This window comes from Pigmentiphaga litoralis (assembly GCF_014651835.1).
In the GTDB taxonomy this organism is placed as follows: Bacteria; Pseudomonadota; Gammaproteobacteria; order Burkholderiales; family Burkholderiaceae_B; genus Pigmentiphaga; species Pigmentiphaga litoralis.
On the sequence record NZ_BMXQ01000002.1, the window covers coordinates 458,657 to 512,958 of the forward strand.

A 54,302-nucleotide genomic window follows, 5' to 3' on the forward strand; every position below is an offset into this window, starting at 1 on the left:
GTTGCCTCGCACTGTTCCGACTGGTGCTGGAAAGTGTCGAGCCAAAGCCCGACGCCATGGCCCGTCATGCGCGACGCAACTTTTCGACCGCCACCGATCTGGCGGATGCGCTGGTTCGGGAAGCCGACCTGTCGTTCCGCGATGCGCACCACATTGTCGGCGCCGTCGTGCGCGACGCACTGGATCATCAGGTGCCAGCGGACGAGATCACGACTGCCATGATTGACCGTGCCGCCATGGATCAGTTGGGGCGCGCGATGCACCTCAGCGAAGAGACCGTGCGCAATTGCCTGGACCCGGTACGCAATGTCGCGGCACGCACCGCGACAGGGGGGCCTGCGCCGTCGGTGGTTCGGGGACGTATCGACGTCCAGCGACAGCGCCTCACGACAGTTCTGTCCGACGTGGAATCGCGCCGCCATCAGCTCACTGCCGCGCGCGACACACTCAAGCGCGACGTCCGCGCACTGGCCGCCAGGCAGGTCTGAGCCATCCGGCAGGCGCCACTGCCTGCCGGGACTTCCAACGCTTCTTCGAAGAGTCGCCCATGAAACCGTTCGCACTTCTCCTTGCTTCCGCCCTTTGTGCCGTATCCACGCAAGCCGCGACGGCGGCTCCCTATCCCGAGCGGCCGATACGGCTCATCGTGCCCTTCCCGCCGGGGGGCAGTGTCAATCTGATGGGACGCATCCTGGCGGATCGACTTTCCACCAGCCTCGGCCAGCAGGTCGTCGTGGAAAACCGCGCCGGTGCTGCAGGCATCATGGGCGCCGACGTCGTCGCGAAGGCCGCGCCGGATGGATACACGCTTTTGCTCGCCACGATGGGCGCGCAGTCCATCCAGCCGGCGGTGTCGAAGAACCTGCCTTTCGATCCCAAAAGCGACTTTTCGCCGATCGCCCTGTTCGCCAGCGTCCCGAATGTGTTGGTGGTATCGCCCCAGACACCCGCTGCGACAGCGGCCGAATTGATCAGCTACGCAAAACGTCATCCGAACCAGTTGAATATGGGTTCCGCCGGTGCGGGCTCGGCCAATCATCTGGTTGGCGAGCTGTTCATGCTCAGGACGGGCGCCGAATTCACGCACGTACCCTACAAGGGCGCCGGGCCTGCCATGGTGGATCTGCTTGGCAATCGCGTGCAACTGACCTTCGTCAATCTGCCGAATGTGCTGGCGCATGTGCGGGCGGGCAAGCTGCGTGCCCTGGCGCTGGCAAGCACAACGCGTTCGCCGGCATTGCCCGACGTGCCAACCATGCAGGAGGCGGGTGTCGCCGATGCCGGGGTGGATTCATGGTTCGGGGTCATGGGGCCAAAAGGGCTGCCGGCCGATGTGGTGACCAAGGTATCCGATGCCGTCACGGCGCTGGCAAAAGACCCCGCCACGGTTCAATTGCTGGCAGAGCAGGGCGCGCAGCCCATGACTGCAACGCCCAGCCAATTCGCGACCTTGATCCGCAATGAAGCCGAGCGTTGGGAAGATGTCGTCAAGAAAGGCAAGGTGACCCTGGAATAGGCGGACGAACCTGAGCAAGCGGGTCCGCAGCACGCATGCGGAATGCGACCAGGATCACGTCAAGGTCTTGCTGGAACACAATCCACAGATCCCGGATCGCACCGCTGACTCACCCGCAAGCTGTTTCGCAATGACAAAACGCCCGGTCGACGACCGGGCGTCATTGTTCTGGCATCCGCCAGAATGCAGAAAGCCCGGCACAAGGCCGGGCTTTTTACTGCGTCACCGGAAGGTCAGCGGATCAACCGCCCACCACCTCAGTGTCCTTCTTGATCGGCTTGACCATGTCTTCGCGCTTGACGCCGAGCCACATCGCAATGGCCGCGGCAACGAACACCGACGAATAGATACCGAACCAGATGCCGATTGTCAGCGCCAGCGCAAAGTAGTGCAGGCTGGGGCCGCCGAAGAACAGCATGGACAGCACCATCATCTGCGTCGATGCGTGGGTGATGATCGTGCGCGACATCGTGGCGGTAATGGCGCTGTCGATAACTTCCACCACCGTGGCCTTGCGCTGCTTGCGGAAGTTTTCGCGGATCCGGTCCATGATCACGACCGACTCGTTGACCGAGTAGCCGAGCACGGCCAGTACCGCCGCCAGCACGGGCAGCGAGAACTCCCACTCAAAAAACGCGAAGAAGCCAAGGATGATCACCACGTCGTGCAGGTTGGCCAGAACGCCTGCCACCGCGAACTTCCATTCGAAGCGGAACGCCAGGTAGATCATGATGCCGATCACCACGAACAGCATGGCGAGCAGGCCATCGTGCGCCAACTCTTCACCCACTTGCGGCCCGACATATTCCACGCGGCGCAACTCCACCGCGGAGTCTGCCGTCTTCAGCGCCTGCATGACCTCGGTGCTTTGCACCGTCGACGTCTTGCCCTCAACCACGGGCAGGCGAATCATCACGTCGCGCGAGGTGCCGAAGTTCTGCACCTGGAAGTCGGTGTAGCCCTTTGCGGCGACGACTTCCCGGACCTTTTCCAGTTCAACCGCCTGGGGGTAGGCCACTTCCATGACCGTGCCGCCGGTGAACTCGATCGACAGGTGAAAGCCCTTGTGCGCGATGAAGAACACCGCCAGCAGGAACGTCACCAGGCTGATCACGTTCAGGATCACGGCGTGACGCATGAACGGGATGGTTTTGTGAATGCGGAAAAATTCCATCTCTTAGACCTCTTTGGGTTTCCAGACCTGACCGATGGATATCTTCTGCAGCTTCTTGCGGCGGCCGTACCAGAGATTGGCAAGGGCACGCGCGCCGACTACGGCGGAGAACATCGAGGTCAGAATGCCCAGACCATGGACGATGGCGAACGCGCGGACCGGACCCGAGCCGAAGGCCAGAAGGGCGACCGCGGCGATCAGGGTGGTGACGTTGGAGTCCAGAATCGTGCCCCACGCCCGTTCAAAGCCCAGGTTGATTGCCTGTTGGGGCGACGCGCCGGCACGCAGCTCTTCCCGAATGCGCTCATTGATGAGCACGTTCGAATCGATGGCCATGCCCAGCGCCAGCGCAATGGCGGCGATACCTGGCAGCGTCAGCGTGGCCTGCAGCATCGACAGCAAGGCGATCAGCAGCAGCAGGTTGACCGACAGGGCAATCGCCGAGAACACGCCGAACAGGCCGTAGTACAGCATCATGAAGATGGCGATGGCCGCAAAGCCATAGGCCACCGACTTGAAGCCCTTCTCGATGTTGTCCGCGCCCAGGCTCGGGCCGATGGTGCGTTCTTCGATGATTTCCATCGGGGCGGCCAGCGAACCGGCGCGCAGCAGCAGCGCGGTGTCAGCCGCTTCGGCCGACGTCATGCTGCCCGAGATCTGCACGCGGCCACCGCTGATTTCCGACTGGATCACGGGCGCGGTCACGACCTCGCCCTTGCCCTTCTCGAACAGCAGAATGGCCATGCGCTTCTTCAGGTTGTCGCGGGTCACGTCGCGGAAAATGCGCGAACCCTTGGCATCCAGCGTCAGGTGCACCGCCGGCTGCTGGCTCTGGCCGTCAAAGCCTGCCTGCGCATCCGTCAGGTTTTCACCTGTCAGCACGACCTGGCGGCGGACCAGCACCGGGCGGCCATCGCGATCGTTGAAGCGTTCCAGGCCAAAGGGCACCGTGCCGCTGGCAAACGAGGCTTGCGCTTCGGGCGAGTCATCGACCAGGCGCACTTCCAGGGTCGCGGTACGACCCAGGATGTCCTTGGCCTTGGCCACGTCCTGCACGCCGGGCAGCTGGACCACGATGCGGTCGGCGCCTTGCTGCTGGATGATCGGCTCGGCCACGCCCAGTTCGTTGATCCGGTTGTGCAGCGTGCTGATGTTCTGGCCCAGCGCGTTGTCTTGCGCCGTCTTGATCGCGGCCGGCTTGAGCGCGCCGATCAGCTTGTAGTCGGCGCCTGCCACCTGTTCAGTGAACTGAAGATCGGGCATGCCGTCGGTCAGCGCGCCACGGGCGGCTTCGCGCGAGGCTTCGTCGCGGAACTTCACTTCGATCGTGTCGCCCACGCGGTCGATGCCGTTGTGGCGCACGTTCTTGTCGCGAAGCAGGCTGCGCACGTCACCGGTCAGCGAGTCATACCGCTTGGTCAAGGCCGCGCGCATGTCCACCTGAAGCAGGAAGTGCACGCCGCCGCGCAGGTCCAGGCCCAGGTACATGGGCAGGGCATGTAGCGACGTCAGCCAGGCCGGCGAGGCCGACAGCAGGTTCAGCGCCACCGTGTAGCTCGGGTCGGTCGGATCCGGATTCAGTTCTTTTTCGAGCAGGTCGCGCGCGCGCAGCTGCTGGTCGGTCGACGTCAGGCGAGCCCGCACGGTGCCGACCGGACCGTTCTGGTCGAAGTACAGCCCGGTATTGGGAATATTGGCCGCTTGCAGCGACTGTTCCACCTTGCCCATCATCGACGCGTCGACCTTGATGGTCGCCTTGGCGCTGGATACCTGCACCGCCGGGGATTCGCCAAAGAAGTTCGGCAAGGTATAGACGAAGCCAATCACGATCGCGACAACGACCATGATGTACTTCCAGAGAGGATAACGATTCATGAGTAATCTGACCTCGGAAGGCCGCGCCACGAAAGGTGGCGGCGGCCAGTGTTGCTACTGCAGGGCGGCCGGTAGCCAAAGACACGAAAAGGGGCGGGCGCCATGCGCCAGCCCCGGAAAGTCGTCTTGCCGGGCCGCACCCGCCGCCCGATAGGGAGGCGCGGCCCGTGCCCGCATCAGAGGGCCTTGATCGTGCCCTTGGGCAGGACGGTCGCGACGGCAGCCTTCTGTGCCAGCACTTCCACCGACTTTTCGCCTTCGCGGTTCAGTTCCAGGGTGACGTACGTTTCGTTGACCTTGACGACACGGCCCAGCAGACCGCCCGACGTCACGACTTCGTCACCCTTGGCCAGCGCGGCGACCATGTTCTTGTGCTCTTTCTGACGACGCATTTGCGGACGGATCATCAGGAAATACAGGATCACGAACATCAAAGCGATCGGCAGCATGCCCATCAGCGGGCTTTCGCCGGCACCACCCAAATTGAATTGGGCCAGTGGGGCGACCAGTTCGTTCAATGACAGCATTTCTTCTCCAGAATCAATAACTTGCGTCGAAATTAACGCGAAATTGTAGCCCACCGCTGCCCCCGCAGGCCACGGCAGGGCTAGGGGTTACCTAGGTCAAATACCCCGTGCCCGGTCGGCGTGAAACTTCACACGCCACGCCGAAAACGTGCCGGCCGCGATCGCGTCCCGCATTTCCTGCATCAGATTCAGGTAGTAATGCAGGTTGTGGATCGTATTGAGTCGCGCGCCGAGAATCTCGTTCGAGCGGAAAAGATGGTGCAGATACGACCGTGAGAAGTTCTGACACGTGTAGCAGCCACAGGTTTCATCCAGCGGCGTCGTATCGGCGCGATAGCGCGCGTTGCGGATCTTGATGTCGCCAAACCGCGTGAACAGCCAGCCGTTGCGCGCGTTCCGGGTCGGCATCACGCAATCGAACATGTCGATCCCGTGCGCGACGCCATCCACCAGGTCTTCCGGCGTGCCCACGCCCATCAGGTAGCGCGGTGCATTTTGCGGCAAGCGCGGACCCACGTGGTTCAGGATCCGCAACATGTCTTCTTTCGGCTCGCCCACCGACAGCCCGCCAATCGCGTAGCCGTGGAAGCCGATATCCGTCAGCCCGGCCAGCGACTCGTCGCGCAAGTGCTCGTACATCCCGCCCTGCACGATGCCGAACAGCGCGTTGGGATTTTCCAGTGCGTTGAACGCATCCAGCGACCGCTTGGCCCAGCGCAGCGACATCCGCATCGACGTGGCGGCTTCTTCGGCCGTGGCCGGACGATCGCCCATCATGTAAGGCGTGCACTCGTCGAACACCATGGCAATGTCGGAATTGAGCGAGCGCTGGATCCGCATCGACTCTTCCGGCGTCAGCATCAGCCGCGCGCCGTCGATGGGGGACGCGAAGCGCACGCCTTCTTCCGTGATCTTGCGCAGGCCTTCCAGGCTGAACACCTGAAAGCCGCCCGAATCCGTCAGGAGCGGCTTGTCCCACTGCATGAAGCCATGCAGGCCGCCATGGGCCTCCATGATCTCCGTGCCTGGGCGCAGCCACAGGTGGAAGGTATTGCCCAGCACGATCTGCGCGCCGATTTCCTTCAGCTCGTACGGCGCCATGGCCTTGACCGTGCCGTAGGTGCCCACCGGCATGAAGATCGGCGTTTCCACCACGCCGTGGTTCAACGTGACCCGGCCGCGTCGGGCCAGTCCATCCGTTGCCAGCAGCTCAAAATTGAGTCCGTTCATGGTTTCTCGATAAACATCGCATCGCCATAGCTGAAAAAGCGATAGCGCTGCGCCACGGCATGCGCATAGGCCGCCTTGATCGGGGCCATCCCTGCCAGTGCAGAGATCAGCATCATCAACGTGGACTTGGGTAAATGGAAATTGGTGACCATCGCGTCGATCACCTTGTACTCGTAGCCCGGCGTAATGAAGAGCTTGGTATCGCCCTCGGTCGCCTGCAGCGGCCAATGGGCCTTGGCGGCTGACTCCAGCGCGCGAACACTGGTCGTCCCGACCGCGATCACCCGGCCGCCTTGGGCTTTTGTTTGGTGGATGGCTTTGACGGTTTCTTCTGGCAGCGTGTACCACTCGCTATGCATCACGTGCTCGGACAGCTTTTCCGTGCGCACCGGCAAGAAGGTACCCGCGCCCACATGCAGCGTCACGAACGCCGTGTTCACACCCTTGGCTTTCAGTGTTGAGAGCGTCGGCTCATCGAAATGCAGCCCCGCCGTCGGCGCCGCCACCGCGCCCGGCTGGCGTGCATACACCGTCTGGTAGCGCGCATCGTCACCGGCATCGGGCGTGTGCGTGATGTACGGCGGCAAGGGCGTCGCGCCATGCGCTTCCAGCAGATCGAGCACCGGCCCCGGGAACTGCAGGTCGAACAGATCGTCTTCCCGCCCCAGCATCGTCACGTCGAACGCGTTTTCCAGCCGGATGACGGCACCCGCCTTGGGCGACTTGCTGGCGCGCATGTGCACCAGCGCGCGATCCGGCGCCGTAATCCGTTCGACCAGCACTTCCACCTTGCCACCGCTCGACTTCTCGCCAAACAGCCGCGCCTTGATCACGCGCGTGTCGTTGAACACCAGCAGATCATGGGGGCGGAGCAGGCCGATCAAGTCAGTGAACTGACGATCATGCAGCCCGCCCTGCGCATCAAGATGCAGCAGACGGCTGGCAGTGCGATCGGCGGCCGGGGACTGGGCGATCAGCTCGGGAGGAAGGACGTAATCGAAGTCGTCCAGGGTCAGGTCAGACACGGGGGATGAGGCGTAATGCTTGCGGAAAACCAGCGATGATAACCGGTTGGGCAGGTGGCCTGCGCTTTTTGCAAAAGTTATGCTTATAATGCACGACTTCTCTCCGAGCGCATGTTGTTGCCGCGCTCGCGTCACGAGACGCCCGGGTGGTGAAATTGGTAGACGCAGGGGACTCAAAATCCCCCGCCGCGAGGCGTGCCGGTTCGATTCCGGCCCCGGGCACCACCACTAGCTACGCGGCTTTCCGCTGTAGTAGACACTCATCAAAAGCACCGACGTTCCGCATCTGTTCCGCAAGGCGTTCCGCATTTAGCGGACAGGCTTGAGCTTTGTGGCCTTCGTTCGGTAGTGCCGCTGGGTCAGCTGGGTGGACCCATGCTGCAGCAGCTTCGATGCGCCTTCCAGGTCGTCGGCCAAGTCCGACGCGCGCTTGCGCATGTCGCGCAGGAACATGTTCCTGATCTCTTTCGCCAGTGCGTCCTCGCCGCGCTCTTCGGCTTTGGCCGCAGCTGCCGCGCGTGCGGCATCCCACCGGCTCCGCAGCATCGTGGCCGACACCGGCCGCCCGGTCGGCGTCGACAGCAGCATCAGGTGGTCCGCTTTCAGCAGCCGCCGTCTTGCGATCAGGTCAGGCAGGACAGCAGACATCGAAATCTCGAAGTCGACCTTCTTGCCCGTCTTGTTGGCCTTGAGCCGCAACAAGTCGCCCCCTGGCAGCAGGATCGTGCGCACATCCGTGAGGCGCATGCCCGTCGCCGTGACGACGTCCATGCAGTCGCGGAGCACCGAATCCGCCTCAGCATAGACGGCGTCAAACAGCACGTCGGTCACCTCGAACTCGCGCGCATCCTCGCTGTTCTTCCATCGTGAGCGCTCCATGCCGGCCGCCGGCCACGGCACTTGCGTCAGATCCTCGCCGCGAGCCCAATTCCAGATGATCGACAGCAGCGACATCTCGCGGTTGCCCTGCGTCTTCGCACTGCGCCGTTTCAGGTATTCCTTCAGATGGGTGAAGCGAACCGACTCCCACGTGGCCGTGCCGAACACCGGTCGCAGTTGCGCCAGGTTCTTCGCATACCCCTTACGCGTTTCAACGTTTTCATACGTGGGCAGCACCTCGTCCTTCCATCGGCCAAATGCTTCCTCCAGCGTCCCGGCGATGCGCGGCGCATTGTTGTGGATCTCGTGCCAGCGCTTGATCGCGGCTTCATAGTCCGAGCCCAGCGACACGTCAGGCTTGCCCGTGCCACGGTTGTCGTAGAAATAATAGTTGCTCACCCTGCCGTTCAGCCGCCGGCGGGTGTGGACACGAAATCTCGGGTATTTGTTGGTCATCTCACTGCTGCGAAGTTTGGTTCAGCGTGCCGCGCGATTGCACGGCCCTCGACCCAGGCCACTACGTGCCGGCTTAACACCACGGTGCGTGTCCCCACCTCCTTGAAGGGAATGCCCTGCTCGTTCAAGACGCGGCGCTGCTCGACGGCGCGCACGTACCCTGTCAGGTCTTTCAGTTCAGCAGGCGACAGTATCTCGCTCATCTCACTCCTCCGGGTCGGGAGCCGCGGCCGCTGCGGTAATCGGTCCAACGGTCCTCATCTTTCTGAATGGCGTCGGCGATGCTGGGGACGCTGCTGGTGCTGGCCTTCACAGCCGACGCTTGGCCCGCCTTGAAGCATGCCAAGCCATACGCGTCCATCTCGGCAACGGTATGCAGCAGCACCTCGCCATCCACGTTTACCGCTGTGCCGAAGGCCTTGCGATGCGGCGGCACGGGCGGGCATGCTGCTGGGCGCCGTTTACCCATTGGCACCTCCGCGGGTGATGTCGTAGCGCCGCGTTGGGTCGTCGGCGCCGTTGTCGAACGACGGCTGGCAGTCGGCGCACATGCAGGCGCGGCTGGGCGGGTGCGGCTCCGCACTGGCAGCAGGTGAGGGGGCGGCGTAAAGCGGCGGCGTGTTGAGCGGGTCGGAATAGTCGTGCGCGGTGCCGGTCACGCGGCCGTAATCGCGTGTCGTGTATCGGTGGACGCCATTCTCATCCGCCATGCTTTCGTAAACCGTCCCTGCATTGCTGACGCTGACAAAGCGCACCCACTCACCGGACTGCGTCTGGTACTCATTGCCAAGCCTGAAGGGAACCGGCTTCTGCTCGGCCGCATCAACGCCGGGCGAGGGGGCCAGCGCGGCGCGATCTTCATCGATGAGCGCCTGAGCGAAACGCACCAGACCGTCGTTTGGGATCTCGCTCGAATGCGCCGCGTCCCCGACAAACTTCGTTTCGAACAGTGGGTTAGCCAAGCTGCCCAGGAACCGGAACGCCTTGGCATAGGTCACCGCCGGATAGTCCCGCTTGTCCGATGCGCTGGGCGGCTGGGGCGCGGCGGGCAGACCTCCGCACACGTCCAGCAGCATCATCGCCATGTTGGCGACATCGGCCGCGTGCTCGCGGATCAAGGCGGCGTCATCGTTCTTGGCTGCCTTCTGGAGTTTGGCGACGTGGTAGTAGATTTCCAGCAGCGCGGTCTGGCGCGTCATCGACAGCCAGCCGGGACGGTCGCCCTTGCCGGCGTTTGCGTGTAGCTCGGCTTCCATCAGCGCGAGGAAGGGCCGCAGCACGTCGTCATACTTGCCTTGCTGCTTATCCATGGCTGGCCCCTTCAACAAGCAGAGTGCGCTGTGTCGGCGCCAGCGATCCTGAACGAAGCCCGACGTCAGATAAGCAAGGCCCCGATATGCAGATAGGCACCTGCAGGACGAATTCGCGCCGGCCATGGCGCAGCGTCAGATCAATGCCCGTTTCACGCCGCCGGTGGTGAGTCACGATCCAAGCTCGGGAGCCGCGAAAGAGCGTCGCGCCGATATTGATTTTTGCCATGTTGTCCTGACACGTCTGGACGGTGTTATTCATGGCTCGCCCCTTCCTTGCTGGCGGCGATGGCGGCGCGCACCGCTGGCAACGCCTGGGCGGCGCGGCGCTCGCACCACGCCACATCGTCGCCCGGCTCGCGGTCAGCGTCGCCAATGTCGGCAAGGGCGGCTTCGGCCAGCCGCAGTGCTTTCTCCAACTCTCCGGCATTCCCGGATGGTTGGGCGTCCAGCGCCTTGCTGGCGATGGCGGCGTCGGGCGGTGAGTCGTAATCCCAGGCATGCCAAACCGTCGTGTACGGCGGCGGACACTTGTCGCCACGATGCTCGGACTCCGGCCACAGGCAATTTGCGCAACAGTCGTGCGCATTCGCCGCTGCGAGTGCTCCGGGATTGGTGGATGGCTGCGACACCGGCTTCCCACCAGGATTGCAATGGCGGCAAGGAACCCAATGCCCGTATCCCGTGGTGTGCGATGTATACCAACCAGGACCACCGCAGCCAATGCAAGCAGCGGCGGACGTGCCCTTCAGCGTTTCGACGACGTTGATGCATTCGCTCTTGGTCAGGCTGTAGGGGTTGCCGTTGAGCGCCTGGATCACTTCGAGCAGCGACTGATCGCGCACCGCTCGTTCCAAGGCTACCGGGTGCGCATCCTCCACCGCAGCGGCGCGAGCGCAGTCTGGGTGTTCAGCGAATGGACTCGCAGCGCCACGGCAATGCTTCTGCTCGAAGTCGCTACATCCGCACCCAGCCAGCGCAGCGGCGGGCGTGCCCTTCAGCGCGCGGATCTCGGCAGCGCAGTCGTCGGCGTCCCACATGTAATCGTTTTCACGCAATGACTTTTCGTCGCCGGCCAGGATCGCAAGCGCCGCTTCCTCCAGCGCCTGGCCGCGCACCGCCGCCTGGTCGCGGCCGATGTCCCAAAAGCGCTGCAGCCAATGGCCAGCTGGTGGCGCGTTGACGCCGCTGACGCCGAACGCGATGGCTCCGTCGATTGCATCAAGCTGGTGGGCTTTCGGTTCGTCCGCGCTGGAATCGTTGAATGCAGCGACGATACGCTGGCCATCGCTCAGGTCGAGCACGTAAGCGATAGGATCATCTTGGCGCTGGACAACGAAGGGAGCCCGGACCCCATCCAGGTATTCGTCGGGGCAGGCGCTCAGCGTGACCAGGCCGTCAGCTGGTGCTTGCGCCGCGGCCCGCTGGGCGGCGTGAACAGCGGCAATGAACTGCGACAGCAGCGCGCGGGCACCCGCAGGTGCCACGCCATGCAGGTGATGGCGCAGGCCGGTGTCGCGGGCGATCTGAAGCAGGCGCTCGCCGTCCAGTGGCAGAGTGTTTGTAGTGGTCATGCTGGTGCTCCGTTGTTGGTGCGGCGGCGATAGGGGCCGAACAGCGCCGCTACGATTGGGTCACGTGCAGCCCGCTTCGGGATCGAGGCGCGTTGGCGGGCGAGGTCGGCCGCGCGGGCCTTGGCTTCCAGCTGGGTATGGCCCAGGCGCTGAAACTCAGCCGAGGGGTAGGGCTTGCTCTCGCCCTCGCCAGCACGCCACAACGCATAGCCGCCGCTCGTCCCGGCGATGTGGCGCCAGTCGTCGATGTACACGTCCTTGTGGTCTTGGCGCCGTGTCTTGAGCCAGTTGTCGATCCGCGTGACGCTCTCGCCGGTGATAGCCGCCAGTTCGGCAGGGGACGCCGCCACGTCAGCAAGGGTTGCAAGGATCGCGTCGCGGTTTGCCTGGGACATGGGCCTGCTCATGCTGCGCACCCTTGGAGGTAGATTGCGGCGATGTCTGGACGGCCCTGGGCGAGGGCGTCGTCGGCCAGTTCGCGATCGGCGTGCGCTGCGGCGCGGCCCAGGCCCAGGCCGACCAACAGAGCCAGTACCGACGCCAGCAGGAACAATGCGATAAAGGTGATCATGCTGCACCCTTTACGTGGGAAAGCAGGGGAGCCGCGCGGCTGATCAGTGCTTCGCCGGCGGCAACGTGCTGCGTGGATGCCGCGGGTAGGCGCACGCCAACGGCGCCGAGGGCACGCTCGTCTTCGCGGGTATCGGTGACCATGTCGGTCAGCATCGTCATGGCTTCGCCAAGGATGGCCAGGGGTTCGCCGGCGCGGTGGGCGTCCAGTTCGCGCTCCAGCGTTTTGATCTGCTGCTGGGCGGCGTACAACTCGCCACGGGCTTGCGACAGCGCAGCCGTGTTCTGGTCGTACAGGCGGCGATACATGTCGCGATTGCGAAGGACCTCGACGTACTGGTGCTGCGTCACCTGGTGGGCGCCAGGCTGGCGGCCGTAGGCACGGGCGATCGAGACAACGTTCTGTGATTCCATGGTGCGTTCCTTGGTGAGACGGCGTCAGGCGCCGAGGTGAGCAATGAGGGATTGGCCGCGGTCGAAGCCTTGCTGCCAGAGCGCGCGGTCGGTGTCGGAGTCGAAGTGGTTCCAGTGGCCCTGTGACTCGGGCTGCTGGTGAAGCGCGTGGGCGCAGATAAGGCCCCAGCGGAATGCGTCGTCGCGCGGCATCGTGGCGTCGGTGGCCAGGGCGTTGTCGGCCCAAGTGCCGGAATCGACCACGCGTGGCAGGAAGCTGCCGCCGCGCTTGCTTGCCTTGAAGCGGCCGTACTGGTTCATGCCTGCACTCCGCCAGAAAGGGCAAAGCGCACGGCATCGCGGATGCGGCCGGCGTCACGGCGCAGCAGGTGGGCGCTGTAGGTGTAGGGGTCGACCACCAGGGCAATGACCGGTCCGTCGTCCTGATCGGACTTGCCGACCCGGTATCCCTTCGGCAACTGCATGGTGTGCTCTTCGCGCAGGTCGTCGTCCTGCTGCATCACGACCTGGTGGCGGTCGATGGCGGCGGCCAAGCGGTCGATCAGGTCGGGCCAGCCCGCGTCGAAGGCGGCCGTGCTGATGCCCAGTGGAAGGTCGGCCGCGACCATGTAGGGGTTCGTGCTGGTGTGGATGGTGCCCAGGGGGCCAAAGTCAGCCGTGGGCGCCGCAATGGCTTCCGTGGCGGTTGGTGCCGATGACGCGGGCTTGGTCGCAGTGAAGCGCGACGAATTGCCCGCCTCGACCTCGGCGTTGAACTTGGCGGCGCGGTACCTGGCAAAGCCGGCAGGCATGGGGCCGGTCAGCTTGCGGCCGATGGCATCGACCACGAAGGCCCGACCAGTGCCGGCGCCGAGCTGCTGGTGAGTGATGGGGAGGTGGATTGGGAGCTTGGCCTTGCCGGCCGCGCTGGTGCTGCGTGCGTTCATGGTTGATCCCAAGTGCTGCCGTCACAATCGAGCGGCTTGGAATCATTAAAGCATTCTTGTTTTCAGTAATCAAGCATTCTTTAACTGAAGGTCGATGGCAGAGCATGTGCCTTAACCGAGCAGACAGGAATTAATCCGGACTAGTCTTTGCTCGACAGTCGTGGAATACTGTATGTATGAACAGTATCTTAAGAGACAGTTGGATGCCCGTTATCGCAACGCTGGACGGTGCGGATGAGCAGGGCATAAGTGCCGCAAGGAATGGCGGGGTCCTGCGCCTTGAAGGCGGGGTGGTACATGCCCTTGCCGGGGCTCCCCGGCGCCGGATCGGCCACGTATGGTCGTCTGAGATCGTTAGCCACTTAGCCGCAGGAGGGCAGGCCTACTTCAGATCAGACGATGGCTATCAGGCGCGCCAGATCGTCTGCGGGCTGGTGCAATAGACGAAAAAAAACCACCCGAAGGTGGTTCGACAGCTCAGTGTCATCACGAATGCATCAAAGTTGCTCGGCTTGGAGTAGCACGACCTTGCCGATCATCTGAGTTCTTTCAGAGCACATGACAGGTGGGAAGCTGGCCTGGTCAGGGTTGTCAGAGTACAGCCACCAGTGGTTCTGGTGCCGCTGCAATCGCTTGATCGTGAATTCCCCTTCGTGATTGACGGCGAAGACCTCGCCAGTTCGCTGGCGTGAGTCCGCGGTGTTGACCACAATGGTGTCCCCCTCGTGCACACGAGGGAACATGCTCATCCCACGAGTCGAAGTTGCGAACAAGGCATGGGATATGAGTTGCCGCCGCTCTACCCACAATCGCGGGAGAAACACCAATCCGCCGCCACCTTGATCCTCTTCAGGATCGATCGAATACCCTGCAACGCCTGCCGAAATCTTGATCTGCATTTTGCGGATAGCGATGTAGTCGGGGTCGTTCGCTGCTTCTATCGATGCAGGGCGAATGTGGCCGCTCGGCTCATCGTTGCGCTCCGCCACCCCAGGCGCGGCAACAGTCAGGTTCATGCCCGCTTGCGCCACCGCCAGAGCGATTGCCCCTTCCACAAAGGTGCGATCGCCTTCTGAAAGCGCCCGCACGTCTGCCTCTCGGATCCTGGCGAATGGCCAGATCGGTGCAGCGGCCTTCGCCGCCCCAGGCTTGGCACCTCCGGCATCTCCCTCACCAGTCGCCAGCCAATACCCATCGACACCAAGCACCCGAGCTGCCTGCGCAGAGTTTTCGGCTGTCAGAGCCTTCGTTTTTCCGGCAATGACCTGGCCGATGGCCTGGACTGAAACGCCCAGTTGATCCGCAAGCGTCTGCCTGTCCATTTTTGCCAGCCGCAAGGCTGTATCGAGGCGTGCGCCATAGGTTGTGCTCATGGACGAAAGATTACTTTCAACAGTGCAAAGCATGGTTGCTTCTTGTTTTAAAGAATGCTTTAATTGCGGCATGGAAAAGACTCTTGCGACCAAGCTCCTTGGGGGCACTCCCTCCGCCGCTGCAGAAGCTATCGGCATTACGCCGCAGGCTTATGGGCAGTGGCCGGACCCACTTCCGCGTCGGCTCGAAGATCGTGTTGTGGCGGCGATCGCACGACGTCACCTTAAGCCTGAGCTGATTGGTGGAGCGCCGCGGCTCAAGCCCAAGCGGTGCACCAAGTCGAAGGAGGTGAGCCATGGGTAAGCGCCAATCGTTCAGTCGGGCGAGTCGCTGGAGCGTAGGCGTTCCTTCAACAGTTGAAGAGCGCCGCCGGGCGTTTGAGCGATTTCTTTCTCCCGCAGGATCTTGCGCAGTTGCTGCAGATTCAGGTCGGCCATCTCCTCGTATGCAGCAATGCCTGCGTCCGTCAGTCCCTGCGCAATTAGAAAGTCCTTCGCGAACTCGGTATCTCGCTCCAGTTCTGGCAGTAACGCTTGCAGGGCTTCTAGCGGTAGCACTGCGACGAGTGACTTCAGCAAGGACATCTGCGCGATGAGTTTGCCATGCAGTTTGTCCGGCGCTGAGATGGTTTCCATGGTCAGTCCCTTGTGGGTGAAGGTGGGGTGTAGGAGCCGCCATCGTAGCCGCTCGGGGCTGACCGCCCAATACCTGCAGCACGGCTCAGTGCCCGCCCAAATGGTCGCTGGGGCTGAAGTCCGGCCCGGCCATGTCGGTTTCTGCGCACAGGCGCTGGAACACCGCGATGACCGTCAGTTCGCTGCAGTCGCCCAGCACTTCATTCGCAATGTCTTTGGCCTGCTTCAGCAGGCGTTTCGTTTCGGATACAGGCGTGATGCCCATGATGGTCTCCAGCATGTCGGAGAGGTGAGTGTCGCGGGTGTTGTAGGTCATGTGAATCCGGTGATGCCGAGTTGTGGTGAAGCGCCAGTTTCTACGTGTGTGCGTGCAACAGCACGCAGTCCTTTTTGTGTGTCCCTTCTTGAGGTTGAACAGGCATGAATGCCCAGGTGAACGTTGTCCGCAAGCCCAGCATGGAGCGTGCGTTTCGTGAAGCGCTGGTCGATCCAGCAACCCGGGCGAAGGTGCGCGACGCACTGGCCTGGGACGACTCGCAGGTGAGTCGCTTCATGTCAGGACAGATGGGGCTGACGATCGACAAGATCGACGCGGCCATGGCGGTGCTGTCGCTGGTCGTTTCCAGCAAGCAGTACATGGATTTCCTCGCATACGGCAGCCAGATCGGTGCCGCCTGCCATTGCGCGCGCGCCGGTATGGGCGAGTGCGGGCCGGGACGGTAAGCATGGACATATTCGCATCACGCTGTGCCATCGCTGAGGAAGCAGAAAAGTCCGCGATCGCCGCTCATTGGTCGAGCGAGCCTGGCCTACCGTTTACCCCGAACCCGTTTCCGGAAGGGTCCGACGCGCACGCGGTGTGGGCGTCCCACTTCGACCGTAAGTTTGCCTACCTGGACAGCAGGGCGGGCACGACATGCTGAAGCAGCGCACGCCCATGACCCGCACAACGCCGATGAAGCGCTCGGCAATCGCGCGCACCTCGGCGGCACCGAAGATGACCGCCCGCCGTAAGCCAAAGGCCCGGCCCGGCCGTGACCAGGCCGCCCTCGATGTGTGCCGTGGCGAGCAGTGTTTTCTGCGCCTCGACAGTGTCTGCCTGGGCGCCAGCGGCGCCGCCACGGTGGTGCCTGCACACAGCAACCAGGGCATCCACGGCAAAGGGAAGGGGATCAAGGCCTTCGACCGCTTCACCGTGCCGGCCTGCCACGCATGTCATGCTGAACTCGACAGCGGCAACCGCATGACCCGCGCCCAGAAGGCACTCGCCTGGGACACCGCCTATTTCGCCTGGGAGCCTGTGCGCGCCCAGAGATTCACCGCGCTGGGCAAAACCCTGTCAGCGCTTCCCATCAGCAAGATCGTTCCACGAGGGGATCACCTATGAGCGCACAAGCGCAAGCTTGGGCAATGACCCAGCAAATCGTCACAGACCCGACCGCCCGGCACGTCCTGCTGGTGCTGGCGGGCTACGCGGGGCAGGACGGCCGCGGCGCCCATCCGACCGCTGCTCGTATGGCCCGGGACACCGGCCTGCATGAGCGCACTGTCCGCGCCAAGCTGATGGTGCTGGAGGCCGAGGACTTGATCAGGCGAGACCGTGAGCTGGCCGCCTACCTTGAACGCCGCGGCGTCCCAAAAGCAATCTGCTACGACCTGGTGCTGGATGCCCCTGTGCAGCCCGGCGCACCTGCGGCCATCGTAGCCGGGGTGACGCAGAGCATGGACCTGGCAGCCTGACATGAGCATCAAGGTCATGACGATGGTCTTTGACCGGTACCCGGGCAGTGCGGGCGAGATGCTGCTCGCGCTCGCCCTGGCCGATCACGCGAGCGATGACGGCACGCGGGTGTACCCGTCGGTCGAAGCGCTCGCGTTGAAGACGCGCCAGTCGGTGCGATCGGTCCAGTACCAACTGAGCCGCATGCTGAAGTCGGGCTGGCTGGTGCTGGTGAACAGCGGCAACGGTGGCCGTGGACAGCACCGGGAATACCGCATTTCGCCCGAGTGGCTAAAGGGTGCAGATATTGCACCCATCGAAAACGGTGCAATTGACGACGCAAAGGGTGCAAACGACGACACGAAAGGGTGCAATCCACAACCGGAAAGGGTGCAACCGGTTGCACCCGCATATAACCGTCATAGAACCATCAAGGAACCGTCAGAACCCAAAGGCGCGCAGCCGCGCTCTGGATTCGATGCAGCCAGCATCATGCTGCCCGACTGGCTGCCCCGGGAAGACTGGAAGCGCTGGGTGCAGGACCGGAAAGACCGCCGCAAGCCGGTCACGGCGGCAGCGGCCAAGCTTCACCTGAACGCCCTGGAGGCCCATGTCGCTGTCGGCACGGCACCCGGCCCGGTGATCGATCACGCCATCAACGCAGGCTGGTCCGGCCTGTTCCCACCGAAGGACGCGCCGCAACGCGTGGCCAGCCGAGCCGACAAGCAAGCCGAATGGGCCCGCCAGCTGGATGCGGAAATCGCAAAGGCCCGCGGCGTGGCATCCGAAGAAAAAGACATGGGGATGCTCGATGCTGCCGACATTGGTTAAAGCGCCCGCTGGCGACGATGCCGCCCGCCGCGTCGCTGTCGAGATCATCGACTTCCTGCGGTGCGAATACGGCTCGAAGTTCGACCAGCAGTGGGGCAACGTAGACCCGGCCAAGTTGACCGATCACTGGGCGCAACGGCTGGTCGGCTACACCGCTGGCGAGGTTCGCCGCGGTATCCACGCATGCGCCACTCGCACTTTCGTGCCGACGTTGCCCGAGTTCCTGGCGCTGTGCCGCCCAACGTTGGAGCCTGAGCAGGCTTTCTATGCCGCAGTGGAAGGCCTGCACGCCCGCCAACGCGGAGAGACCGGTCACTGGCCACACCCGGCGATCTACTGGGCGGCCGTGCGCATCGGACAGCACGACATGCTGGCGTCTGGCTATAGCGGGCTGAAGGGGCGGTGGACAAACGCCCTGCAGGACGTCATGGGCAAAGGCAAATGGCCGGACGTGCCCGAGCCTGCGCTGGCGCTTGCGGCGCCGGGCCGGGCGACGACGTCCGACGCCGAGGCGCGGCAGCAGCTGGCTCGCCTTTCCGCCGCCGTCGCTGACGCCGTGAAGACCGTGCCGACACAAGTTCGCAATCGTGATCTGCGGTGGGCCTATCGGATTCTGGAGCAAGACAAGCAGCCATCCGGCCGGCCGCCCGCAGTCAATGTGCGCATGGCAGAGACGGCGCTGCGCAATGCAGGAGAGTCGCCCCATGGCTGAGATTGCATTCATGGTGCCCGGCGTGCCGGTAGGGAAGGGCCGACCTCGCGCCAGCAAGACCAAAGCAGGCGTGCGCATGTACACGCCCGCCAAGACCGTCAGCTATGAGGCAGTTGTGGCCCATGCCGGGCGGCAAGCAATGGCGGGTCGCGATCCAGAACAGGGCGCCCTCGCGGTGGTGCTGTCGATCGTGGTGCCGATCCCTGCCTCGTGGTCTGGCGCCAAGCAGGAGCGCGCTGCATTCGGCCTGATCATGCCCACCACCAAGCCGGACATCGACAACATCGAGAAGGCCATCTTCGATGCGCTGAACGGCATCTGCTGGCGCGACGACGTGCAGGTGACGGACGTGATGAAGATCAAGCGTTACGGTCGCCAGCCAGGCGTGCGCGTCACCATCAAACCGCTCACATCGGAGGCGTGATGGGTGTCTTTCATCCGAGTAAGCCGAACCCGCGCAAGCCTGCACCTGCCAAGCTGCAGGCCCCAGCACTGAAGCGCACCCGCGCAATGTCCTACGCCGTCGACCGCGTGCGCGCCAGCCGCGGCACAACCGACCACCCTAAGCAGGAGCCCAAACCGTGAAACCCCATATCAAGCTGGTGCGGAAGGGCCTGTGGTCCTGCACTGGCGAAAGCATTACCCGCAACGGTGTCAGTCCCAGCCAGGCGTATAACCGCTGGCATGCCATCCATGGCAAGGCCGTGCAAGCAGCCGGGACGTCGGTCTTCAAGCTGCCGCCGCCGCGCGTGGCCACGCCCATGACCGTGCGCCCGGATCACATTGAAGCCAAAGCTGGCGCCGCATTGCTGGGCTACAGCGAGTCGATGGTCCGCCGCGTCGCCGGTGCGCTGCAGACGCGGCCATGGGTGCCGCCGACAGCGCTTCGCATCAACCAAGCCCGGGCGGCTGCCCACCAGCCCCCGATGATGTCCATCTCAAGCCGTGCAGGAGACGTGCGCTGATGTTCCACTCACCCGAGGAAGCGCTGGCGGTCGCGTTCACAATGACCGAATTACCGATCGAGCCGAAGAACGCGACCCAGCTGATTGTCGAGTCGCTGCGCGAGCGGTACGGCCTGGAGATGCGCCGCGTGCCCACCGGCCTGACGCCGCATGATTGGCACGCTCAGGCAGTGATGGTGCTGGAGTTCACAAAGCGGACGCTGGCGGGCCGCCCCGACCTATGGCGCGCCATCCTGGCGGAATACTCGCCGCGTGTCGACGGCGCCAAGGCAATCCAAGAAGTGACTGATTCGTTGATGACCGGTTTGAACGCCGAAGAGCGGCTTCTGGCGGACGCGTTGATCATGCGTCAGTTTCGCGGCAAGCCAGCCTTGGAAGACATCGCCGCTCGCTTCCGGGTGTCGCGCCGCACGGTGTCTAGGCGCGAGCGATGGTGGCAGGAGCAGGTCGCGCCGTTGCGGCGTCAGGCTATGCAAATGCTCGAGGAGCCGATGGAGCGCGTTGGGCTGATCGAAAAGCGACATGTCGAAACCGCTTGCAATGTGCCCATGCTTTAGCAATAATTCGCCAAGCTTGAAATAAGTACGACCGAAGCCCGCATGTCTCACGACGGCGGGCTTTTTGTTGTCCGTCGTATGCACGGTGGCCCTCGTCATGATAGTTTTCGCGACTTGGGAAATCAGGGGAGCGCCGTGCAGGAATGGGTTCAATTTTTTGCCGACTTGCCATCGAGCGTTACCGCGCTTGTCGGGATACTGATAGGCTCCGTCATAACCATGGTGACTGGGAGCCTTCGTGACCGTACCGCCAGGGCATTGCAGCAGCAACGGCTGGATCACGAATCGACACAACGAGTTCAGGAGCGACGAAGCGCCTTGCGTCGTGACCTTTATCTCAAAGCCATTGAGGGTTCTGCGGAATTAAGGCAGGCCGTGCTCAGCCTGTTGGACCCCGAGACGGACCACCGAGTGGTAACGGGCGCAGAGACTGCTGCGGCTGGGGCCCTGTCTGCCGTTTATCTAGTTGCGACGCCACAAACCGCGCGTGCCGTGGCGTCCTACTTTCTCGAGTTGCAACGAGTGAAGGCGGTGTTGCTGATGCAGCGTACCGAAGCGGTAGAAGCGAAGGCAATGCAGGTGCACAGCACGGCACAGCAGCAAATTGCCTTGGCACGACGAGGTGAACTCTTCCGGCAACAGACCGATCTGATTGCAAGAGGGGTTGGTGAACATGAGGACGAGTGGCGCGTGCTCAGCTCGAAAATTGCGGCCGAGTCCGGTCATCTCGATTTCTATGGTCGCGAAGCCACAGAGTGGCTCAACAGGTACCGCATCGCGCTCAAGCCACTACTTTTGTCCCTGATCGAACGTGTGGACCCTCTTGAAGCGGCGGGACTGGCCGCCTTGCTCTGCATTCGAAACGAACTTGGAATCGAAACGGACGTCTCTGACTTTGAAGCGACATATGCGAAGTTATCCGAAGAGAACAGGAGGTTCGCTATGAACATCTTGCAGCAGGTCGAGGCAGTCACCGAGCCGCCGCCAGAAGTGAAGGCCTAAAACGTACCGTTTGCCTGACGCCAGTGATGACTAGTCCAACCCCGCCTCGTCGGGGTTTTTCTTTTTGGAGTTGCAATGCAGGCCCGCCCAGCACTTCCTCCGACCATACCGGTACATTCCGACGTGGTGCACGAGACGGTGTACACCGCCATTGTTGCCGGCAAGGATCTCGACGACCTGATTGTGGCCGGCGTTATGAGGCAGATAGGCCAGCCTGTGATGGACCGGCCCGGCGTGACGTGGAAGGTGGTCCACCGCCACGAATCGACTGCGACCGAGGGGACGCGGCAGATTGCCGAGGTGATGATCGTGGTGGACCACCGTCACGATGGAGGCAGCAATGCGAATGTCGAGTGACCGAGACGACCCTGGTTATCCAGCGTGGGACAGAGCGCGGTGTCGAGGCAAGCCCGTTGTTTACGTGGATGGAATGCGAATCGACGGTGTGTTCACCGCTGATACCGATACTGGTTATGTGCTGGCGATGGACCCAGGCCCAGACGGCCGGGCACAACTGAACCTGGCACGCGACGAGGTGCTGCGACGTGAGTTGCACGGTGTAGTGACCATCGTGATCGAGCCGGTTGCCGACCGCAAATGTCTCGGCTGACCACGCTCAAGTCACGCGTGCCCACCCAAGCTGGTCGCCTGGCTGTGCAGCAGCCCGGCTCGTGGCGGCCATCTGGTGCGACAGCCAATGAGCGTGGCTACACGTACAAGTGGCAAAAGGCCAGCAAGGCTTTTCTTGAAGAACATCCATTGTGCCGATACTGCGAGCGTGGAGGCTTCGTCACGGCGTCGCAGCTTGTCGACCACATCGTGCCGCACCGAGGTGACCAGTCGCTGTTCTGGAATCGGTCGAACTGGCAGGCACTCTGTCGCTCGTGCCACAGCGGCGAGAAGCAGCGCGAAGAAGCAGAGGCCCGCTAGGCTGCAACCGGTTCGAGTCACGCTGGTGTACGGCATGTCGATCGATCGGCCCGCTACGGCCCTACCGTCAGCCCCCAGCCCCACCCCTGACCACATCGGTCGAGAGAGGGGGGGGGCCAAAACCTTGAGGTCGCCGGATTCCTAGACCACCTGTCCTCTCACGCGCAGAAAATTTTCCCCTTCACAAGATTTGTTAACCGAGGTTGTTAATGGCATTGACCGACTTGAAGCGCCGATTCGTCGCCGCTCTGCAGTCGGGACTCAGCGGCGCCAAAGCCGCTGTTCGTGCGGGTTATAGCGAGAAAGGCGCGGCCCAGGCAGCGTCCCGATTGATGAAGGACCGGGACGTCCAAGCCGCACTTGCACGAGGTGCCGAAGTTAACAAGGCCAAGCAGGAGGCCAAAGCGGCCGGCCGCGAGTTGGACTTGCCAACTCTGGCCGGTTTTTATGCCGACCCGCTGGAGTTTTTGCGGGCTGTGGTCAACGACGGGGAGCAGGACATGAAGTTGCGCACCGACGCGGCGAAGGCCTGGGCTCCGTATGTGCACCCCCGCAAGGACGCCGCCGGCAAGAAAGCCGCTGCGAACGAAAAGGCGAAGGAAACGGCTACGACCGGTCGATTCACTCAGTTCGGACCGCCCTCGGCGCCGACTAAGCACTGATGGCCGCCCCCGTTTGGAGTACCGCGTGCCCTGATTGGGAACGCCGCATCGTCGCGCGCAAATCGCTGGTGCCGATGCCGCCGCTGTTCCCGGACTATGCCGCGCACGCGCTCAACGTGTTTGGCAGCTTGCGCATGGTGGATGCGACGGGTAGCCCGTTGATGAAGGACACGGTTCGCCCCTGGGTGACCGACTTCGTCGGCGCTATCTTCGGCGCCTACGACCACGAGTCCGGCCGCCGCTTGATCACCGAGTTCTATCTGCTGATCAGCAAGAAGAACGGTAAGTCGACGATCGCCGCGGGCGTAATGCTGACCGCGCTGATCCTCAACTGGCGCCCCTCGGGCGAGTTCATCATTCTCGCGCCGACCAAGGAAATCGCGGACAACTCGTATCTGCCGATCCGCGACATGATCAATGCGGACGACGAGCTGAAGGAGATGTTCCAGGTCCAGGACCACATCCGCACGGTCACGCACCGGGTGCTGAAAGCGACGCTGAAGGTCGTGGCCGCCGACAGCGAAACGGTGTCCGGAAAGAAGGCGATCGGCGTTTTCATCGACGAGCACTGGCTTTTCGGGAAGAAGGCGACCGCCGCCGCGATGCTGCGCGAGGCTACCGGCGGCCTGGCGTCGCGGCCTGAAGGCTTCATCATCTATGCCACCACCCAGGCCGACGATCCGCCGGCCGGCGTGTTCAAGGACAAGCTGATGTACGCCCGCAAGGTGCGTGACGGCGCAGTGGTGAACCCCCGGTTTCTGCCGGTGCTCTATGAGTTTCCCAAGCGGATGCTCGAGCGCAACGAGCATCGCGAGCTGGAGAACGCGTACGTCACAAACCCTAACTGGGGCTTGTCGGTCGATATCCAGTTCATCACGACAACGTACGAGCAGGCGCTGGAAGCCGGTGAGGAAGAGGTCCGCGGCTTCCTGGCAAAACACCTGAACGTCGAGATCGGCCTGGCGCTCCGGTCCGATCGGTGGGCTGGCGCGGACTTCTGGGAACGGCAGGCAACGTGCCCGGGGCTCACGTTGGACCAGCTGATTGATCGGTGCGAAGTGATCGACATCGGAATCGACGGTGGCGGTCTGGACGACTTGTTGGGGCTGGCCGTTGTCGGCCGCGACGCAGAGACGCGCGAATGGCTGGCTTGGACCAGGGCGTGGGCGCATCCATCGGTGCTGGAACGACGAAAGGCGGAGGCCTCGCGCTTCCGCGACTTCGCCAAGGACGGCGACCTGGTGCTCGTTGAACAGATCGGTGACGACGTCGCTGAGCTGGCGGGCATCGTGGCCTCGGTCTACGGGTCAGGCTTGCTCGACAAGATCGGGATGGACCCGTCAGGCGTGGGCGCAATCCTGGACGCGCTGGTCGAGCTGGAGGTGCCCGAGGACCTGGTCGTCGGCATTTCCCAAGGTTGGAAGCTGGGCGGCGCGATCAAGACGGCTGAACGAAAGCTTGCGGAGGGCACGCTCGTGCACGGCGGCCAGGCGCTGCTCACTTGGTGCGTCGGCAACGCCAAGGTCGAGCCACGCGGCAATGCAATCCTGATCACCAAGCAGGCCAGCGGCTCGGCGAAGATCGACCCGCTGATGGCCCTGTTCGATGCAGTCTCGCTGATGGCGCTCAACCCCGAGGCCCTATCAGCTCCCGGAATTCACTCACTGGACTTGTACTGATGCCTGAAACACTCGAACCCGACCGCGGTAGCCGTGTCCTCGGGGCATGGCTGGCCGGGCGAGAGGGCGGCGTCGAGCGCGCTGGTCTGCTCGCTCTGGAAGAAAACGGCAGCGAAAGCGGCCTCTCGACGCAGGAATTCGCCAACGTCTTTGGCGCGGCCTACCGCACATCGGCTGGGGTGCACGTCACGAGAGATGCGGCGATGCGCGTTTCGGCCGTGTACGCATGCGTATCGCTGCTTGCCGGCGCAATCGCTTCGCTTCCGCTGGGAATCTTCGAACGCAACGGCGCGGACCGAAGTAAGGCGGATCACGACTACTGGTGGCTTTTTAATGAAATGGCGTCGGAGGGATGGACAGCCGCAGCTGCTTGGGAGTACCTGATCAGCAGCAAGATGTTTCACGGCGATGGTTTCGGACAGCTTCTGCGGCCGAGCGTGCGCAGCGCGCGCGTTATCGGATGGAAACCGCTGCATCCGCTCACGGTGGACCCTTTCCGATCTGAAGGCCGCCTGTATTACCGCGTAAATCCCACCGACGGCTCGCCGGCTTACACGCTCGACAGCGCGGACATGATCCACCTGCCGAGCCTGGGGTTCGATGGCCTACGAAGCCCAAGTCCAATCACCTATGCCGCGCGGGAAGCGATCGGCGCAGCTATCGCGGCCCAGGAGTTCAGCGGGCGGTTCTTCACCGGAGGCGCGAACTATGACTACGCGCTGAAGACCACGAACCGACTGTCCGACGGCCAGTTGAAGGACTTGAAGCTGTCTCTGCTTGCCCGGGCACATAACGGTGGCCGCGGACCGCTGATCTTGTCGGGCGGGTTGGAGCCTGCGCAGCTGAGCGTCAACTCGAAGGATGCCGAGATTTTGGCGACCCGCCTGTTCACGGTCGAAGAGATCTGCAGCACGCTCGGCGTGCCGCCGTTCATGATCGGGCGCACCGAGAAGACGACGTCATTCGGCTCCGGCGTTGAGCAAATGGGCATCGGCTTCGTCCGGTACACGCTGCAACGCCACCTGACGCCTCTGGCGCAGGAGCTGAACGCCAAGCTCTGGCCGGTACGCCAGCGCTACTTCGTTGAACACATCACCGCGGCGCTCGAACGCGGCGATCTGAAAAGCCGCTATGAGGCTTACCGGATCGCGCTGGGCCGCGCCGGTGAAATGCCATGGACCGACGCCGACGAAATCCGCCGGCTCGAAAACATGGGCCCGAATCCCACATTGAATCGTAATGGAGGCGCAGATGCGCAACCGCCTGCTCCAGCTGCTGGCTGACAATCGACGGCCTTTCGAGCCGATCCAGAACAAGATCCAGGCCAAGGCCGGCGAAGCGGCAATCTACCTGTATGACCCGATCGTCGGCGATCGCCTCACTGCCGAATGGTGGGGCGGCATCTGCCCGCAGGACTTCGTGCCGGCGGTGCGGGCTTTGGAGGCCGACCACATCACGCTGTACACGAACTGCCCAGGCGGCGACGTGTTCGCGGCCGAGGCAATGTGCCAGGCCCTGCGGGAGCACTCCGCAAAGGTGACCATGCAGATCGAGGGGTATGCGGCCAGCGCGGCCACCGCATTGGCTTGTGCCTGCGACGAGGTGGTAGCGACACCCGCATCGAAGTACATGATCCATCAGACCTGGACGTTCGCGCTCGGCAATGCCCGCGAACTGCTGCAGGTTGTGGACCTATTGAACAAGTGCGACGAGACGATGTACGGCGCTTACGAAAAGCGCACCGGGCAAACCCGGGACCAAATCGTCGAGTGGTGCGAGGCCGAGACCTGGTTCACAGCAGAAGAAGCTGTCGCCGCTGGCTTCGTCGACAGCGTGCTGCAGACCGCCTCGGCGCGGGCTTCCGCATCGCCGAAGTGGAATCTTTCGGCATATGCCCGCCCGCCAGAGCCTCAGGACTCAGCACTGCCGGCGGCGCCGTCTCAACCCGATCACACCTTTGCCTCCGCGGACCACCGCGCTCGCCAACAACAGCGCCTGCAAATGCTGGCGCGTCTTGCCTTTCAGTAAGCGCCTCGCGCAACTGAGAACCAGCCGCCCTCGGGCGGTTTTTTTTCGTCCAAACGACCTGCGCGAGCGGTCACTGACAACTGAGGATCCCCATGAGCAAACTCGCCCAACTGCGCGCGCAACGTGACGCCAAGGCCAAGGCAGCCAACGATATCAACGGCAAAACCGCCGCCGACCAGCGCATGCCCGCTGCCGACGCGTCCGCGCTGGACACCATCCTGAACGAGATCGAGGCGATCGACGCCGAGATTGCCCGTGAAAATCGCCGCGCCCAGGTCGCCGGTGACGAGCGTGCCGAGCACGAAGCGGCGCTGAACGCAGCTACCCGGGAAGGCGGCGACGGTCGCAGCGACGAAGCAGCAGCGCTGCGTGCGATGTTGTCCGGCGGTCTGTCGGCGCTGAGCACCGAGCAGCGCAGCGCTATGTATGCCCGCGTCAATCCGGACATTCGATCGGCTATGTCCACCACCACCGGCTCCGAGGGCGGCTACACCGTCGCTACTGAATTCAGCCGGTCGCTGTTGCAGACGATGCGTGCCGAATTCGCTGTGCGCAGTGTGGCCTCGACCATCCAAACGTCAACCGGCGCCCAGATGTTGTTCCCGACTACCGACGCTACGTCGGAAGAAGGCGAAATCGTCGGCCAGAACGTCACGGTGACCGTCGGCGAAACCGTGTTCGGCCAGGCTGCGATGGACGTCTACAAGTACAGCTCGAAGTCGATCGCGCTGCCTTTCGAGTTGCTGCAAGACTCGATGTTCGATCTGGAGGCGTACATCAAGGTGCTGCTCAATTTGCGCCTTGGCCGCATCCAGAACCGTCATCAGACGACCGGTACCGGGAGCGGCCAGCCGCGCGGCATCGCGACCGCGGCGCCTGTCGGCAAGGTCGGAGCGACGGGGCAGACCTCGACGATCACCTACGACGATCTGGTGGATCTGGAGCACTCGGTTGATCCGTACTACCGCGGCGCGGGCAAGTGGATGTTCCACGACGACGTTCTGAAGTCGGTCCGCAAGATCAAGGACGAGAACGGTCGCCCGATCTTTATCCCTGGTTACGAGCAGGGCAACCCGGGCGGCGCCCCCGACCGTCTGTTGGGTCGCGCGATGTCGATCAACCAGAACATGCCAACGCCTTCGGCGAATGCCAAGTCGGTGCTGTTCGGCGACTTCAGCAAGTACCTGATCCGCGACGTGATGGACGTGACGTTGTTCCGAATGACTGACAGCGCTTACACGCTCAAGGGCCAGGTGGGCTTCGTTGCCTTCTGCCGCTCTGGCGCCAACATGATCGACGTCGGCGGTGCCGTGAAGGCCTTTGCCAACGCCGCCAGCTAAACCCCAGCGGCGGGCCCGTGTGGGCCTGCCCAACATCCAGGAGAACGACATGGCGAGAAACACTCCCGCGCCCGCAACCACCTCCAGCGGCGCGAAGGTCTCAACCACTGACAAGGTGACCGGCGTGGACACGACCGACACCGAGGCCGTCAGCCTCGCGAATGCGGAAGCCGGCACCACTGGCGACCCAGTACGCCAGGAGCATGGCATATCGCCGGCCGCCACGGCCGAGCAGGTACTTGCGAACGGTGGCGTCGACACCATCGATCACACCCTGTCCAGCGTGACGCGGCCCGACGTCCCTGCCGAGCCGACGCTGACCGATGCGGACCTGAAGGGGAAGAAAGTGGACTGCCGCGTTCTGTCGGCGGTCACGCTCTACGGCGTTCGCTACGAGCCGAACGACATCCTCGAAGGCGTGCCCGAGACACTGGCGACGCAGCATAAGGGCGCGCTGGATTCTCACCCTGATGCGGTCGCGTTCGCTCGCGCTGAAGGGTATCCGGTCAAGCAGTTCGCCTGATCATGGCAGCGGCGAGACTGACGCTGGAGCGGGTGCGGAAAGCTGTCCGCATCGACGAGGGCGAGGTCGACGATTCGATGCTCCACGACTGGATAATCACCGCATATTCTGCGGTGGAAAACCATCTGTTTCGCCGCGTCTATGACTCCGTCGACGAGTTACTGGTCGATCCGTCGGGCGTTCTGGTGGATGAGGTGATCAATCAGGCGGTCTGCCTGTTGGTCGGTCACTTCAACCGGTACCGCGAGGCCGGCGAGATGGGCGCAGTCACTGAAATTCCCTTTGGCGTCGAATGGCTGCTGCGGAATTACGTGAACATGGCCGGAGGGGCATGATGGGACTCGCAGCGGGGACGTTGAACCGGCGAGTGCGCGTCGAAACGCCTGGCACGACGAGGAACGCGCTCAACGAGCCGGTCAAGGCATGGGTGCTGCACGCGGCCATGTGGGTCAGCATCAAGACCATGAGCGGCAAGCAGTACGTCACGGCGGATCGTGAGACCCACGAGGCCGCGGTCAGCATCCGCGCCAGGTACCGGACTGATATCACGCCGACGATGCGTATTGTCCTGGGCGCGGTCGACGCCGGCGGCGCAGTCGATTACTCGAAGGCGACCGTTTACGAGATTCTGGCCGTGCTGCCTGACGAGGCACGCCGCGAGCACGTGGACTTTGCCTGCTCGACGGGGGCGCGCCCGTAATGCTCGACTTCAAACTGGATGGCGACCTGGCGGGCGCGTTGGAGCAGCTCGACGAGGCGCTGCAGACCCAGGTCGCGCGGGCGGTGGCTCACGCCGGCGCGCTGGTCTATTACGGGGAGGCGCGCACGCTGGCGCCTGTCTATTCGGGCCCGGCGCGCAAAGGCATTCGGCCTGGCCAACTGCGGGAAGCAATCTACCGTGCTCACTCGCCTGAGCTGTCGACCGATACCTTGCAGGTCTACAACATCAGCTGGAATCCGAAGAAGGCTCCGCACGGGCACTTGGTCGAGAACGGTCACTGGCGCGTGAACGTGATCGTGCGCGTCGGGAATCGCATTGCTGCGACGACCGAGAGGCTGGAGACGCCTGTCTGGGTCAAGCCGGTCGCGTTTATTCGACGGGCCGGTGACGCCGCGCCGCGCGCGCTTGCCGCAATGCAGGCGCGTGCAAAGGAACGCGTGGCGGAAGTGCTCGCCGACCTTGCCAAGGGCGGCCCAATTACCGAGGCAGACAACGAATGACCATCGAGCAGGACATCCTGGCCGCCCTGACAACCGGCCTGGCCGACGTTGTCGGCGATCGCGTCTTTGTCGATTCGGCGCCGGCAGACACGAAGACGCCGTACGTCGTTTTCACGCAGATCGGAGGCGTGCAGTTCGGTTTTATCGAGTCGAAAGCGCCCGACAAGAAGAACGGCCGGTTCCAGATCAATGCATGGGCCGACAGCCGCCTCGCAGTGGCGCCGATCGGACGACGGATCGAGGACGTGCTTGTCGAGGCGCCGACGCTGCGTGCCACAGTGCTGACCGGCGTCTCGGCCGCCAACAACGACGGCGTCGACCTGCACGGCACGCAGCAGGATTTTTCCATCTGGTTCGCATCGTAAAGGGCGGGCCGCCACGACATACAAGACCATGAACCCGATCACCAAAGAATTGCACGAGACCCTGATCCGGCTGCTCAAGGGATGCCTGAGCGCCTGGGAAAAGTGGCTCACCAAGCAGTAAATACACACGTGCCTCGCAGGCTGTCGCGCTCCGCAACACAGCCATTTCGCCTCGCAGAAACCAATGCCGCCTTCGGGCGGCTTTTCATTTCTGGAGGCCTCAAATGGCTGTTTCCCTTCCCAACGGCATCATCTTCGCCCTGGCGACCGCATACGGTTTGATGAAGAGCGTCACCGCGCTGAGCAACGACGAAAACGCGGTGGCCACCTCGGTCGCGCACGGTCTGGCCACAGGCGACTTCGTCGAAGTCACTTCCGGCTGGAGCCAGATCCAAGGCCGCATCGCACGCGTTGTGGCCGCGACCGCCGACACCTTCGAACTGGAGGACATCGACACCACGGACACCAACATTTTCCCGGTGGGCAGTGGGCTGGGCGCCGTGCGGCGCATCGCGACTTGGCAGCAGATCACCCAGGTGCTGGACGTCACGACGTCGGGCGGCGACATGCAGTTCGCCAACTTCTCGTTCCTGGAGAACAACTTCGAGAGCCAACTGCCGACGCAAAGCTCCGCCCAGTCAATGACCATCAGCATCGCCGACGATCCGGCGCTGCCTGGCTACAAGGCTCTGAAAAAAGTCGCGGCAACGCGCAACCCGGTGGCCCTGAAGGCCACCTTCCCGAGCGGCGCGGTCACTGCCTACAACGGCTACGCCTCGTTCAACGAAACCCCTTCCATGACCAAGAACCAGGTGATGGCTTGCAACGCGACCTTCTCGCTGCTGGCCCGCCCCGTTCGCTACGCCGCGGCTGCGGCATAAGGACAGCATGTTCAAGATCAAAGCCAAACCGACTTTCGTCGCGCCGGTGCCAATCCATGTCCCGGGGGGCGAGCCCGAGCCCCTGACGCTCGTTTTTCGCCACAAAACCCGTGATGAGATGAACGAGTACCTGCAACGCACCGCCGCGATCGCAACCAACGATGTCGGCCCCCTGATGGAGATCATCGAGGGCTGGCACGACGTAGATGCCGAGTTCAGCAGGGAAGCGCTGCAGGAGCTGGTGCAGAACCACCACGGCTCGGTGACGGCCATCTTGGACACGTATGTCGTTGAGCTGGCGGAGGGCCGGCGAAAAAACTAATCGCCGCCGCGCAGCGCATGTATTGGACGGCCCCCACCCAGAAGGAATTGGACAACTGGGGGCTGACCTTGGCCGACGTCATGCCGGCTGCGGTAGACCTTTGGCCGGATAACGCGCTGATTCAGCGCGTCTTCCGGACGATGCAAACCCAATGGATGCTCGGCGGCACCGGCAAGCCGACGGGGCTCAATTACGCGTCGCTGTCGTTTGTCATGCGGCGCTGTGGCGTGCCTCGCAAAGAGTTCGACGACGTCTTTGACGGTCTGCAGGTGATGGAGGCCGCAGCGCTCGACGAAATGTATAAGGGGTAGGGTATGACCGATCAGGTGGTCGGCAAGACAACGCTGCGCGTTGGCGCGGACGTGAGCGAGGCATCTGCCAAGCTCAAGGGCCTGGCCAACGACGGGAAAAAAGCAGCCGACGACATCGGGCAGGCCGGCAAGCGCGCGGCAGGTGGGGTCAATAGCATCGGTGACGCTGCCGACAAGGCGTCGCAGCGCCTCGACCAAGCCAATGCACGATGGATCCGCGGCGCTGAGACGCTGGCCGCCACCTATGGCAAGCCAAAGTCCGCGCTGCTCGAATACCAAGCGATCCAGCGCGGCATCAGCCCGTCGGTGTATGAGCCGATCATCGCGAAGGTGCGGGAAACCGAGAACGCCACGAAGGGTCTCGGCATGTCGGCGGCGGCAACTGCGGCGGCCATGCGCGGCGTGCCGGCGCAGTTCACCGACATCATCACCAGCCTGCAGGGCGGGCAGCAGCCACTGACCGTGTTCCTGCAGCAAGGCGGGCAGCTCAAGGACATGTTCGGCGGCATCGGACCTGCCGCGCGCGCTCTGGGTGGCTACATCGCCGGTCTGGTGAACCCGTTCACCGTGGCGGCCGCGGCCGCTGCAGCGCTGGCGTTTGCCTACTATCAAGGCAGCGCAGAGAACGAGAAATACAACCGCGCGCTCATCCTGACGGGCAACTATGCAGGCGTGACGGCGGGTCAGCTGCAGTCGATGGCCCGCAACATCAGTGACGTGCAAGGGACGCAGGGTGCAGCTGCGGAGGCGCTGACCGCGTTGGCTGCGAGCGCCCGAGTGGGCGGCAATGATCTGCAGCGATTCGCCGCTGTGGCGCTGTCGGCCAATAAGACGGTCGGGCAAAGCGTCGAGGAAACCGCCAAGATCTTCGCCAAGTTGGCGGACGATCCGGTCAAGGCGTCGACGGAGCTGAATCGGTCGCTCGGCTACCTGACGGGCGCAACGTACGACCAGATCCGCGCTGCCGAGGAGATGGGGCGCAAGGACGAGGCCGGCGCAATCGCCCAGCGTGCATACGCTGAGGCGATGGAACGGCGCATGGCCGAGGTGCGCAGCCAGGCTGGCACGGTCGAGCGGGCGTGGGACGGCATCACGGGCGCAGCAAAGAAGGCCTGGGACGCGATGCTCAACATCGGCCGGCCGACAGCGCCTGCGGACATCCGCAAGGAAGCCGGGGCACTGCAAGACCAGCTGAACGAGCTGCTGGCATCGCCGTCCGGCTTCGCCAGCACGGCGACCGGTGCAGCCACATACCGTGACGACCGGCAGCGCAAACGCGCGGTCGCGCAACTGCAGGCGCGCCTTACTGAACTGCGGCCACTGATTGCCAAAGCGGACGAGGAAGAGCGCAAGGCGGGTGCCGACAGCGCCGAGCGGGCGAAGAATCAGGCAGTGATCGATGCCAAGGCCCGCCTTGATGCCCAAAAGAAGGCCACGCAATCACGCGCCGAGCAGCGCGCCGATGAACTGGCGCAGTTCAAGCGCGACGCGGCGCTGGCAGGCATCGTTGGGAAGGAATACGACGACCGCGTGGCCGCGATCAACGCGAAGTACAAGGATCGCGCTGGACCGAAGCCACGCGAATACACCGACAATGCCGCCCAGCGCCTGCTCCTGCAACTGAAGGAGCAGGAAGCGTCGCAGCGCGAGCAGCTGACGACGGCGGGCAAGCTTGGCCAGGCAGCCAGCCAGCAGGCCAAGTTCGAGCAGCAGATCGCCGACCTGAAAGAAAAGAAGATCCTGACGGCGGACCAGAAGTCATTGTTGGCCGCCCAGGACCAGATCCGCGCACAGCTGGCGCAGAACGTTGCGATCGAGCAGCAGGTTAAGGCCAAGGAAACGGCCGAGGCTGCAGCGCAGAAGGCCGAAAAGGAACGCCTGGCCGCGCTGGAGCGGTACAACGAGCGGTACGGCCAGATCCAGGCCACCATCGCCAGTTCGCAACAGGCACGCGAAGAACAGTACCAGCGCCAACTGGATGCGTATGGCCAGGGCGATAAGGCCTTCGCCCGGCAGCAGGAAACGCGGGCGCTCTATCAGGAATACCTGCGTTACCAGCGAGACCTGGACCGGGCCACCCCGACCGATCAGCTGGGAGGCGATGCCTACCGGGCACGCACCGAGAACATCAAGGCGCAACTGCAGGCCGCGCTGCAGGCGCAGCAGCAGTATTACGGCAGCGTCGACGCGATGCAATCGGATTGGAGCACTGGCAGCCGCCGCGCCTTCGCCAACTACCTGGACACCGTGCGCAACGTCTCTGGTGCGGCGGAAAGCCTGCTGGGCGGGGCATTCCGAAGCGCCGAGGACGCATTCACCAAGTTCGTGACGACTGGGAAGCTGACCTTCGGCGACCTGATCAACACGATGGTGAGCGGCATTGCGCGTCTGGCGGTGCAGCAGAGCATTACCGGGCCGCTATTCAGCTTTCTGTCGACGGCTCTCACAGGCTTCATCACTCCGTCGACGCCAACAGGATTGGTAAACGGCAACACGACCACGTTGGGAAGCGGGGGAGGTGGGCTTGGGCTCAAACCGCCGACACCTGTCTACGGATCCCGTGCGATCGGCGGCGATGTGTCCGCTCGCAAAATGTACGAAGTGAATGAGCGCGGCCACCCCGAGTTGCTCGAAGCCGGAGGCAGGCAGTATCTGATGATGGCTGGGCAAGATGGGACGGTAACGCCTCTAGTCGCTCGTGGCGGCGCCAGCGGCGCTGCGGCAGCTGCTCCGAATGTGAACATCGTCATCGAGGATCACAACGGCAACCAGTTCGAGGGTTCCGCAACCTCAGGGGATGACGGTTCAACGCTCATCAAAATGGTTGTGAAGCAGGCAGTAGACGCGGTGGCGGGTCAGTTCGACGCCGGACAAGGCAGCGTTTATCGAGCGGCTAAGGGCCGCTTTGGCCTTCGAGACAGCTTTGGGACCTAGCTTTATTATGTAGTCCCAGCATCTGATTTCGACAACATGAAACGGCTCCTTATCATCGCGGTCCTGCTTGGCATGAGCGCCTGTGCTACTGCCCCACAACCGAGGCCATCTGCGCGGCTTCCATTCAATGATGCGGAATATGCGGCGCTGCCGAAAGCCGGTACCGGCATCGTCGAGGGCCAGATTTTTGCCCGTCTGCGCGGCGGTGCAGTCATCAAGGGCGCCGGGAGCGAGATCTATCTGAATCCCGTGACGACACTGAGCCAGCAATGGTTCGACGAGGCGATGAAAGGGAACGAGATGGCCGGTGATGCTGATCCACGGTACCTCGCGGCCGGCCGTACCGCATTTGCAGATGCCGATGGCCGCTTCAAGTTTGATCAACTGCCGCCTGGTGATTACTACGTGACAGGGATGATCCAGTGGGAGGCGCCCACGCAGTTCGGCGTCGCTCGTCAAGGCGGCCGGGTGATAAACAAGGTCACCGCAGAGAACGGCAAGACTGCAAATGTACTGCTTGGCTGGTAGCACACCGCCGCGCAAACGACCCGCTTCGGCGGGTTTTTTTTCGTCCTCACCCACCCGCTTCGGCGGATTTTTCTTTATGGGTCCCCATGGCAGATATCCCGAAGTGGCCGGCGCTGCTGCCGCGGCCGACCGCGAGCGGCTACGGCTACCAGCCCAAGGCGCCGTTCGTGCGGACGGACATGGATGCCGGCAACGCCCGGCAGCGTCGGCGTTTCCGCACCTTCCCGACGACGGTCAAGCTGACCTGGATATTCAACCGGCAACAGTTCGATCTGTTCGAAGCCTTCGTCCACCACGACACGGCCGACGCCGCCGGCTGGTTCCAGATCGACTTGGCCAACGGGCGCGGCACAAGCCTTGTGCAGACGCGCTTCAGCCAGAACCCGCCCTACAACGTGTCGCTGGTGGCAAGCGGCCTGGATCTGTGGAGCGTATCGGCTGAGCTCGAAGTGAAGGCCATGCCCGTCGCATCTGTCGATGAATACACGCTCATGAAGGTGGGCGTGACGACGCCTGAATTCGCCGCGATCGACGACGCGTTTTACACCTTGTTCAACAATACGATGCCAGCGCACGACGCTTGGCAGGAGTGACTGATGGCGCAACTGCCTTTCCCTGAAGCCACCGCCCGGTGGTCCGCCACCGAATCGAAGGTCAACGAGTGGGCTACCGGCGCCGGTAGCGTCAACTTTGGCGCCGGCCCGGTGAAGTCTCCCACCGCCCTGATCGCGTCGAAAGAAGCGATGATCGACAGCGCGGTGGAGTCGCGGCTGGCCTTCACTTATCGCGGTGTGTGGGCACCCGGCACGGCCTACGCCCGCAAGGACTATGTGTTGCACGGCGACCCTGCGCTGAAATATGCCACGGGCGACGCGCACGTGTCGGGCGAGAGCTTCGACGCTGATCTGGCGGCCGGGCGGTGGTTACCTTTCCCGTCCGAAACGCACATCGTCACGATTCAGGAACTGGGCGGCGCCGGCGACTTCGACGTGGCGACGGGTATCGGCCGCAATAACTTCTTCCCGCTCCTGAACTACACGCGCCTGTTCTCTGACGGGCCGACGGTGCACTTCCCGTTCATCACCGGGACGACGAACGTCTATCACTTTGCCTACGAATCGATCTATGGCCTGGGGCCAGGCACGGTGCGAATCACGCGCGACGAAGGGGTCAAGTTTCATCTGGTCAATGTCGGCTTTGATTGTGACGTCAACGGTGCGATCGAGATCATCCCGAGCATCGAGATGGGCTTCACCTACCTGGAGGGCAACACGTCCTTCGGCCAGCCGCTGAACGCCAAAGAGCGCCACTTCGTCGGGGCGGGCGACCTGATCCGCAACACGTTCCGCAAGGTCAATCCGGCTGCCGAATTCACGGCACGGCGGTACATGTGGCCCGGCAGCCCGAATGCTGGCGGCAGCGAGATCGAAACGTTGGCGGGCAGCGGTGCCATCTCCTACACGGCTGATACCGTTGAATTCAACTCGCCAGGCACTGGATATTACGAGCTCGCCGAGATCCGCCTGAAGGTCGGCCAACGTCTGCACTGTTCCGTGACCATCCCCGCTGGCATGGCGGGGCTGACACCGGCTTGCTTTGCGCGGACCGCGCTGGGCTACTACGGCATGACGTGGTCGGGCGGTAACTCGGCATTCATCGAAAAGGAAGCCGGAAGCGGCTATGTGCAAGGCAACGTCGTGCACCCGCAAGATGCGTATCGGCAGGTGCATGCGACGTTCGACCCGAGCCAGGCCATCATCACGATCGAGCCCACCAGCGCGTACAGCTTCAACATTCTGGTCAACGGAGCGCTGTTCCGCTCGCGGACGGTGAAGGATCCGATCCAGGCCTACGGCATCGGCGGTTACCTGGCCGGGCAGACCGCCGGCGTCCGGTACGAAAACCTCTGGATCGAGGAAGGCGGGGCGCAGAATTCAACGGGCCTGCTGGGCCTGTTCTATATCGGCGACTCGCGCCAGCAAGACCCCGGTGCGCCTTGCCCCGGCCGTTGGGCTGCGAAGTATCTCGATGGCTCGATGGGCATGCGGGTCTCTCAGTATCGCAACCAGGCGGTGGGCGGCCAAGCTTCCGCCAACCAACTCGCGATCCTGCTCGCGAATGGCGTGCCTGCCGGCACTACGGACACGGTCATCGGCGTCGGGACAAACGACCAGCAAGGGGCACTCGGTGCGGCAGCGCTGTACGCCAACGTGAAGCAGATGATTGGCATCTGCAAGGCCGCCGGGTCGCGGGTCGTGCTCGACCTGTACCCGCTCTGGTACACGCAAGCCCAAGCCGGGGCGCGCGGCCAGGCATCGACCCGTTATGCGGAAGGCAACCCGTACCGCGCAACCATCATGCGGCTTGCTGCAGAAGAGCGCGTCGTCGTGGTGGATGGGCTCACCGAATACGGCTTGATCATCGCCAACATGGTCAACCCGGCTCTGGCGCCCAACCTTACCTGGATGGACCCTGTCGTGGCGGACAACATCCACGGCAACCCGACGTTGTTCCGCCTGCAGGGCTGGGCACATGCCAAGGCGATTCTGGGTCAGATCAACAAGGTGACCAGCAACCGCGTCGACTGGACAGACCTGCCTTCGGTCTGGGCACCCCAGGAGGGTTGGAACTATGTCAACGGCTCCGCGCGGCGCTTCCGGGCCAATGACTCAGGCGACGTCGAATTCCGGATGCATCTGACCATGGCCGCCGGCGCTGCGCGGGCGAACGGAACCCTCGTGCACGGCTTCGGCAAATTCCTGACGCCTCGCGACCCGGTCGTCATCCCTGTGCTGACCGACCTGTTTGAGCCTGGGTACCTGGTCCTGTCGCCGGACGGTGGCTTGCGGTGCTACGGCCTGGCCCCGGCCGCCGGCACGACGTTACGGGTCGCCTCGGGCGTCTACAGCACGTACTAAAGCCGCCATGAAACTGAACCGACAACCCGCCGCGCGCGGGTTTTTTTTTGCCTGGAGGGTGCATGGCCGCAGCAAAAAGCGGACTGAGTGAAGCCCTGGCCGAGGCCTATGCGTCGGCGCCGGCGGATGCCGTGATCTTCGACACGATCGAGATCCGGCACCCGGCTTTCATCGACGACGACGGCAAGCAAACCGCGATTCGAGTTGTCATCGGGTACGAGGAAATCGAAGCACGGCTCGAAGACGATGCGCCCATGGACGCGGGCAGGGTGGTGAAGTTCATACCGGGCGCGTTCCGGTTTTCGCTGCCCGGCTTCGAGGCCGGATCGGTGCCCAGCATGCGCATCTCGCTGGATAACGCCAGCCGCGAGGTGACATCCCACCTGGAGCAGGCGATCGCGCAGACCGCCCGCATTGAGGTGACATACCGGCCGTATCTGGCCAGCGATCTGTCGGCGCCGCAGATGGACCCGCCATACACGATGACGCTCACCAACGTGCACGCCGACGTCTTCCAGGTGACAGGCACCGCGACGCTCAGCGACGTGCACAACTGGCCGTTTCCTCGGCGCAGGTACACGCCTGACGACTTTCCGGGGCTGGTGCGATGACGCCGGCAGCGGTCAACGGCTACATCGGGCTGCCGTGGCGCGCGGGCGCTGTCGGCCCTGACGCGTTCAACTGCTGGGGCCTGCTGCAGACGGTCCAGCGCGATCACTTCGGCGTCGCTCTGCCCGACCTGGCGCTGGGCGATGCTGCGCGCCAGGCGTACGCGGCGCACATGCATGCACGCGACTGGGAAGTGGTGCCGGCGCCGTTCCATGGCGCTGGTGTGCTGCTGCGGGGCGGAGACGATCCGCACGTGGGCGTCTGGCTGGATCTGGACGGCGGTGGTGTGCTGCATGCGATGCAGGGCCGCGGCGTCATTTGGACGGCGCGATCTGGCCTGCGCCTCCTGGGCTTTTCTCGACTTCAATACTACCGGTTCCACAATGGCCCATCTGATCGTTTGCCGTGACCCGTTCCGCCCACAGGTCGGGCGCGAGGTCGTCCAAGTCTGCCGCCGCACGCGGGTGGACACGCTGCTGCGCGGGCGCGGGCTCATTGCCGGGCGCGGTCGAAAGATGCAGCGTCGGCACCCGTTCATCGTGGTGCTCAACGACGCGCCCATCATGCAGAAGGAATGGGGCCGGGCGATCGCCGCTGACGATGTGTGCGCGGTGATGTTGCTGCCGCAGGGCGGCGGCGGATCGAACCCGCTGCAAGTGGTGCTGCAGGTGGCGCTCATTGCGGCGTCCATCTATGCGCCCTACCTGGCGGGGCTGACGACCACGCTGGCAAGCGGCGCCGTGGTGGCGTCGACGGCCGGGGCATTGCTGAGCGCTGGCGTCATGCTGGCGGGCGGCTTACTGATTAACGCGCTCCTGCCGCCGCCGAAGGCAGCCGTGGCGCAGGGCCGCGAGGGCGCCAGCCCGACATACACCGTGGGCGCGCAGGGCAACGCCGCGCGGCTGCTGGAGGCGATCCCGGTGCTCTATGGCCGGTTTCGGCTATATCCCGACTTCGCCGCCCAGCCGTACGTCGAGAACATCGGCAACGAGCAGTTCCTGTATCAGCTGTTCTGCCTGACGCAGGGCGAGATCGATATCGACAAGATCCGCATCGAAGACACCGACATCACGTCTTTCGGTGAGGTGCAATACGAGGTCATCAAGCCCGGCGGCGCCGTGACGCTGTTCCCGGACAACGTCGTGACGAGCGACACCGTGCAGAACCTGGAGCTGCTGGCGGCCAACGAGGCGAACGCGGGCGACGGCTGGAAAGGCCCATATGTGGCGAACCCTGCCAACACCGAGGCCAACTGGATCGCGATCGACTTCAGCTACCAGGGCCTGTTCTACGCCAACGACAGCGGCGGCCTGGATGCGCTGTCGATGACGTTCGAAGTCCAGGCGCAGCGGGTCGACGGTGCTGGTGCCGGCGCGGGCGATTGGCTGCCCATCGGCGGCGAGACGCTGACGATGGCCAGCGACAAGGCGCAGGTTATCTCGCGCCGCTACCCGGTGCCCGCTGGCCGCTACCAGGTGCGCGTGCGCCGGGTAGGCGACAAGGCGTTGGACTCGCGCGCGAGCAACACGCTGTATTGGGCCGGCATGCGTGCCTATTTGCCCAGCAAGAGCTATTACGGCGACGTCACGCTGCTGGCAATGGTCATCAAGGCGACCAACAACCTGAACGGCAACACCGCGCGGCGGGTGAACGTGCTCGGCACGCGCAAGCTGCCAGTCTGGGACGGCGCGACCTGGTCGGTGCCGGTGGCCACCCGAAACCCGGCGTGGGCGATCGCGGACGCGTTCCGGAACACGACCTATGGGCGCGGCCTGACGGACAAGCGCATCAATCTTGACGAGCTGCTGCGCCTGGCTGGCGTATGGGCAGCCCGTGGCGATTACTGCGACGGCGTGTTCGACACCACGTCCACCCTGTGGGACGCGGTGACGCAGATAGCGCGCGTGGGCCGCGCCGTGCCGATGTATTACGCCGGGGTCATCGACGTGGTGAGGACCGAGCCGAAGGTCATCCGCGAGGCCGTCTTCACACCGCACAACATGGTGGCCCGATCGTTCGCCATCGACTACGCCTTTCCGGATGTGGACGCGGCCGATCACGTCGTGGTTGAGTACACCGACCCGCGGACCTGGAAGCCGGCGCAGGTGCCGTGCATCCTGCAGGGCGGCACGGCCAACAAGGCGGCCAACGTGCAGTTCTGGGGCATCACCGACCGCGATCAGGCATGGCGTGAAGGCATATCGATGGCCGCGGCCAATCGTGACCAGCGCCGTGCGGTCAGCTTTACGACCGAGATGGAAGGCAACATTCCGAGGTATGGCGGGCTGGTGGCGGTGAGCCACGATGTGCCTGAATGGGGGCTATCCGGGCAGGTTGAGCACTTCGATCCAGCCAGCGGCCTTCTGCGCACCAGCGAGCCGCTGCAATGGTTTGGCGATGAGTCGCACTACCTGGCGCTGCGCCGGCGCAATGGCTCGGCCGATGGTCCGTATGGAGTCGTGCCCGGCCCTGACGAGTTTTCGTGCATAGTGGCCGCATCCGAAGATGTGCGGCGCGCCATCTACGTCTCGGACGGCCGACGTTCCGAGCCCACCCTTTACGTGTTTGGTCCTGGCGAGCGTCGCGGACTGGACTGCGTGATGCTGGCAGCCGAGCCGGACGAGGACGGCAAGGTGAAGCTGCGCCTGACGAATTACGCGCCGTCGGTGCATGAGGCGGAAGAGGGCGGATCGGCTCCACCACCGGCACCTGCTTCACTGCTGCCAGGCGTGACGGCGGCTCCGGTGGTGGCATCGGTGTCGGTGGTGGGTGGTTCGGTCAACGGGCAGCAGACGGTGACGGCCACGGCCGCCCGCGGTGCAGAGCGATACGAGTTCGAAGCGAGCTCGGACAACCTGACATGGGCGCTGCTCGGCTCCGCCACCACGCCGAGCATCAGCACCACGCTCAGCGTGGGTACCTGGCACGTCCGAGCGCGCGCGATCGGAGCCATGCCTGGGCCGTGGGCCTACTGGACTGGCGTCATCAGCGAAATGACGATGCCGCCGCCGGCGCCAACGCTCACTCTGCAGGAGGCGTGGGCGGGCAAGGCGGTACGCGTCAACATCAGCAACGCACGCGGCGACTTTCGGACCATCCGCGTGTGGACTGGCGGCGTCATGCGGCGCGAGTTCAACACGACCAACTTTGTGATCGAGTGGACGTATGACGACGCCGTCGCAAGCGGAGCGGTCAGCCCAGAGGTGACATTCACCGTACTCGAGGTGAACGTGGCCGGGCCGTCTGCCGAGGCATCCATCACCGTGACCAACAGCGCGCCGGCGGCACCGGGCGGCACGGTCGTCCAGGCGCAGTCTGGCCTGGCGCTGCGCCTGGTCTGGTCCACGGCCAGCGACGCGGCGCGGCACTACATCACGGCGCCGTCCGTCGGAGACTTCCCAGGCTTCACCTGGAGCGGTCTGCCCAACGGCGAGCCGTATGTGGACGTGCCGTTGCCGCTGGGCACGAATGGAGACGTCGTGTTTTCGATCCGCTGCGTGGATCTGTGGGGAAATTCGTCGCCGACCACCACCGTGCAGTACCAGTCCCCGCCAGATACCGGCGGTGGCGACTGACCATCAGCAGCAACCCAGGCCCGCCGCGCGCGGGCCTTTTCTTTGGAACCACGATGGAAGAACGCCTACTGCGCATTCAACAGGGCGACACCTGGGCGCTCGAAATCCTGCTGCAGGACGAGCAGGACCAGCCGGTCGACCTCACCGGCGCAACTGCGAAGATGCAGCTGCGGCCGTTTCCGTCCAGCGGCGTGCTGGTGGCCGAGCTGAGCACGGAAAATCAGCGCATCACGATCGGCCCGGCTGGAAAGATCGGTTTGCTTTTGGCGGCCGAGGTGACTGCCGCACTGCCAGCCAAGCCCGGCGTGTATGACCTCGAAGTGACGTTCGCGTCGGGCGTCGTCACGAAGATCATCGGCGGCAGTTACCTGGTCCTGGCAGAGGTCACGCGATGAAGGTCACGGTAAAGGAAGTGGTGCCTGTAGTCGTGGCGCGTGCGGCGCCTACGGCAGTCATCAGGGTGACAACCAGCGCGCCAGCCGCAGCCGGGCCGGGTGTCGGGCCAACGCCAGAGCAGATCCAGGCGGCCGTCGACGCCTACCTGATGGCGCACCCGCCGCAGGACGGGAAGGATGCAACGGACGACCAGGTCGCCGCGGCGGTGTCAGAGTACTTGGTCGCCCATCCGCCGCGTGATGGAGACAACGCCACGCCTGAACAGGTCGCCCAGGCTGTAGCCGCGTACCTTGCGGCGCACCCGCCGAAAGACGGCGAGCCCGGCAAGGATGCGACGGCCGCGCAGGTAGCCTTCGCGGTCGAACAGTACCTTGCGCAGCATCCGCCAGCTGACGGCAAGGATGCCTCCGACGAGCAGGTGGCCGCAGTCGTCGCCGCCTACTTCGCTGCGCATCCACCGCCGACGGCTGACGCTTTCGCGCCAGCGGCACCCGAGGACGATGCCTACCTGCTGCGATCGCTCAAGGGTCAGCCGTTCGGTCTGGCCGACCTCGATGGCAGCGGCGGCCTGGCCCAGCGGATGAAGATCGCCGCCGGCAGTACGCCGGGCGTGATCCGCGACACGCAAGGGGAGGGCAACGGAAAGGCGTCGGTGTACCCCGCGTCGATCGCCAGCGACGGCGCTGCGGCCATCCTGATCAAGACCGGCATCTGGCAGTCGGGCCTGGACTATGCCTTCCGCGTATTCGGTACGTGCAAGGGCGGTGTCGTCAACCTGAGCATCTATCGCATCGTGCTCAGCGGCGACCCCTATGTGGCGAAGTGGGGCTACATGAACAACGGCGATGTTCCGGTCACCGTGACGTTCGGCAGCTTTGCCGACGGCTATGGCGGCTGGGCCATTGAGGGGGACTTTGGCCGCGGGCAGTTCGTCGTGACTGACGCCGCTGTCGTCGGCAACGGCACCGGCGACCCGCAAGTACGCGACTGGTCGATGATGACCGCCGCCAACACCGCTCTCCTGAATTCGCAGACCCCGGTACCGCGCCAGAGCTTGGCCGCCACCTGAACACCGCAACGCAATACCAATGCCGCCGCAGGGCGGTTTTTTTTCGTCTGGAGACACCATGCCGAGGATCTCGGAAAAGGAAGCAGGAAGCAGCAACATGCTGGCGGTCCTGGACATGCTCGCGTTCAGCGAGATCGGCCCGAAGCTGTTGGCGTCTTCGGACGACGGGTACAACGTGGTGGTCGGCGGCGGCCTGTTTGGCAGCTATGCGGACCACCCCCGCAAGCTGGTGCCGTTGCCGCGCCTCGGCATCAGTTCCACGGCGGCCGGGCGCTACCAGCTGCTGCAGCGGTACTGGGATGCCTATCGGGTATCGATGAAGCTGCAGGGCGGCTTCAGCCCGATCAACCAGGACCGCATCGCCATTCAGCAGATCCGCGAGCGTCGTGCGATCCCCGACATCGAAGCGGGCCGCATCCGCGATGCCATCGCGAAGATCCGGAACATCTGGGCTAGCCTGCCAGGCGCCGGATACGGCCAGCACGAGCAGAAGATCGACGACCTGGTGCGCGCCTATGTCGCCGCCGGCGGCACCGTGAAGGAGTGACCATGGCGGCTGAAGCTGTAACCCAGGAGGTTATCTCCGGGTGGGCGGGTCTGATGGCAGTGGCAGGCGTTGTGCTGAGCCAGGCCTGGACCGCCTACAAGACCAACAAGATCGACAAGGCGAGCGGGGGCGCACAGCTCGACATGATCAACCGGCTGTCTGATCAGCTGGACAAGGAACGGGAGGCCACAAAGGTCGCCAATGAGCGGGCCGACCGGTTCGCCCAGGAACGAAACGACCTTCACCAGGTGGTGGGCGAGCTGCGCGGCGAAGTCCGTGCGCTCAGCAGCCAAATCAAGAACCTGACGGACGAAGTCGCTGAGCTGAAAGGAGTGCCACATGTCCAGGCTATCGCGCCTCAAGTTTGACCGGTTCTGTGTCCTTAACCAGCCGCTGGTGGCTGCAATCAAAACGGCGACCAGCGGCGTCGCCATTGCTCTGTTTGGCGGCATCGCCGGCTATTCGATCGGCCGCATCGAACTGAGCCACCTCATGAGCGAGCAGGCCGCCCGGCACGTCACCGAGATCCTGCGCGTGCGGGACGAATACGGCGCGAAGGCGCAAAACACTCGCGATGCCGTCCGGCAGGCTGCGGAAGGGGCCAGCGAGGCCGCCCAGGCGCTGCGTGACCTTGCGGTGGGGCCAAGTGCCAAGGCCCAGGCCGATCGCGCCCAGGACGCCGCTGCGCGGGCTGAGGCGGCACAACATCGCGTCGAGGAGATTTTCCCGGAGGTGGAAGCGGCTACGGTCAAGAAGGGGCCGAAGCCATGAGTCCGCTGAGCACGTTGGGCATCGGCGCAGTAGCCGGACTACTGGTGGGGGCCGCGGCCGGATGGACGGTGCAAGGTTGGCGCGGCACGGCGGCGATGCAAACGCAGGTCGCTGTGGTGGCCAGCGAACGCGCAGACGCCGCAACAGCCGCGCGCACCGCCGAGGCGGATCAGCGGCAGATCGAATACAACAGGATGGAAGCCAATGCGCAAGTCACCTACAACGACCAGGCTCGCCGCGCCGAGAACGCGCAGGCTGCTCGCGATACTGCCGCTGCTCTTGTCGGCCTGCGGAACGCCCTTGCCGCCGCAGACGCCCGCGCCACCAGTGGTCAGGCCGGCGGCAATCCCAGCGCCCGCACCGGCGCTGATGACGCCCGTACCCTACGAATCGTGGCGAGCGAGTGCACAGCAGAATACGGAAAGATGGCGGCAAATGCTGTCAGCGCCGGAAGCACCGTGACGAGCTGGCAAGATTACACGCGTGCACTCGATTCTGGCCTTTGAGTTTCGAGCTGCTGATCTTGATGGGTCTGCTGATGGCCTGCAGGCCAGCCCACGACGGTTTCAGGTCAAGGCTACCAGCCGCGCAGAAAGCAAAAAGGACAGTACGGGGACTGTCCTTTGATTTCTAACTGTCAGAAGCCTAGTTGCAAACTACAAGCTCGTCTGTTGCACGATTTAACGGATAAGAGGCAGGCGTTTTAGTGACGCGAACCCGGCGAAAATCCACTGGCTTTACCTGCTCATAGGCCTTGACCCACATCACAGGTTCAATCTCCTGGTCGCCGTTCTTTGGATGTAACGATTCGACCACGAGCGAAATTTCAGCTCGGTGGTGTGTCTTGGCCCTCTGCAGTCTGACTTCAGAAATTAGGAGTTGGTTAAATTCTTCAAGCTGCTCAAGAGTTGAGGACGGTACCACCCAATGATCCATTTTCCGATCGGCTTCAACCGGAGCTGTATGGGTAGCGGCAACTTCCTCAGGTTCGTCATCGGTTGAAGCAGTGCGAACGTACGATAGTAGTGCGATCAAGGCAGCAACCGTAGCCAACGCTAGCATGTAGTTTTCCCATGCTTCGTAGAAGGTTGCGCCCAGGCCTGCAACAATGACAACAACTAAGCACACATTGGCGATAGCTCTGTGATTGTTCATTTTTGACCCGTTAAAGGCTTGCTAGATGTTGATAGTAGCGCAGTCCAACCCAATCCTGCTGACAGGCATTGCATCACGCTCTCTGGCTGTATCGCTGCATAGCTGAAGGCAACACCGAGCGCCACGAAAATTAAACACTCGGAAAGTGATCGCCACCTGGACCGCTTCTTACTTCCGAAAACGCTGTCCAACAGGCGTGACAAGCAGATGGCGCGTGATTCTGTCGCGGTCATTCTGCACCAAGCAATGATAGCTCCCAATCCAACAAAGCTAGCGGCGACTACATCAAACGGCGGAAGCACCATTGGAATTACCTCTTCAAATGTCGCTTCGGCTAGATGCTAGCCCGATCAGCTTCTCTGCTCGTTCGAATTGCTGAAGTGCGTCCTCAAGCCGTTTCATCATCAGCTGGACCTGCTTCTTGGTCATCTGAAAGCTTAGAGAACTGTCAAGATCCGTGTCCAACATTGCAACAGCGACAGGTACTGCAGAGCTAAGTGGCTCCTCAGAAGCTGGCAGGCGAACATCAACGCTGATCAGAAAGCGCTGAAGAGTAGGCAACGTCGAATTGGCAAGCTGGCCCTTGTCCATCTGGTCATTGATGGCTCCCTGCTTTTGCGAGATGGCTTGGAGCAGGGCACGAATGTTTGAATTTTCCGCAGGGATTAGCTCTTCGGCGTACAGCGCTGCTGCGAGTTCATCAACGCTCATCTCCGAAAAAGCGGTGACAAGTGCTACTAGAAACGTTGCTGCGTTAAGGACGGCAGATACCTCGTCCTTAGAGATATTGAGTTCAGCCGCTACCTGCTTCTTGTCCTCAAGCGAACCACTGTCGAAGGCATCGACCGCATAGCCGCACAATTGTGTCCAGTCAGCACTCTCCAGCGTCTCGATACGCGTCATCCCAGCCTTCAAGAACGGCTTCACAGCGCTCGGCATCGACAAAATTACGTCCGCTACAGACATTCCGTGGTGGGGACGAAGGTTTGTGCTCATATGCGAGATCCACAGGGTGAGGGCGGATCGAATCATACTCGCACGACCAAAACAGGCGCAACAAAACGTTTCTGCTTGTTGCTAGCTGAGTGACGCGGAAGTACTAATTGAATTGCAAAGCCACAACCAAGCTGATCTTAGGAATCCCTATCGATTTGCGCATCTCTTCGACGGCATACCAAGTGTTCGCCTGCGTTATCTAGGAGGGAGCTACCTTCGCTAGAGGCGGCCGCGCGGCACATCCAGCGGCATCACTGGGAAGTCGTCCCCGTCTTCGTCCAAATTCATCGCACGCGCCACCGGCGAGACGCCTCGGAGGCTGCCGCGTCGAACCTTCTGCTCCATCACAGCCGGCTCGCGTTCAAGCAGCAGGTTCAGTTGGTGCAGAGCAGTAAGTCGACCGCCACGCTCGGCAAGCCACACGGCGGCCACTGTGGCGCTTGCTTGATCCACCTGCCGCAGTACGCCGTGCAGGCGAGCAATTTCGCGCAGCAACACGCGGGTATGTTCGTCCGGGTGGTCGACCCATATTGCCCGCAACGTGGCGAGCATCATCGGTTCTGCTGAAGCGGTCAACTGGGGGCGTTTCATAGCAATGATCACTGTTTATACATACAGTGTAGCCACGATAGATTCCGTTCCGCATTTCGAACAGTTACCTGATGGCAAAACGTCTGTTTGATGCGGAACGATTTGCCTGGAGACCCGCGCCGTTCCTCGCTTTAGCTACGGGACTCAAAATCCCCCGCCGCGAGGCGTGCCGGTTCGATTCCGGCCCCGGGCACCAGACATGAAAAGCCGTTGACTGTGATCAGTCAGCGGCTTTTTTTCGTCCTCCAACAACACCTTGACGACGGCAATACGCGCCCGACACAGTCGTTACTGCGGTTTTGCCATCTGCCTGACAACTGAAGCAATGCCGAGAAGCACGCATATCGACGGGTCACATCGTCATATCAAATGGCGAGTTGGCCTGACCCGAAGAGGAAGCATTTTGCAAACCGCCATCAATTTCATCGCTGTCAGCAGCGTTGCCCTTGGTATTGCCGCGTGCGGCAATGCGAAGGACGCTAGCAAGAGCAATTTCAGCAATGCCATCCAGGCGTATCTGGACACACAAAAGGGCCTCTGCGCTGCGATTCCTGCTAAGGACTTCCCGTTTACCGTATCGAGTCGAGACTTCTTCGGTAGTCAAAAGATAAAGCAAGCCGATGCGTTGGTCGATGCCGGACTGCTGACGAAGCGGTCCACAGAGGTTAAAAGCGCGTTTGGCAACAAGGTGGAGACTGCTACCGAATACCAGGTCACTGCCGCCGGCAACAAGTTCTTCGTGGCTAACGGTGCGAACACCGTCGGTGAGCATGGTGCCTTCTGCACAGGCAAATACACCGTAGTAGAAGTGGACAACTTCACGCAACCCAGCGACACGATGGGCGTAAAGCTATCGCGAGTGACTTACCGCTACAAGGTGGACGGTGCAGACAGCTGGGCAAAACTGGAAGTCATGCGTACCAGTTACGATAATTTTGCCGAACAGGCGCAGGGCGATATCCCTGGCAAGGCAACCGTCATCTTGACGCACGATGGGTGGGTTCACGAGCACCTGTTCAAGGGCGGATAAACAGCCTTAAGCAAGGGACAAGTCGGCGAAACAGAGTGCCTCTGATTCCGACCTGCCTCAACTAAGCACGCTAAACCTAAGTCAAATTCAAGCCGCCGTCTGACAACAGTATCTCGCCGGTTAAGTAGTCCGACTCGATGAGCATCGCAACAGCTTTTGCGATGTCGTCCGGACTGGCTGCCCTGCGCATGGGGGCACGGGTCCGCCACAACTCTTGGGCGCCTGTCCACTCTGCGGTCAGGGGCGTGTCGACCAGGCCGGGTGCCACAGCGTTTACGCGAATGTCTGGCCCCAGCGATACGGCGAGCAAGCGGGTCATGTGATTGAGTGCAGCTTTGCTCACCGCATAGGGAATCGATGCACCCTTGGGACGGATACCCGCATGCGAGCTGATATTTACGACGCATCCTGCCCGACGGTGACGGGCGGCATCTCGCAATGCCGACTCGGCCAACGCAACCAGGTGGAACGGTGCAATGACATTAACCTCGTTGAGTTCGTGCCACACCGTCGAGCTGGCAGAGGCGAGGTCGCCGTGCGGAATGACTTTGCTAATACCGGCGTTATTGATCAATACGTCGAGCTGTCCCCACGCGGCGATCGCTTCGTCAATAAGCCTCACCCTGTCCGCTTCGAAAGCAAGATCAGCTTGCACGTAAATGGCCTGCTCCATTTCGGCGGCCATGGCGCGTCCCGTATCCGCAGAATTTCGCGAATGGAGCACGACCGCATAGCCCGCGCGGTTTAATGCACGGGCAATGGCTGCGCCGATACCGGAAGTGGATCCTGTAACCAACGCGACCCGTAATACGTTATCGATCGTTGGACTGGTTTTCATGTGGATATACCGGATTGGTTGCCAGACAGCCTGTACCGTAACACCAAGCCGGCGACAAGGAAGATAGTCGCAATGCCTGGCGGCCAAGCCTGGCGCGCTAGGAGGGCTTCACTTTGTGGGGCCGTGGTATTTCGATTCCGGCCCCAGGCTCCAGATATGAAAAAGCCGTTGATTTGTATGAGTCAGCGGCTTTTTTTCGTCCTTCTATTCTTGTCCTCCTGGACGGCCGTTGCGATCAGCCCGTTCGCACCTCACCACCGCCAGCCTCCCCAAGCAGCCAATCCCGAAACAGCATCACAAACGGATCACTGATCAACCGATTGGGATAGATCAAATAAAACGCATCCTTCGAATCGGTCCTCTGCGCAAACGGCGCCACCAAACGCCCCGTCCGCAAATCATCTTCAACCAGCGCCAACTGCCCTAACGCCACCCCGGCACCATTCATGGCCATCTGATACGCCAGGCTGACGCTTTCAAACGTAATGCCTCGGTCCGGATCGATATCGGACGCACCAGCAGCCTCCAACCACTGCCGCCAATAACCGGGCCGGGCGGCGGACTGCAATAGCGTCGCGCGCCGGAGGTCGCTGGGCCGGGTCATCGGCCCCAGACGATCCAGGAGTGCCGGACTGCAAACCGGCGTCAGTTCAATATCAATCAGCCGGTGGCTGGCGCAACCAGGCCAGGTGCCTTGGCCGATTCGGATGGCCACGTCGGTGGTGCGCGCGCTGAAGTCGATCGGGCCGAGTGACGTCGTGAACACGACGTCGCGGTCGGGCTGGGCGGCACGAAAGGCGGGCAGCCGGGGGACCAGCCAGCGCAGGCCGAAGGTCATCGGGCACCAGATGTGCAGCGGGTCGCGTCCTTTGGTTGACTTAATTTCGTCAGTGGCATCGCTCAGGCGCTGCAAGGCGTCGCTCACGCTTTGCAGATAGAGCGTGCCGCTGTGGGTGAGGGTGACCTGCCGGTGGGATCGCTTGAACAGGCTTATGCCCAGGTGTTCTTCCAGCAGCCCTAGCTGGCGGCTGACGGCACCGGGCGTGACGGACAACTCTTCGGCAGCGAGTTTCACGCTGCCTCGGCGCCCAACGGCTTCGAAAGCGCGAACAGCATTTAGCGGGGGCAGGCTCATCTGACTTCTCGATTCGAAAAAACTCAACTGAATCGCAGTTTAAATCGCTTGAGCGGGCCTTGCCCATGCACAAGAATTCGCTCCATCCAACGCAATCAAAAAGGAGTGCCCTTCCATGCAACAGGAAAAGCGACTGACCGGAAAGATAGCTCCGGAGCGCATTCGCCACATGGGCGTGCCCCGTGCCGACCCGGCATTGCTGGCAGCCTACCGCGCGCTGGGTGACGCGAGCGGGGTCATCTCCGATGTGATGGATCGATTGGGCATCCCGGGCGTGGTTGCGGCGTCAACGCTGGCGCCCACGCTCCCGGGCAAGGTGATCGTGGGCACCGCGCTGACGGTGCGCAATGTCATGCAGCGGGGGCACGAGTACGAGGCCGCGCGGGCTGTCGTGAACAAGATGGCCGAATTCGAAGCGCATAACCTTGCCCAGCCCGACGACGTTCTGGTTATACAGGGCGTGGCGGGGGTTTCCAATATGGGCGGTATTTCCGCGCAGTTGGGCAAGCGCCATGGCGAGGTGGGCGCGATTGTGATGGGCGGGGTGCGCGATGTGGCGCATTCACGCTCGGTGGACTACCCGGTGTGGGCGTCGGAAATCACGCCGCGCACGGGCAAGTGGCGGGTGGAGACTGTGGAGATCAATGGCGACGTCGACATTGCCGGGGTGCGGGTCTGTTGCGGTGACATTGTCTTCGCAGACGATACGGGTGTGTGCTTCATCCCGGTTGCCCGAGCGCAGGAAGTCCTGGCTATGGCGCAAAAGACCGTGGCGGACGAGGAAAAGAAGTGCGCCGCGATCGACGCCGGTACTCACATCGCCGACCTGCCTAAAAGCGACTGAAACGAGCGCCGCAGCCGGTGCAGTCACGGGTTTGTTCCGCTGTGCAGCGGGGCCGGTGTAAGTACTCTTGCTGTCAGCGTTCAGGATGTTCCTTCATCACATTTTTCGGGATTGCCGTACATGTCCGACACACCAAGCAGCCACACGCCGCCGTCTTCAACCAAGGCGCAAGACGTGACCTTGAAAATCCAGGCCGTCTGGAGCGAGGACTCGGTGCTGCACGAGTTCGCCCTGGACTACGTCAACATCGTCAACACGATCGGTGCAGGGCGGGTCCGTCTGGAAATGCTGCCGCGCGGGGCCGTGGTCAGCCGCGGCGGCGATTTGTATGGCGCGGTGGCGTCGGGCGCGCTGGATGCGGCCCATGGCGTGGCGTCCAACCAGTATGGCAAGGACAAGGCGTATGCCCTGTTCACCACGCCGCCTTCATTTGGCTGGAACTCGACGCAGATGCTGGGCTGGATGCGTCACGGCGGCGGTCAGGCGCTGTATGACGAACTGGTTCAGAAGATCCACGGACACAATATTTCCGGGTATCTGGTCGGGCCGATGCCGACGCAACCGTTGGGCTGGTTCAAGAAACCCATCCATTCTCCGGAAGACTTGAAAGGGTTGAGGTTCCGGACCGGTGGACTTTCCGCTGATGTCTGCCGCGTGATGGGAATGGAGCCCGTGCTGATTCCCGGAAACGAAACTGCGGAAGCCTTGGCGAGCGGTCGTGTCGATGCCGCTGAATATCTGAATCCGACCATTGACCGTCAAGTCGGTCTGGCCAAGGCGGCGCCTCTATATATCGTCCAGGGGTACCACCAGGTGTGTGAGTGCTTTGAGATCATCTTCAACAAGTCGCGACTGGATGCGCTTGGCGATGAGGTGAAGCGCATTCTGGAGATCGCAGGGGACGCTGCGTCATCGTCCATGGCGTACAAGCAAATGGTCTATTACCCCCGGGATCTGGAACAACTGAAGGTGGTCGACAAGATCACAGTGATGCAGGCGCCGGAAAGCGTACTGGACGCTCAATTGGCGGCATGGGCCATCGTGATTGAAGACCTGTCCGCTGACCCGTTTTTCAAAAAGGTGATCGACAGCCAACGTGCCTGGACAAAAACGGTGGTGGGGTTTGATCTGGTCTGGGACGCGCCGCGCGAGCGTGCCTTTGACTTCTTCAACAATCCCTAAGATTCCCTGCCTTCATTGGCATTTGCGGTCCTGATATTTCAAACGATAAGAAAAGGAGACGGTCATGTTGTTGAGGACACTGTTGTTGAATCTGGTTGCCGTCACCGCCTTGAGCCCCAGCGTCGTCAGCGCCCAGGCGCGCTCGGAGCCGATACGGTTGGTGGTTGGATTTGCGCCTGGCGGTCCGACCGATGCGGTGGCTCGCATTGCGGCGGAAATCCTGACCGCAAAGTTGGGCGCGTCGGTACTAGTGGAAAATCGGCCCGGCGCCAGCGGTGCGATTGCGGCAAGTGCCGTGTCCAACGCCAAGCCCGATGGCAATACGCTGCTGGTCAACGTCGTGGCGGACATCGTCAACCCGGTGATCGCGCGTGAAAAAGACAACGTCATCACCAAACGATTCATGCCCGTGGTGCTCCTGGCCGAGTCCCCGAACGTGCTGGTGGTGCACCCCTCGGTCAAGGGAAACACTGCCAAGGAATTCATCGCAATCGGACGGACCAGCGCCAAGGACACGTTCAGCTACGGGTCCGCGGGTCTGGGCACCGTCAGCCATTTATCGGGTGTGCTGTTCGCCGATGCAACGGGGATACCGATGCTCCACGTCCCTTACAAGGGGACGGGCCCCGCGCAGGTTGACCTGCTCGCCGGCCGGATTCCACTGATGTTCGACAACCTGATCAACGGACTGGCGAACGCAAAGGCCGGCAGCGTCAGGGCGCTGGCTGTCACCTCGACAAAACGCTGGCCAGGCGCGCCCGATTTGCCCACGCTGGCAGAAGCGGGCCTGCCCGACACTGACCTGGTGTCCGTGTTCGGGCTGGTCGCACCGTTAGGTACGCCCAAGGCGGCGGTGGACCGCATCGCTTCCGCATTGCTGGAAGGTATGACCGCGCCTGACATCCGCAACCGGCTCAATCAGATCGGCGCCGAGCCTGGTACCCTGAATGCGCAGGCCTACGGGGCCTACCTTGACACGCAGACGCAGCGCTGGGAAAAGCTGGTCGCGGCCGGCAAGTTCGACTTGAAATGACCTTACCGTCGGGAGACACGCGTGAAGATTGCCGTTCTGGATGACTACCACGGTGTCGCCGGCGCCTATGCCGACTGGAAAACGCTGGGCGACGATGCCAAGGTCACGACCTTCCCGCATTACCTGCCGGAAGGCCTGGAACGCGACGCAGCCTTGAAGCCATTCGACGTCATCATTGCCATGCGTGAGCGCACGCCGTTTCCGGCGTCCCAGATCGCCGCGCTTCCCAACCTCAAGCTGCTGGTCACGACGGGGTTGAAAAACAATGCCATCGACGTGCCGGCTTGCGTGGCGCAGGGCATTGCTGTGTGCGGCGCGCCTGGCAGCCCCGACGCCAACTTTGCCACTTCAGAGCTTGCGTGGACCTTGCTATTGGCACTGTTCAAGAACCTGCCGTATGAGAACGAATCGATGCGGCAGGGCCAGTGGCAAACGCGCATGCCTGTGCCCCTCGCTGGCAAGCGTCTTGGCGTGGTGGGACTGGGCAGGCTCGGCGCGGCCATGGCGCGAGTGGGCCTCGCCTTCGGGATGGATGTCGTGGCGTGGAGTCCCAACCTGACCGATGACAAGGCAGCCGAAGCCGGCGTCAAACGGGTAGAGAAACACGAGCTCTTTGC

The 54,302-nt window shown here is 62.9% G+C and carries 68 protein-coding genes and 1 tRNA gene (2 of these 69 running past the window's edge); 46 read left to right on the forward strand and 23 right to left on the reverse strand.

The features are described from left to right. Positions 1–488, forward strand: partial view of an argininosuccinate lyase gene (gene argH / locus IE116_RS20515; RefSeq protein ID WP_189615824.1) — the 3' end only. It extends 1,021 nt beyond the left edge of the window; 488 of the gene's 1,509 nt are visible here — the last part of the coding sequence; the start codon falls outside the window, past its left edge; its stop codon occupies positions 486–488. A gap of 59 nt (positions 489–547) precedes the next feature. Beyond that, a complete protein-coding gene (locus IE116_RS20520; RefSeq protein ID WP_189615102.1) occupies positions 548–1,516 on the forward strand; it encodes a Bug family tripartite tricarboxylate transporter substrate binding protein in 969 nt (322 codons plus the stop codon). Positions 1,517–1,757: 241 nt separating this feature from the next. On the opposite strand, the gene secF is transcribed toward IE116_RS20520, so the two are convergent. The 5 genes from secF to queA form a co-directional block, all read right to left on the reverse strand. Continuing rightward, a complete protein-coding gene (secF, locus tag IE116_RS20525) occupies positions 1,758–2,690 on the reverse strand; it encodes a protein translocase subunit SecF (protein ID WP_189615103.1) in 933 nt (310 codons plus the stop codon). Positions 2,691–2,693: 3 nt separating this feature from the next. Then, positions 2,694–4,565 carry a protein translocase subunit SecD gene (secD, locus tag IE116_RS20530; RefSeq protein WP_189615104.1) on the reverse strand — a complete coding sequence of 624 codons (1,872 nt, stop codon included), beginning with the start codon at positions 4,563–4,565 and terminating at the stop codon, positions 2,694–2,696. Between the two features lie 176 nt (positions 4,566–4,741). After that, the gene (yajC, locus tag IE116_RS20535) at positions 4,742–5,020 is read right to left on the reverse strand and encodes a preprotein translocase subunit YajC (RefSeq protein WP_229828809.1); all 279 of its coding nucleotides are present in this window, start codon (positions 5,018–5,020) and stop codon (positions 4,742–4,744) included. Between the two features lie 168 nt (positions 5,021–5,188). Further along, positions 5,189–6,322, reverse strand: coding sequence for a tRNA guanosine(34) transglycosylase Tgt (gene tgt / locus IE116_RS20540; protein ID WP_189615106.1), 1,134 nt, complete (start codon positions 6,320–6,322; stop codon positions 5,189–5,191). After that, on the reverse strand, positions 6,319–7,347 hold the full coding sequence (gene queA, locus IE116_RS20545) for a tRNA preQ1(34) S-adenosylmethionine ribosyltransferase-isomerase QueA (RefSeq protein WP_189615107.1): 1,029 nt from the start codon (positions 7,345–7,347) through the stop codon (positions 6,319–6,321). The genes tgt and queA overlap by 4 nt, the downstream gene beginning before the upstream one ends. 140 nt (positions 7,348–7,487) lie before the next feature. On the opposite strand from queA, the gene IE116_RS20550 reads away from it, so the two are divergent. After that, positions 7,488–7,572 (forward strand) — tRNA-Leu (locus tag IE116_RS20550). Positions 7,573–7,656: 84 nt separating this feature from the next. Here IE116_RS20550 and IE116_RS20555 read toward each other — a convergent pair. From IE116_RS20555 to IE116_RS20615, 13 genes are all read right to left on the reverse strand, one after another. Next, complete coding sequence (locus tag IE116_RS20555; protein WP_229828620.1) at positions 7,657–8,682, reverse strand: site-specific integrase; 1,026 nt, start codon at positions 8,680–8,682, stop codon at positions 7,657–7,659. After that, positions 8,679–8,885 carry a DUF4224 domain-containing protein gene (locus IE116_RS20560; protein ID WP_189615108.1) on the reverse strand — a complete coding sequence of 69 codons (207 nt, stop codon included), beginning with the start codon at positions 8,883–8,885 and terminating at the stop codon, positions 8,679–8,681. Before IE116_RS20560 ends, IE116_RS20555 begins: the two co-directional genes overlap by 4 nt. A gap of 258 nt (positions 8,886–9,143) precedes the next feature. Next, positions 9,144–9,992 (reverse strand): hypothetical protein, encoded by an 849-nt coding sequence (locus tag IE116_RS20565; protein WP_189615109.1) that lies wholly within the window; start codon positions 9,990–9,992, stop codon positions 9,144–9,146. Continuing rightward, positions 9,985–10,254 carry a hypothetical protein gene (locus IE116_RS20570; RefSeq protein WP_189615110.1) on the reverse strand — a complete coding sequence of 90 codons (270 nt, stop codon included), beginning with the start codon at positions 10,252–10,254 and terminating at the stop codon, positions 9,985–9,987. The genes IE116_RS20565 and IE116_RS20570 overlap by 8 nt, the downstream gene beginning before the upstream one ends. Then, a complete protein-coding gene (locus IE116_RS20575; RefSeq protein ID WP_189615111.1) occupies positions 10,247–11,566 on the reverse strand; it encodes a tumor necrosis factor receptor family protein in 1,320 nt (439 codons plus the stop codon). Before IE116_RS20575 ends, IE116_RS20570 begins: the two co-directional genes overlap by 8 nt. Then, complete coding sequence (locus tag IE116_RS20580) at positions 11,563–11,961, reverse strand: hypothetical protein (protein ID WP_189615112.1); 399 nt, start codon at positions 11,959–11,961, stop codon at positions 11,563–11,565. Before IE116_RS20580 ends, IE116_RS20575 begins: the two co-directional genes overlap by 4 nt. A gap of 8 nt (positions 11,962–11,969) precedes the next feature. Further along, on the reverse strand, positions 11,970–12,137 hold the full coding sequence (locus IE116_RS20585; RefSeq protein WP_189615113.1) for a hypothetical protein: 168 nt from the start codon (positions 12,135–12,137) through the stop codon (positions 11,970–11,972). Further along, entirely contained in the window at positions 12,134–12,550 is a 417-nt protein-coding gene (locus IE116_RS20590; RefSeq protein ID WP_189615114.1) for a hypothetical protein, read from the reverse strand. Before IE116_RS20590 ends, IE116_RS20585 begins: the two co-directional genes overlap by 4 nt. Positions 12,551–12,574: 24 nt before the next feature. Beyond that, the gene (locus IE116_RS20595; protein ID WP_189615115.1) at positions 12,575–12,850 is read right to left on the reverse strand and encodes a hypothetical protein; all 276 of its coding nucleotides are present in this window, start codon (positions 12,848–12,850) and stop codon (positions 12,575–12,577) included. Beyond that, positions 12,847–13,476, reverse strand: coding sequence for a hypothetical protein (locus IE116_RS20600; RefSeq protein WP_189615116.1), 630 nt, complete (start codon positions 13,474–13,476; stop codon positions 12,847–12,849). The genes IE116_RS20595 and IE116_RS20600 overlap by 4 nt, the downstream gene beginning before the upstream one ends. Positions 13,477–13,973: 497 nt before the next feature. Continuing rightward, the gene (locus IE116_RS20605; protein WP_189615117.1) at positions 13,974–14,921 is read right to left on the reverse strand and encodes a LexA family transcriptional regulator; all 948 of its coding nucleotides are present in this window, start codon (positions 14,919–14,921) and stop codon (positions 13,974–13,976) included. 243 nt (positions 14,922–15,164) lie between these two features. Then, positions 15,165–15,485 carry a hypothetical protein gene (locus tag IE116_RS20610; protein WP_189615118.1) on the reverse strand — a complete coding sequence of 107 codons (321 nt, stop codon included), beginning with the start codon at positions 15,483–15,485 and terminating at the stop codon, positions 15,165–15,167. Between the two features lie 85 nt (positions 15,486–15,570). Next, positions 15,571–15,801, reverse strand: a complete 231-nt coding sequence (locus tag IE116_RS20615; RefSeq protein WP_189615119.1) for a hypothetical protein — start codon at positions 15,799–15,801, stop codon at positions 15,571–15,573. Between the two features lie 104 nt (positions 15,802–15,905). On the opposite strand from IE116_RS20615, the gene IE116_RS20620 reads away from it, so the two are divergent. The 38 genes from IE116_RS20620 (at position 15,906) to IE116_RS20805 (ending at position 45,387) form a co-directional block, all read left to right on the forward strand. Then, entirely contained in the window at positions 15,906–16,208 is a 303-nt protein-coding gene (locus tag IE116_RS20620) for a DNA-binding protein (protein WP_189615120.1), read from the forward strand. A 214-nt stretch (positions 16,209–16,422) separates the two neighbouring features. Further along, entirely contained in the window at positions 16,423–16,872 is a 450-nt protein-coding gene (locus IE116_RS20625; protein ID WP_229828623.1) for a hypothetical protein, read from the forward strand. Positions 16,873–16,895: 23 nt separating this feature from the next. Next, entirely contained in the window at positions 16,896–17,225 is a 330-nt protein-coding gene (locus IE116_RS20630; protein WP_229828626.1) for a helix-turn-helix domain-containing protein, read from the forward strand. 1 nt (position 17,226) lies between these two features. Beyond that, positions 17,227–18,036: a phage replication initiator YdaU family protein gene (locus tag IE116_RS20635; RefSeq protein ID WP_189615122.1), complete on the forward strand. Its 810-nt coding sequence runs from the start codon at positions 17,227–17,229 to the stop codon at positions 18,034–18,036. Next, positions 18,017–18,748, forward strand: coding sequence for a hypothetical protein (locus tag IE116_RS20640; RefSeq protein ID WP_189615123.1), 732 nt, complete (start codon positions 18,017–18,019; stop codon positions 18,746–18,748). Before IE116_RS20635 ends, IE116_RS20640 begins: the two co-directional genes overlap by 20 nt. Beyond that, positions 18,741–19,172, forward strand: a complete 432-nt coding sequence (locus tag IE116_RS20645; RefSeq protein WP_229828629.1) for a RusA family crossover junction endodeoxyribonuclease — start codon at positions 18,741–18,743, stop codon at positions 19,170–19,172. The genes IE116_RS20640 and IE116_RS20645 overlap by 8 nt, the downstream gene beginning before the upstream one ends. Positions 19,173–19,329: 157 nt before the next feature. After that, positions 19,330–19,713, forward strand: coding sequence for a hypothetical protein (locus IE116_RS20650; protein WP_189615125.1), 384 nt, complete (start codon positions 19,330–19,332; stop codon positions 19,711–19,713). Then, on the forward strand, positions 19,713–20,270 hold the full coding sequence (locus tag IE116_RS20655; RefSeq protein WP_189615126.1) for a hypothetical protein: 558 nt from the start codon (positions 19,713–19,715) through the stop codon (positions 20,268–20,270). The genes IE116_RS20650 and IE116_RS20655 overlap by 1 nt, the downstream gene beginning before the upstream one ends. A 42-nt stretch (positions 20,271–20,312) precedes the next feature. After that, a complete protein-coding gene (locus IE116_RS20660; RefSeq protein WP_189615127.1) occupies positions 20,313–21,272 on the forward strand; it encodes a hypothetical protein in 960 nt (319 codons plus the stop codon). A 75-nt stretch (positions 21,273–21,347) separates the two neighbouring features. Continuing rightward, on the forward strand, positions 21,348–21,629 hold the full coding sequence (locus tag IE116_RS20665; protein ID WP_189615128.1) for a hypothetical protein: 282 nt from the start codon (positions 21,348–21,350) through the stop codon (positions 21,627–21,629). Between the two features lie 73 nt (positions 21,630–21,702). Beyond that, complete coding sequence (locus tag IE116_RS20670) at positions 21,703–21,882, forward strand: hypothetical protein (RefSeq protein WP_189615129.1); 180 nt, start codon at positions 21,703–21,705, stop codon at positions 21,880–21,882. Then, positions 21,870–22,202, forward strand: coding sequence for an HNH endonuclease (locus IE116_RS20675; RefSeq protein WP_189615130.1), 333 nt, complete (start codon positions 21,870–21,872; stop codon positions 22,200–22,202). The genes IE116_RS20670 and IE116_RS20675 overlap by 13 nt, the downstream gene beginning before the upstream one ends. A 209-nt stretch (positions 22,203–22,411) precedes the next feature. Next, positions 22,412–22,864 (forward strand): terminase small subunit, encoded by a 453-nt coding sequence (locus IE116_RS20680; protein WP_189615131.1) that lies wholly within the window; start codon positions 22,412–22,414, stop codon positions 22,862–22,864. Beyond that, a complete protein-coding gene (locus IE116_RS20685; protein WP_189615132.1) occupies positions 22,864–24,543 on the forward strand; it encodes a terminase large subunit in 1,680 nt (559 codons plus the stop codon). The genes IE116_RS20680 and IE116_RS20685 overlap by 1 nt, the downstream gene beginning before the upstream one ends. Beyond that, on the forward strand, positions 24,543–25,826 hold the full coding sequence (locus tag IE116_RS20690; protein WP_189615133.1) for a phage portal protein: 1,284 nt from the start codon (positions 24,543–24,545) through the stop codon (positions 25,824–25,826). The genes IE116_RS20685 and IE116_RS20690 overlap by 1 nt, the downstream gene beginning before the upstream one ends. After that, positions 25,795–26,571, forward strand: a complete 777-nt coding sequence (locus tag IE116_RS20695) for a head maturation protease, ClpP-related (RefSeq protein WP_189615134.1) — start codon at positions 25,795–25,797, stop codon at positions 26,569–26,571. The genes IE116_RS20690 and IE116_RS20695 overlap by 32 nt, the downstream gene beginning before the upstream one ends. A gap of 92 nt (positions 26,572–26,663) precedes the next feature. Continuing rightward, positions 26,664–27,911, forward strand: a complete 1,248-nt coding sequence (locus tag IE116_RS20700; protein ID WP_189615135.1) for a phage major capsid protein — start codon at positions 26,664–26,666, stop codon at positions 27,909–27,911. Positions 27,912–27,960: 49 nt separating this feature from the next. Beyond that, positions 27,961–28,434, forward strand: coding sequence for a hypothetical protein (locus IE116_RS20705; RefSeq protein WP_189615136.1), 474 nt, complete (start codon positions 27,961–27,963; stop codon positions 28,432–28,434). A gap of 2 nt (positions 28,435–28,436) precedes the next feature. Beyond that, positions 28,437–28,769, forward strand: coding sequence for a head-tail connector protein (locus IE116_RS20710; protein WP_189615137.1), 333 nt, complete (start codon positions 28,437–28,439; stop codon positions 28,767–28,769). Next, the gene (locus IE116_RS20715) at positions 28,766–29,134 is read left to right on the forward strand and encodes a phage head closure protein (protein WP_189615138.1); all 369 of its coding nucleotides are present in this window, start codon (positions 28,766–28,768) and stop codon (positions 29,132–29,134) included. Before IE116_RS20710 ends, IE116_RS20715 begins: the two co-directional genes overlap by 4 nt. After that, on the forward strand, positions 29,134–29,655 hold the full coding sequence (locus IE116_RS20720; RefSeq protein WP_189615139.1) for an HK97 gp10 family phage protein: 522 nt from the start codon (positions 29,134–29,136) through the stop codon (positions 29,653–29,655). The genes IE116_RS20715 and IE116_RS20720 overlap by 1 nt, the downstream gene beginning before the upstream one ends. Then, complete coding sequence (gene gp17 / locus IE116_RS20725) at positions 29,652–30,020, forward strand: tail completion protein gp17 (RefSeq protein ID WP_189615140.1); 369 nt, start codon at positions 29,652–29,654, stop codon at positions 30,018–30,020. Before IE116_RS20720 ends, gp17 begins: the two co-directional genes overlap by 4 nt. A 224-nt stretch (positions 30,021–30,244) precedes the next feature. Then, positions 30,245–30,901 (forward strand): phage tail protein, encoded by a 657-nt coding sequence (locus IE116_RS20730; protein ID WP_189615141.1) that lies wholly within the window; start codon positions 30,245–30,247, stop codon positions 30,899–30,901. A gap of 7 nt (positions 30,902–30,908) precedes the next feature. After that, positions 30,909–31,223 carry a phage tail assembly chaperone gene (locus IE116_RS20735; protein WP_189615142.1) on the forward strand — a complete coding sequence of 105 codons (315 nt, stop codon included), beginning with the start codon at positions 30,909–30,911 and terminating at the stop codon, positions 31,221–31,223. Between the two features lie 17 nt (positions 31,224–31,240). Beyond that, entirely contained in the window at positions 31,241–31,534 is a 294-nt protein-coding gene (locus IE116_RS20740) for a DUF1799 domain-containing protein (RefSeq protein WP_189615143.1), read from the forward strand. A gap of 3 nt (positions 31,535–31,537) precedes the next feature. Further along, positions 31,538–34,468 (forward strand): phage tail tape measure protein, encoded by a 2,931-nt coding sequence (locus tag IE116_RS20745; RefSeq protein WP_189615144.1) that lies wholly within the window; start codon positions 31,538–31,540, stop codon positions 34,466–34,468. A gap of 36 nt (positions 34,469–34,504) precedes the next feature. After that, on the forward strand, positions 34,505–34,996 hold the full coding sequence (locus IE116_RS20750; RefSeq protein ID WP_189615145.1) for a carboxypeptidase-like regulatory domain-containing protein: 492 nt from the start codon (positions 34,505–34,507) through the stop codon (positions 34,994–34,996). Between the two features lie 86 nt (positions 34,997–35,082). Then, the gene (locus IE116_RS20755; RefSeq protein ID WP_189615146.1) at positions 35,083–35,589 is read left to right on the forward strand and encodes a hypothetical protein; all 507 of its coding nucleotides are present in this window, start codon (positions 35,083–35,085) and stop codon (positions 35,587–35,589) included. A 3-nt stretch (positions 35,590–35,592) separates the two neighbouring features. Beyond that, positions 35,593–37,914, forward strand: a complete 2,322-nt coding sequence (locus tag IE116_RS20760) for an SGNH/GDSL hydrolase family protein (RefSeq protein ID WP_189615147.1) — start codon at positions 35,593–35,595, stop codon at positions 37,912–37,914. 62 nt (positions 37,915–37,976) lie between these two features. Then, complete coding sequence (locus tag IE116_RS20765; protein WP_189615148.1) at positions 37,977–38,525, forward strand: DUF1833 family protein; 549 nt, start codon at positions 37,977–37,979, stop codon at positions 38,523–38,525. Beyond that, positions 38,522–38,932: an NlpC/P60 family protein gene (locus IE116_RS20770; RefSeq protein WP_189615149.1), complete on the forward strand. Its 411-nt coding sequence runs from the start codon at positions 38,522–38,524 to the stop codon at positions 38,930–38,932. Before IE116_RS20765 ends, IE116_RS20770 begins: the two co-directional genes overlap by 4 nt. A gap of 106 nt (positions 38,933–39,038) precedes the next feature. Next, positions 39,039–42,098, forward strand: a complete 3,060-nt coding sequence (locus IE116_RS20775) for a host specificity factor TipJ family phage tail protein (protein WP_189615150.1) — start codon at positions 39,039–39,041, stop codon at positions 42,096–42,098. A gap of 53 nt (positions 42,099–42,151) precedes the next feature. After that, positions 42,152–42,493 (forward strand): hypothetical protein, encoded by a 342-nt coding sequence (locus IE116_RS20780; protein WP_189615151.1) that lies wholly within the window; start codon positions 42,152–42,154, stop codon positions 42,491–42,493. Then, entirely contained in the window at positions 42,490–43,563 is a 1,074-nt protein-coding gene (locus IE116_RS20785) for a hypothetical protein (protein ID WP_189615152.1), read from the forward strand. Before IE116_RS20780 ends, IE116_RS20785 begins: the two co-directional genes overlap by 4 nt. Before the next feature lie 58 nt (positions 43,564–43,621). Then, entirely contained in the window at positions 43,622–44,110 is a 489-nt protein-coding gene (locus IE116_RS20790; RefSeq protein WP_189615830.1) for a glycoside hydrolase family 24 protein, read from the forward strand. A 2-nt stretch (positions 44,111–44,112) separates the two neighbouring features. Next, complete coding sequence (locus IE116_RS20795) at positions 44,113–44,478, forward strand: coiled-coil domain-containing protein (protein WP_189615153.1); 366 nt, start codon at positions 44,113–44,115, stop codon at positions 44,476–44,478. Further along, positions 44,450–44,881, forward strand: a complete 432-nt coding sequence (locus IE116_RS20800; protein WP_189615154.1) for a hypothetical protein — start codon at positions 44,450–44,452, stop codon at positions 44,879–44,881. Before IE116_RS20795 ends, IE116_RS20800 begins: the two co-directional genes overlap by 29 nt. Continuing rightward, entirely contained in the window at positions 44,878–45,387 is a 510-nt protein-coding gene (locus IE116_RS20805; protein WP_189615155.1) for a hypothetical protein, read from the forward strand. Before IE116_RS20800 ends, IE116_RS20805 begins: the two co-directional genes overlap by 4 nt. 139 nt (positions 45,388–45,526) lie before the next feature. Here the strand turns inward: IE116_RS20805 and IE116_RS20810 are convergent, their stop codons facing one another. The 3 genes from IE116_RS20810 to IE116_RS20820 all read right to left on the reverse strand — a co-directional run bounded on the left by IE116_RS20810 (position 45,527) and on the right by IE116_RS20820 (position 47,623). Then, entirely contained in the window at positions 45,527–46,036 is a 510-nt protein-coding gene (locus tag IE116_RS20810; protein WP_189615156.1) for a hypothetical protein, read from the reverse strand. Between the two features lie 318 nt (positions 46,037–46,354). Then, positions 46,355–47,032, reverse strand: a complete 678-nt coding sequence (locus tag IE116_RS20815) for a hypothetical protein (RefSeq protein ID WP_189615157.1) — start codon at positions 47,030–47,032, stop codon at positions 46,355–46,357. A gap of 219 nt (positions 47,033–47,251) precedes the next feature. Continuing rightward, positions 47,252–47,623 (reverse strand): hypothetical protein, encoded by a 372-nt coding sequence (locus IE116_RS20820; RefSeq protein WP_189615158.1) that lies wholly within the window; start codon positions 47,621–47,623, stop codon positions 47,252–47,254. A 403-nt stretch (positions 47,624–48,026) separates the two neighbouring features. On the opposite strand from IE116_RS20820, the gene IE116_RS20825 reads away from it, so the two are divergent. Continuing rightward, positions 48,027–48,653, forward strand: coding sequence for an SEN1982 family lipoprotein (locus IE116_RS20825; protein WP_189615159.1), 627 nt, complete (start codon positions 48,027–48,029; stop codon positions 48,651–48,653). Between the two features lie 76 nt (positions 48,654–48,729). On the opposite strand, the gene IE116_RS20830 is transcribed toward IE116_RS20825, so the two are convergent. Together IE116_RS20830 and gcvA are read right to left on the reverse strand one after the other, a co-directional pair. Continuing rightward, positions 48,730–49,491 (reverse strand): SDR family NAD(P)-dependent oxidoreductase, encoded by a 762-nt coding sequence (locus IE116_RS20830; protein WP_189615160.1) that lies wholly within the window; start codon positions 49,489–49,491, stop codon positions 48,730–48,732. A 235-nt stretch (positions 49,492–49,726) separates the two neighbouring features. Beyond that, on the reverse strand, positions 49,727–50,626 hold the full coding sequence (gene gcvA / locus IE116_RS20835) for a transcriptional regulator GcvA (protein ID WP_189615161.1): 900 nt from the start codon (positions 50,624–50,626) through the stop codon (positions 49,727–49,729). A 115-nt stretch (positions 50,627–50,741) separates the two neighbouring features. Here gcvA and IE116_RS20840 point away from each other — a divergent pair, with 115 nt between their 5' ends. The 4 genes from IE116_RS20840 to IE116_RS20855 form a co-directional block, all read left to right on the forward strand. Next, the gene (locus tag IE116_RS20840) at positions 50,742–51,470 is read left to right on the forward strand and encodes an RraA family protein (protein ID WP_189615162.1); all 729 of its coding nucleotides are present in this window, start codon (positions 50,742–50,744) and stop codon (positions 51,468–51,470) included. Positions 51,471–51,644: 174 nt separating this feature from the next. Then, positions 51,645–52,652 (forward strand): TRAP transporter substrate-binding protein, encoded by a 1,008-nt coding sequence (locus IE116_RS20845; protein ID WP_189615163.1) that lies wholly within the window; start codon positions 51,645–51,647, stop codon positions 52,650–52,652. A gap of 64 nt (positions 52,653–52,716) precedes the next feature. Continuing rightward, complete coding sequence (locus IE116_RS20850) at positions 52,717–53,685, forward strand: Bug family tripartite tricarboxylate transporter substrate binding protein (protein WP_189615164.1); 969 nt, start codon at positions 52,717–52,719, stop codon at positions 53,683–53,685. 21 nt (positions 53,686–53,706) lie between these two features. After that, positions 53,707–54,302, forward strand: partial view of a D-2-hydroxyacid dehydrogenase family protein gene (locus IE116_RS20855; RefSeq protein ID WP_189615165.1) — the 5' portion only. It continues 364 nt past the right edge of the window; only the first 596 of its 960 coding nucleotides appear in the window; the start codon lies at positions 53,707–53,709; its stop codon lies beyond the right edge, outside the window.

Coding starts and splice junctions, on each gene's coding strand:
- IE116_RS20770 (WP_189615149.1), top strand. CDS start 38,522: ATGACGCCGGCAGCGGTCAACGGCTACATCGGGCTGCCGTGGCGCGCG.
- IE116_RS20705 (WP_189615136.1), top strand. CDS start 27,961: ATGGCGAGAAACACTCCCGCGCCCGCAACCACCTCCAGCGGCGCGAAG.
- IE116_RS20610 (WP_189615118.1), bottom strand. CDS start 15,485: ATGGAAACCATCTCAGCGCCGGACAAACTGCATGGCAAACTCATCGCG.
- IE116_RS20750 (WP_189615145.1), top strand. CDS start 34,505: ATGAAACGGCTCCTTATCATCGCGGTCCTGCTTGGCATGAGCGCCTGT.
- IE116_RS20730 (WP_189615141.1), top strand. CDS start 30,245: ATGGCTGTTTCCCTTCCCAACGGCATCATCTTCGCCCTGGCGACCGCA.
- IE116_RS20695 (WP_189615134.1), top strand. CDS start 25,795: ATGCGCAACCGCCTGCTCCAGCTGCTGGCTGACAATCGACGGCCTTTC.
- IE116_RS20655 (WP_189615126.1), top strand. CDS start 19,713: ATGTTCCACTCACCCGAGGAAGCGCTGGCGGTCGCGTTCACAATGACC.
- IE116_RS20675 (WP_189615130.1), top strand. CDS start 21,870: ATGTCTCGGCTGACCACGCTCAAGTCACGCGTGCCCACCCAAGCTGGT.
- IE116_RS20735 (WP_189615142.1), top strand. CDS start 30,909: ATGTTCAAGATCAAAGCCAAACCGACTTTCGTCGCGCCGGTGCCAATC.
- IE116_RS20850 (WP_189615164.1), top strand. CDS start 52,717: ATGTTGTTGAGGACACTGTTGTTGAATCTGGTTGCCGTCACCGCCTTG.
- IE116_RS20795 (WP_189615153.1), top strand. CDS start 44,113: ATGGCGGCTGAAGCTGTAACCCAGGAGGTTATCTCCGGGTGGGCGGGT.
- IE116_RS20570 (WP_189615110.1), bottom strand. CDS start 10,254: ATGAATAACACCGTCCAGACGTGTCAGGACAACATGGCAAAAATCAAT.
- IE116_RS20615 (WP_189615119.1), bottom strand. CDS start 15,801: ATGACCTACAACACCCGCGACACTCACCTCTCCGACATGCTGGAGACC.
- IE116_RS20605 (WP_189615117.1), bottom strand. CDS start 14,921: ATGCCGCAATTAAAGCATTCTTTAAAACAAGAAGCAACCATGCTTTGC.
- IE116_RS20805 (WP_189615155.1), top strand. CDS start 44,878: ATGAGTCCGCTGAGCACGTTGGGCATCGGCGCAGTAGCCGGACTACTG.
- IE116_RS20800 (WP_189615154.1), top strand. CDS start 44,450: ATGTCCAGGCTATCGCGCCTCAAGTTTGACCGGTTCTGTGTCCTTAAC.
- IE116_RS20595 (WP_189615115.1), bottom strand. CDS start 12,850: ATGAACCAGTACGGCCGCTTCAAGGCAAGCAAGCGCGGCGGCAGCTTC.
- IE116_RS20815 (WP_189615157.1), bottom strand. CDS start 47,032: ATGAGCACAAACCTTCGTCCCCACCACGGAATGTCTGTAGCGGACGTA.
- IE116_RS20785 (WP_189615152.1), top strand. CDS start 42,490: ATGAAGGTCACGGTAAAGGAAGTGGTGCCTGTAGTCGTGGCGCGTGCG.
- IE116_RS20645 (WP_229828629.1), top strand. CDS start 18,741: ATGGCTGAGATTGCATTCATGGTGCCCGGCGTGCCGGTAGGGAAGGGC.
- gp17 (WP_189615140.1), top strand. CDS start 29,652: ATGACCATCGAGCAGGACATCCTGGCCGCCCTGACAACCGGCCTGGCC.
- IE116_RS20660 (WP_189615127.1), top strand. CDS start 20,313: ATGTCTCACGACGGCGGGCTTTTTGTTGTCCGTCGTATGCACGGTGGC.
- IE116_RS20580 (WP_189615112.1), bottom strand. CDS start 11,961: ATGTCCCAGGCAAACCGCGACGCGATCCTTGCAACCCTTGCTGACGTG.
- IE116_RS20720 (WP_189615139.1), top strand. CDS start 29,134: ATGCTCGACTTCAAACTGGATGGCGACCTGGCGGGCGCGTTGGAGCAG.
- secD (WP_189615104.1), bottom strand. CDS start 4,565: ATGAATCGTTATCCTCTCTGGAAGTACATCATGGTCGTTGTCGCGATC.
- IE116_RS20665 (WP_189615128.1), top strand. CDS start 21,348: ATGCAGGCCCGCCCAGCACTTCCTCCGACCATACCGGTACATTCCGAC.
- IE116_RS20830 (WP_189615160.1), bottom strand. CDS start 49,491: ATGAAAACCAGTCCAACGATCGATAACGTATTACGGGTCGCGTTGGTT.
- IE116_RS20585 (WP_189615113.1), bottom strand. CDS start 12,137: ATGATCACCTTTATCGCATTGTTCCTGCTGGCGTCGGTACTGGCTCTG.
- IE116_RS20685 (WP_189615132.1), top strand. CDS start 22,864: ATGGCCGCCCCCGTTTGGAGTACCGCGTGCCCTGATTGGGAACGCCGC.
- IE116_RS20620 (WP_189615120.1), top strand. CDS start 15,906: ATGAATGCCCAGGTGAACGTTGTCCGCAAGCCCAGCATGGAGCGTGCG.
- IE116_RS20555 (WP_229828620.1), bottom strand. CDS start 8,682: ATGACCAACAAATACCCGAGATTTCGTGTCCACACCCGCCGGCGGCTG.
- IE116_RS20765 (WP_189615148.1), top strand. CDS start 37,977: ATGGCCGCAGCAAAAAGCGGACTGAGTGAAGCCCTGGCCGAGGCCTAT.
- IE116_RS20670 (WP_189615129.1), top strand. CDS start 21,703: ATGCGAATCGACGGTGTGTTCACCGCTGATACCGATACTGGTTATGTG.
- IE116_RS20520 (WP_189615102.1), top strand. CDS start 548: ATGAAACCGTTCGCACTTCTCCTTGCTTCCGCCCTTTGTGCCGTATCC.
- secF (WP_189615103.1), bottom strand. CDS start 2,690: ATGGAATTTTTCCGCATTCACAAAACCATCCCGTTCATGCGTCACGCC.
- IE116_RS20700 (WP_189615135.1), top strand. CDS start 26,664: ATGAGCAAACTCGCCCAACTGCGCGCGCAACGTGACGCCAAGGCCAAG.
- IE116_RS20690 (WP_189615133.1), top strand. CDS start 24,543: ATGCCTGAAACACTCGAACCCGACCGCGGTAGCCGTGTCCTCGGGGCA.
- IE116_RS20775 (WP_189615150.1), top strand. CDS start 39,039: ATGCAGCGTCGGCACCCGTTCATCGTGGTGCTCAACGACGCGCCCATC.
- IE116_RS20630 (WP_229828626.1), top strand. CDS start 16,896: ATGACCCAGCAAATCGTCACAGACCCGACCGCCCGGCACGTCCTGCTG.
- IE116_RS20810 (WP_189615156.1), bottom strand. CDS start 46,036: ATGAACAATCACAGAGCTATCGCCAATGTGTGCTTAGTTGTTGTCATT.
- IE116_RS20565 (WP_189615109.1), bottom strand. CDS start 9,992: ATGGATAAGCAGCAAGGCAAGTATGACGACGTGCTGCGGCCCTTCCTC.
- IE116_RS20635 (WP_189615122.1), top strand. CDS start 17,227: ATGAGCATCAAGGTCATGACGATGGTCTTTGACCGGTACCCGGGCAGT.
- IE116_RS20680 (WP_189615131.1), top strand. CDS start 22,412: ATGGCATTGACCGACTTGAAGCGCCGATTCGTCGCCGCTCTGCAGTCG.
- tgt (WP_189615106.1), bottom strand. CDS start 6,322: ATGAACGGACTCAATTTTGAGCTGCTGGCAACGGATGGACTGGCCCGA.
- gcvA (WP_189615161.1), bottom strand. CDS start 50,626: ATGAGCCTGCCCCCGCTAAATGCTGTTCGCGCTTTCGAAGCCGTTGGG.
- IE116_RS20740 (WP_189615143.1), top strand. CDS start 31,241: ATGTATTGGACGGCCCCCACCCAGAAGGAATTGGACAACTGGGGGCTG.
- IE116_RS20625 (WP_229828623.1), top strand. CDS start 16,423: ATGACCCGCACAACGCCGATGAAGCGCTCGGCAATCGCGCGCACCTCG.
- IE116_RS20745 (WP_189615144.1), top strand. CDS start 31,538: ATGACCGATCAGGTGGTCGGCAAGACAACGCTGCGCGTTGGCGCGGAC.
- IE116_RS20760 (WP_189615147.1), top strand. CDS start 35,593: ATGGCGCAACTGCCTTTCCCTGAAGCCACCGCCCGGTGGTCCGCCACC.
- IE116_RS20840 (WP_189615162.1), top strand. CDS start 50,742: ATGCAACAGGAAAAGCGACTGACCGGAAAGATAGCTCCGGAGCGCATT.
- IE116_RS20780 (WP_189615151.1), top strand. CDS start 42,152: ATGGAAGAACGCCTACTGCGCATTCAACAGGGCGACACCTGGGCGCTC.
- IE116_RS20575 (WP_189615111.1), bottom strand. CDS start 11,566: ATGACCACTACAAACACTCTGCCACTGGACGGCGAGCGCCTGCTTCAG.
- IE116_RS20560 (WP_189615108.1), bottom strand. CDS start 8,885: ATGAGCGAGATACTGTCGCCTGCTGAACTGAAAGACCTGACAGGGTAC.
- IE116_RS20600 (WP_189615116.1), bottom strand. CDS start 13,476: ATGAACGCACGCAGCACCAGCGCGGCCGGCAAGGCCAAGCTCCCAATC.
- IE116_RS20590 (WP_189615114.1), bottom strand. CDS start 12,550: ATGGAATCACAGAACGTTGTCTCGATCGCCCGTGCCTACGGCCGCCAG.
- IE116_RS20640 (WP_189615123.1), top strand. CDS start 18,017: ATGCTGCCGACATTGGTTAAAGCGCCCGCTGGCGACGATGCCGCCCGC.
- IE116_RS20715 (WP_189615138.1), top strand. CDS start 28,766: ATGATGGGACTCGCAGCGGGGACGTTGAACCGGCGAGTGCGCGTCGAA.
- IE116_RS20790 (WP_189615830.1), top strand. CDS start 43,622: ATGCCGAGGATCTCGGAAAAGGAAGCAGGAAGCAGCAACATGCTGGCG.
- IE116_RS20820 (WP_189615158.1), bottom strand. CDS start 47,623: ATGAAACGCCCCCAGTTGACCGCTTCAGCAGAACCGATGATGCTCGCC.
- yajC (WP_229828809.1), bottom strand. CDS start 5,020: ATGGGCATGCTGCCGATCGCTTTGATGTTCGTGATCCTGTATTTCCTG.
- IE116_RS20710 (WP_189615137.1), top strand. CDS start 28,437: ATGGCAGCGGCGAGACTGACGCTGGAGCGGGTGCGGAAAGCTGTCCGC.
- IE116_RS20755 (WP_189615146.1), top strand. CDS start 35,083: ATGGCAGATATCCCGAAGTGGCCGGCGCTGCTGCCGCGGCCGACCGCG.